Source organism: Saprospiraceae bacterium (genome assembly GCA_016716185.1).
Classification (GTDB): domain Bacteria; phylum Bacteroidota; class Bacteroidia; order Chitinophagales; family Saprospiraceae; genus Vicinibacter.
Map to the genome: position 1 here is coordinate 288,356 of JADJWV010000001.1, position 57,671 is coordinate 346,026.

Here is a 57,671-nt window from a genome sequence, read left to right on the forward strand (position 1 = left end):
AGCTCATCAGGATAGATGAAATGGGAGTTTTCAGTTCATGTGAAACGGTTGCAATAAAATTTGTTTTGGCAGAATCCAATTCTTTAAATGGTGTCACATTTTGTAAAATAATCACATCACCTATGTGTTTGGTATTACTTTCTGCAGCGGGTACGATATAAATAGGAATGATCTCCTTTTCGAAAAAGCTCTCTTTGTTGTCCGCAAATATTTTAAGAGTTTGTTTATGTTGCTTGATCGAGGCAACAGGGTTCATCAGATCCTGAATGAGTAAACGTATCAAATCATTGGATACAGCAATTTCCTGCATCGGCTTGCCAACCACATCATCCATTTTTAAACCGGTTATATTGAGCGCCTCATTGTTGATAAAAATAATTCTAAGACTTTCATCCAAACCAATTACAGGATCATGCATGTTATTAATAAGTGTTTCGATGCGTCTCTTCTCATTCATTAACTTTGCCAAACTGCTGTTATTGTATTGCTCCAATTTTTCAGCCATAATGTTAAAGGAGTGCGCCAGTTCGCCAAACTCATTATGTTGCTCAAAATGCACGCGTTGTGAATAATTTTTTGCTGCAATTTCTTTGACGCTATTCGTGAGCTCTTTGATGGGATTGGCAATATTAGATGGAAGATTAATAAGCAGCGTAAAGGCCAATATAAAACAAAAAGCACCAATTACGGAGATCATAATGGTTGCTGTTGTCGTACTTTCTTTTGCTAATTCACTTTTGCGTTCAATAGCTTGCATATTTAAATGCATGAGATTCGAGAGGTCTTTACGCATCGTAAGGGTCAGCAAACTATCATATCTTGATGATTTAAGTTTTTCAAAATCCTTAATTAATTTAGTTGTCAATTCCAGCTCTCCAATCTCTGTAATATTCTGCTGTTGTTTGTTGAGCAAAGATTCAAAAACATCAATGGCTGAATCGGATACAGAAATGTCATCCAGTGTCAGTAACATTTGTCTTGAATACTCTAAGGTTTTGTAATTATCGGTCAATATATTCTGGGTGTCATTTGAAATTTGGTTTGTGTAGAATACTGCAACAGCTACCAGGATCATTATAAGAAGAAACAGGAAACCAACCCAAAGTGTAAGTTTAGCTCTGATTTTCATATCAAGATAAAATGACCAGATCGATATCTGATGTTGATAAATTATTGAGAAGTTCATTAAAAATATTCGTTGCCAATATAATTTTAATGAGACTTAAATGTGGCTTACCTAAGCAGATCGTCGTGATATAATGCTTTTGTGCCTGTTCGAGTATAGCTTTCGGAATATTCTGGCTCTGCTCCTGAATAACCAAAGCTCCCAATTCAGTAGCAAGTTTAAAATTATTGATGAGGTGCCTTTGTTTATCCAAAGGAATTTTGGAGGCATTTTCCTGCGGTGTTTGAACATAAAACACAAACCATTTTGCATTGTAATAACTAGCCAACCGGGCCGTTTTCCGAATTACGTTTTTAGCTGTTTTTTCATTACTGCTAATACAAGCTAAAAACTTTTCATGTCGAAAGGCAACATTTCTTGGCACTTCAAGGTCTACCTTGCGTTCAACCTGTGATGCGACCTCTTTAAGAGCCAATTCGCGCAATTGCAAAATGTGCTCAGGTTTGAAGAAATTGTTGAGCGCTGTCTGAATTTTTTCTGCCTGGTAAATTTTTCCCTCCTTCAGGCGACCAATCAATTCTCCTGCCGTAAGATCGATGTTTACAACTTCATCGGCCAATGCCAGAACTTTATCGGGAATGCGCTCGGTTACTTCTATTCCCGTAATAGCCTTTACTTCATCATTTAAACTCTCGATGTGCTGAATATTCACTGCACTGATGACATTTATACCTGCGTCGAGAATATCCAATACATCTTGCCAGCGCTTTTCATTTTTACTGCCTTGAATATTGGTATGTGCCAGCTCATCAATAATAACCACTTCCGGTCTGAGATTAATAACTGCCTGAACATCTAATTCCTCCAGCTCTTTTCCCTTGTAGAAGAGCTTTCGTCGCGGAATAACGGGTAAGCCTGCTACCAGGTTATGCGTTTCTTCCCGTTGGTGTGTTTCGATGTAACCAATTTTAATATCAATTCCATTGCGAAGAAGTGAATGTGCTTCCTGCAGCATACGGTATGTTTTTCCCACTCCGGCACTCATGCCGATGTAGATTTTAAACTTTCCTCGCCTTGATTTCTTAATGAGGTCCAGAAAGTGCTGTACATTCTCCTCTTTCTCTGTCAAAACGATATGGCTAATGCTGTCGTTAAAAAATAATTGCTGTTTTCCTGATTCCCATTTCTTATAAATATTTTGTCTTTACTTGAAAAACCCCTTGCCTCCAGTCTCCACAAGACATTGCTATGTATAAGATAATCCAAATTTACTGAATAGCCAAAGGTCGCAAAATTATTTGGCGTTCCTGTGGATATGATCACTCCATTTGAATCTTTGTAATATTCCGCTCTGGCAGCAAGACTTAATTTGTCGCTTGGGCTGAACTTCATAATAAGAACCGGAGAATACCATTTGTTATAAGAACTGCTTCCATGGCTTTCCTGCTGAAAGCCCAAATCAAAACCTACAATCATTCCAAGTTTGTCATTTAATTGAAATTGCCCGTAAAAGTTATGAAAGTATCGCATTTGTCTTGCACTATCAGGCATATCATTACCAATAAACGAACTGCTGTTCAATGTAATTTTGGAGCTGGGTTTATAAATAAGCTGATGACCAAAGCCTGGAGAATGATTTCCATCCCTTCTATAAATGCGCTGCCAACCATTGAGAATTAGGCCACTCATGGTCCATTTGCCATTATCACTCGCGTAGGTAATTTTAGCACCTGCTTCATAATAGGGCGAATTATCTGCAAGAATGCTTCTGGTTACATTCCAACAGTCTTTCCCTATAGCACTTTCAAACCCAATATGCGAAGCAAATATTCCGGCATCAATCCAAATATTTTTGTCGCCCGAGATTTTAAATCCCGCATTGGCTTCAAAAATATTTTTCATTACGCCTTGTTCCGCCGAAAGATTGTCATTGCTATAAGTACCTGCCATCATTGCAAAGTTCGCGCGAACCTGATCATTTGCATAGGCCATTTTAAGGAATCCCAAATTCAGATTGAATTCGTTGTGGCGATTGTGCGAATACACAAAAGGCTGCCGAATATGATTTGCCGGATTGGCCACATCATAACTGTAATACGTTTCAAGATAAGCTGAAATCGTAAGATTGTTTGAAAGTTCATCAACTACCGCCGGTGCCTGACTGCTTAAGGTGTTTGATCCTTTTATCATATTACCATCCAGGGTGTTTAACTGGACGGCTACCGACCCAGTATCTTGAGCGTACAAAATACTAACATTTGTTAGTTGTGAATTGAAAAGGAGAATTGTGAATAAACTGGTTTTATAAATATTTTTCATATGTAAAATTATTTAAGATGGTCAAGTTCCAAATTGAGTTGAAGAACATTTATTTTCGCTGTCCCGAAGAGTCCGAAAACCGGAGATTCTGTATTCGAAAGGATGAGTTGCTTTATCTTTTCCTCCGGTAAACCGCGGACATCTGCAATGCGCTTTACCTGGAAGTTTGCCGCTTGAACAGAAATATGCGGATCAAGTCCACTACCGCTTGCTGTCACGATGTCAGAAGGTATTTCATCCGGGTTTAGGCCAGGGTTGTGAGCAAGTATGGAATCGATGCGCGCTTTCACTTCGGTCAGATAATCAGGATTGGAAGGTCCTTTGTTACTGCCACCGCTTCCTGCAGCGTTGTATCCAACGGCCGAAGGTCGTGACCAAAAATATTTATTATCTGAAAATTTTTGTCCAATGTTTTTGTAATACGTTTTTCCATCAAACAGAATGACCTCGCCTTTGCCATGATTTGGAGCCCATTGGGAAATACCATAAATAGCTGCTGTATAAATTCCACAAAAAAACACTGCCATGAGAAGGGTGAGCAGAATAGCTGGAAGGATATTTGTTTTCATATCTTACAATTAAATGAATAATGAAACGAGTAAGTCAATTATTTTAATTCCTATAAAGGGTACAATAATACCTCCTAGACCATAAATGAAAAGATTTCGGCGCAGAAGCGCGCTTGCTCCGATCGGTTTATATGGAACACCCTTTAAAGCAAGTGGTATCAACAAGGGTATTATGATTGCATTAAAAATAACCGCTGATAGTATGGCACTTTCTGGCGAATAAAGCTGCATGATATTGAGTCCCTTCAAAGCCGGAATAGATGCTACAAATAAAGCAGGAACGATGGCAAAGTATTTGGCCACATCGTTGGCTATTGAAAAAGTGGTAAGTGTTCCGCGAGTCATTAACAATTGTTTGCCGATCTCAACCACTTCAATCAACTTTGTTGGGTCGTTATCCAAATCAACCATGTTTCCCGCTTCTTTAGCGGCCTGTGTTCCACTGTTCATGGCTACCCCTACATCCGCTTGTGCAAGCGCGGGAGCATCATTCGTGCCATCGCCCATCATGGCGACCAATCTTCCCTCGGATTGTTCATTTCGGATGTAATGCATTTTGTCTTCAGGTTTTGCTTCGGCTATATAGTCATCAACACCAGCCTTTTCAGCAATGAATTTAGCCGTCAAGGGATTGTCTCCTGTAACCATTACCGTTTTTATACCCATCTTTCGAAGGCGTTCAAATCGTTCTTTAATACCCGGCTTGATAATATCCTGTAGCTCAATCACACCGATTACTTTTTCATTTTCAGAAACAACTAAAGGTGTACCTCCATTACTTGATATTCCATTTACAATTTCTATGGTTTCTTGAGGAAAAGTATTTCCAGCCTTTTCACACAAATTTCTGATTGCATCACTGGCTCCTTTTCGAATGCGTGTATTATCAAAATCAACTCCTGAAGTTCTGCTTTCTGCTGTAAATTTTATAAACCGCGGATTTTGAATTTCGAAACGATTAGAATGAGCTCCCGTTAATTCAATGATGGATTTTCCCTCCGGCGTTTCATCACTTTGTGAACCTAAAACCGCGCATTTTACAAAATGCGCTTCTTCAATTCCATGTGCTGGATAAAAATGGGTTGCTTTTCGGTTACCGATCGTAATCGTTCCGGTTTTATCCAACAATAATACATCTATATCTCCAGCGGTCTCAACTGCTTTTCCGCTTTTGGTAATGACATTTGCGCGTAAGGCTCTATCCATACCTGCTATGCCAATAGCAGAGAGCAAACCTCCAATGGTCGTAGGAATCAAGCAAACGAAAAGTGAAATATAAGCCGCAATCGTAATCGGTGTATTTGCATAATCTGCAAAAGGTTTAAGCGTTACGCAAACAATAATAAACACCAGAGTAAATCCTGCGAGCAGAATGGTAAGAGCAATTTCATTTGGAGTCTTTTGACGAGAGGCTCCTTCAACAAGTGCAATCATTTTATCTAAAAAACTTTCACCAGGCTGTGCTGTTACGATGACTTTGATTCTGTCTGATAAAACTTTTGTACCACCTGTAACAGAACTTTTATCACCGCCCGCCTCGCGAATAACCGGAGCACTTTCTCCTGTTATGGCACTTTCATCTATAGTTGCCAGTCCTTCCAAGATTTCTCCATCTGTAGGAATAACATCGCCTGCTTCACAAAAAAACAGATCGCCCTTTTTAAGTTGTGAAGACGAAACAATTGTAACTTCATGAGAATAGATTTTATCCAATAAAGAAATTTTCTTTGCAGGCGTATCTTCTCTTGTTTTTCTTAAACTGTCGGCCTGTGCCTTACCTCTTGCTTCGGCAATCGCTTCGGCAAAATTTGCAAAGAGTAAGGTGAGCCATAATACAATAAAAACGACAAAATTATAAGCGAAAGACCCTTGTCCGCTGGTTCCAACCAATGTCCATATTGAAACTCCTAACATGACTAACGTTCCAACCCAAACGGTAAACATTACCGGATTCCGAAACATGATCTTTGGATTGAGTTTTAAAATTGATTGTTTCAGCGCTTCATTCAGCAACTGCGGTTGAAACAAGGATGTATTTTTTTCTTTTGACATAATTTCTGACTTTAGTAAAGTGAAAAATATTCAGCAATAGGTCCTAAGGTAAGTACTGGAAAAAAAGAGAGTGCGGCTACAATGAGAATAACGGTCAAAACCATGAGGCCAAATGTTGCAGTGTCGGTCTTTAAGGTTCCAGCAGTTTCAGGAATAAATTTCTTGTCGGCTAACATTCCGGCTATTGCAACCGGTCCTATGATTGGCAAATAGCGTGCAAGCAACATTACGATCCCGGTAGCAATATTCCAAAAGGGTGTATTGTCACCAAGTCCTTCAAAACCACTTCCATTGTTGGCAGAAGAAGATGTGAACTCATATAACATTTCACTAAACCCATGAAACACCGGATTGGCTAACCATCCGGCATAAACTTGAGGATTGCTGGTGAAAATAAAACTTGCCAACGCTGTTCCTGTAAGTATGAGAAATGGATGTAATAAAGCAATAAGCATGGCAATTTTCATTTCTTTTGCTTCAATTTTCTTTCCCAAAAACTCAGGAGTCCTACCCACCATCAATCCACTTATAAAAACAGCCAGAATGATAAAAATATAAAAATTGAGAAAACCAACTCCAACGCCTCCAAAAAAACAATTTATCATCATACCCAATAAAGCAAACATTCCGGTAAGTGGCGTCATGCTGTCATGCATGGCATTCACAGAACCATTACTGGTGCAGGTCGTGTTGATCGCCCAATAAGCTGAGGCCGCCGATCCAAACCGAATTTCCTTACCCTCCATACTTCCCAATGGCTGCGAAATTCCCAAATTTGAAATGGCAGGATTGCCATTCATTTCATAGTACACGGATGGGATGAGTAAACACATGAAACCAATAGCCATCACTGCGAAAATGGTCCATGCCAATTTTTTACGTCTTAAAACATAACCCATTGCAAAAATCATGGCTATGGGGATTAATGGAATAGAAATGGTTTCAACGATATTCGTAAAATAGTTGGGATTCTCGAAAGGGTGGGTTGAATTAGGACCATAAAAACCACCACCATTCGTTCCTAACTGTTTAATAGCTACAAAAGCCGCAACGGGCCCGCGACTTACCTGAACGGTGTCGCCTTGCAAACTTGTCATCGTGTCTTTGCCTTCGAAAGTCATAGGGGTTCCATTGAATGCAAGCAAAACAGCAACAATAAATGAAATAGGTAATAAAATCCTTGTACAGGAGCGAACGAAGAGAAAATAAAAATTTCCAAGTATCGGCCTTGATTTTTCAACCATTGCTAAAAAAACAACACCGCAAATTGCAATACCACAGCCAGCGCTGATAAATTGCCATAACATTAAACAAAGTTGCCCCAGATAGGAAAGACCTGTTTCTCCTGAATAATGTTGCAGATTTGTATTCGTTATAAAACTTACCGATGTATTAAATGCAAGATCACCACTCATGGAAGGATTGCCATCTGGATTCAACGGCAACCAGCTCATATTGGTCAATACAAACATAGATATAAGAAACCAGAAAGCATTAATGATAAGTAAAGCTACCAAATTTTGTTTCCAGTTCATTTCCTTTAATACGTCAATTCCACATACTTTATAAAAGAGATTATCCAGCGGATCAAATATTTTGTCTAACCAGGTTTTCTGATTGGTGATAATTTTACCAATATACCCTCCAAGCGGAATGGCCAAGGCTATCAGGATAAAAAACATCAGTACTATTCCGAGTAATTCCGTGTTCATTTTGATTTCATTTTAGAAATTAAATAGAATTTTGATTTTCCAATAAATAATGTACATGATTGACAGGATAAATAACAAACAGAAAGCAAATGCAAGAGACTGTTTAATTTTCCTGTGGTTCAATGTTTAAAATTTTTCCGGCCTTAATAATACATAAACCATATAACCGAAAAGTAAAATTGCAATAATGAATAATATGAACATGTCTATTAAATTTTTTCAAAAAATTTGATGGATTTAAAAAACAATCCAAATGCCAGAAGCCCTGTAAGCGTTAAAATAAATGTAAGCATTGTTATAAATTATTTATTACATAAAGTTCCGGTTCCGCATCTACTATAGAAATGATATGGATCAATCTTTGTGCTTTTTCATATCATTTCTTTTGTTGGCGCTCCATAGATAATGACAACAACTAAGCCATTTAGGCATAAACTTTCGCCAAGCCTTATGGGACAGGGCTTTCCTAAAATATAAGAAATTTTAGCTTGGTATTTTTCATAGCATTTCGCTATACCTGGCTATAGCGAAACGCTACACTTAGGTGATTTTATACTCTTCAAGCTTGCGGTATAAGGTCGTAGTAGCAATATTGAGCAGTCTCGCTGCTTCCGTTTTATTCCCGTTGGTATAGTTTAAGACCTTTTGGATGTGAAGTTTTTCAACACTTGCTAAATCAAAAGCAGAGAGCTGTTTTGTATCCTTTGTACCCGAAAAGCTGTTTTGCAATTCAAATGGCAGGTTATCCCTCGTCAATTCATTTGTATTAGAAAGTATGACACTCCGTTCAATAACATTCTTTAGTTCGCGAATATTGCCCTGCCAGGAGTGCATCTTAAGAGCCGTTACAAAATCAGAAGAAAGCGTTTTTGGTTGTTTATTGGTTCTCGCTGAGAAAACTTCCGCAAAATGAATGGCCAAAGCTTCAATATCTAAAACGCGTTCTCTCAAAGGGGGCAATTTAATTTGAAAAACGGAAAGCCGGTAAAACAAGTCCTCCCGGAAATGTCCCAGTTCAATTTCCTTTTGCAAGTCGCGGTGTGTTGCCGCAATGATGCGAACATCTGTCTGACTCGGTTTGCTTTCACCAACTTTAATGTATTCACCGGTTTCAATTACGCGCAATAATTTTGCTTGCAGATCTAAACTCATTTCTCCGATTTCATCGAGGAATATGGTTCCTTTATTGGCTTCCTCAAATAAACCCTTCTTGTCTTTATTGGCACCCGTAAAGGCTCCTGCCTTATGGCCAAACATTTCACTTTCCAATAATTCTTTGGAAAAAGCAGAACAGTTGATGGCAATAAAAGGCTTTTGAGCACGTCTGCTCGCATTATGTATTGCTTGTGCAAAGACTTCCTTACCCGTTCCGGTTTCTCCAAGCAACAATACAGTTGTGTTTGTGGATGCCACCTTCTTAGCGAGATCAATGGCCAGCTGAAATGATTTTGATTTCCCAATGATGTTATCAAATGCATACCGCTCACCTAATTGCTTTTGCAAATGCTGGACTCTCCGGGAAAGATTTACCTTTTCCGTTGCCCGATGGAGCAGCGGAATAATTTTGTTATTGTCATCGCCCTTTGTTATGTAATCAAATGCCCCATTTTTGATGGCTTGTACACTATCTGGAATATTTCCATACGCTGTCAGCAATATGATTTCTATATGTGGATAACGGTCTTTGATTTTTTTCGAAAGTTCAATCCCATTTCCATCCGGCAATTTTACATCGCATAGTACGATGTCAAATTCTGACTGGTCTAATTTTTGAAGTGCCGTTTTACAGTCGGCTGCCTGACTTAACTCAAATCCTTCTAAACTTATTATGCGAGAGAGCAGTGCTCTCAATTTTTCTTCGTCGTCTATAAGCAATATACGGCTCAAAATGTCTTTATTTAATGGAACTACAAAGGTAAAATATAAATATTGCGAAACTGCATACCAAATGATTATTGCTCTTTTTATACCTATCCCCGGATTTCTGAAGGCTGCTGGTTATTGCATTCCAGGCAATAATAAAACATAGGATAAAACAGTATAGGGTTCAAAGCTTATCAGAATACGCTATCGGTCAGAAGTCTTAAATGACAGGCCATGGTCCCGGGCGAAATGGTTAAAGAGCTGTCCTGTAAACGCTGCCATGCCAGCAGGTGTTCATTTCCCGTACTCACTTTTAATTTACAGCAGAACAATTTTTTTTCAAACAATCTTCAATTCCAAATGCTCAGCCGATTTCAGTTAAGTCCTTTTAAAAAATTGATCTCTTGTGGAAATCCCTTCCTGTCATGGTCGTTTCAGGCCATTTAGTAAACAATAAATTGCGGAATCAAAATAATGGCCATTAAAAAAATAATTCTCCCGAAAATGAGCTTCTTTTTGAAAACCAAATTTGGTAAGCAGATTTATTGACTTTTGATTGGCGGGATTTACATTGGCATCAATGCCGTGAAGTCGCATATTAGAAAATCCATAATCTATGACCAGCCGCATGGCATCCGACATCAGGCCCTTGCCTTGCCAGTCGGGATCCAGGATGTAACCGATTTCTGCCCGGTGATTTGTTTCGTCTATTTTCCAAAAAGCTATAGTGCCTAACAACTGTTCGTATGTTGGTGTGCAAATGCACCAGTTGATGTTTTTATTTTCTGCTATTCCGTCAAGCATCATCTGGATCAATTGTTCCGCTTCCAGAACGGACTGCATGATGGGCCGGTCCAAATATTTCATCACATCAGCGTTGGTTCGCAAACGGTATAAAGCAATAGCATCTTCACTGCGGATCTTTCTTAGGGAAATTTTCTCCGTTTGCAGTTCAGGAAATGGATTAAAATTTAAGTTTAACATGTAATTGGTTTGGGGAATATTCCCATTCTTTTAAGATTACAATTTGCGCTTTGGTCTTCTGCACAGTTCACCGCTGCAGTTCGGACAAACGTGCTGCATCTGTTCTGTACAGATTCCGCAAAATGTGCATTCATAACTACAAATGTAGGCTTCGCTCTGATGATCCAGAGTCGTGTTGCATTTTTCGCAGACGGTTCGCATTTCTAACATCTTAAAATTCTTTATTTCTTTTTAAATGCCTTTTCATAAACGCTGATCCATTCCTGAGGAGTCATTTTGCTGGCCAGTTCCGCAATCAGTTTTAGGGGGACATCCTCCGGCTTCTTAAAACGTATGCAGCATTTACCCATATCCAGTTTTTTGGTAGAATGTTTTGGCCACTCGCCGGTAAACCATTCCAACAATAAGCCTGCATACAATCCCATATGGTAAAAGGATATATAATTTTTTTGAGAGGCCAGGCACATAAACGGCAGTGGCAGCTTCGGGTCACAATGGTAACCGGCCGGATAAAGACTGTGCGGGACTACGTACCCAATCATTCCATAACTCATCACTTCCTGAAATCCTTTGGGCATTTTTCTGACTATGGTCTTATGCATTTCTGATAGGATTGCTTTCCGGTCATCAGGGACTTCATCCAGGTATTCTTTGATTGTTTTTGCTTTTGATTGCATGCATCCACCTTTTACAAGTTCGCGAAGATAATTTGAAATATTAAAATGAGGCAAGCATGTGCTGGTAAAATTGGTGGAACTTTTCGAATCTGTGGTGAAATCAACATCCGTTTGTTTCCCGCAGATAACGCAGAAATCGCAGAAATCGATTTTATCCTAAATCTGCGCGATCTGCGAAATCTGCGGGAGACCACCCCGCGGCTGAATCAATACCGCAATTATCTTCCATCACAAAATTTCCATTTATTCGTTCTCTTAGAATATTCAAAATGATGAAGACCTTCCTTTACTCCATATTCTTCTGTTGCTTTCACTTTGTATCGAAGGCGCAAATCGATTTTCAGAATACGAATTCAACGGCCTTCATGCACCCAAAATGGATCGAAATGGATCATGCCATTTTAAAAAATGATTACGGCATCATGCACAGTGTCCTCATCGTTGAAAAAGGAAAATTGGTCTTTGAAAAATATTACAATGGATGGAAGCAGGATTCCCTGCATCAACTGCAATCTGCAACCAAAAGTGTGGTTGCAACCTTACTGGGATGCGGGATCCAAAACGGTTTTGTAAACAGTATCGATGATCCGATTTTCAGTTATTACGACATTGCTTCTTTCGAGGACAGCCTAAAAAATGCCATTACCATAAAAGATCTGCTCACCCAACGACATGGATTGACGTGGAGTGAAGGCGACTGGAATGATCCTGCAAACAGTTGGAGAAAAATTATTTCTAACCCCGGTAACTGGTATGAAAAAATTCTGCAAGGCGAAATGGATACCTTGCCGGGCCGTGTTTTTAATTACAGCAATGCGGCTCCTTTACTCGTAACGGGCATCATCCAAATGGCCAGCAACATGCACATTGATAGTTTTGCGAAAAAATTTCTCTTTGAACCGTTGGATATACAAAACTATTGGTTTTGGCCGGGCAACGGCGGGCCCGCAAACAACGGCATGGCTTTGATTTCTCTGACCCCGAGAGATATGGCCAAGATCGGACAACTCTATTTACAAACGGGCCGATGGAACGGGGTGCAAATAATGCCAAATGACTTTGTAAAACAAGCCGTTCATCCGCATGTGAAAAATGTAGGAGCCAACGGTTTTTACAAATCCTACGATTACGGCTATTTTTGGTGGAGTCATCCCGTAATGAGGACTGATGAACATAACACCACACAAAAAATATTTCTCGCCCGCGGCGCCGGCGGACAAAACATTATCGTTTGGCCGGAACGCGATATGGTTGTAGTGATCACTGCATGGAACTTGCAGCAAAGCAATTTATCGCAAACTTTATTTGATCATTACATTTCAAAAATGTGATCTGTAAAATTTAGAGCTGTTCATCAATATGACCTGATATAATCCAATCGCCTTTGATGACCCAGCTGATTCCGAATGCAGTCAGGGCCAGCCATTCACAGATCAAAGTCAGAGGAAAAGGAATTTCTACTTTAAAATATTTTTCGATGGCCCAGCCAAGAAGAATTGCCAGCATCGATGCAATAATTACATAACCGCTTCTTTTAAACCAGGGTTTTTGTCGCACACGCGCAGCAGAAATATTTCCGTGTTCATCCTTTTTATTAAAGGTGATTAAAGTAAACCAGGCAAAACAAGCAAACAATAAACTTGCACAAAGGAGATGTAATGAATATACTTCATTACCCAGACCTGCAAAACAGGCTTCGCGATCATCAGGAAGCTTCGTCGGAAAAAAGGCTACTCCAAAACAAAAGGCACTCGCAAGATTGGCCAAGATTTTGTCTTCCCCTTTAGGACCACAATAGGTGTACAACAAGATCGCAATGACGCACAGGATGCCCACAAAGACATTTTGCATTCCGGTGTGATAGTAGGCGCTGATGGAGTCCAGCCATTTTTTATCGGCACATAAAAATGCATTACCGACAATCAGGATCAATGGGAATAAAATGCCCAACACACCAATACTGCGTCTTACCCAAAGAAAATGGATCAGTTCGTAGGGGTCTGGGTTTACCTTGGATTTCATTGAATATTCGTTTTACTCATAAATATAGTGTTTATAAATTGTCGATGGTCGGAATAAATTCTGGTAATATAGGGCCAACAGCTTCTATAAATTCTTCAGCCATCAATTGCCATTTGTACGGAAACCTTGGCGGAACCCCTACGTCCTCTATATAACTTTGAAATTTGACGGCAGATTCTAAATAGACATCGGGACCGTAGTTCTGCAGAAATGAATTGATGTCTATATTTTCCTGATTGTACTCACGATATTTTGAAGATAATTCCAGGTGTTTTGAATTGGCCAATTGTAGTTTGGCGCAATCGATTTTATCGACCGCGGTTGCACATTGCTCCAGGATATTCTGTAATGTCAATATAGCCGGATGGTAATCGTTTATGAAATTCATTGATGTCTTTGATATTAACTCTGCCTTTTACGGCAAATACTACAAGAATGTATCATTGCGTAAAGGCATTGGCCATTTTTCTCCTCTGGTGTCGCTCCTACGGAGCTGGTATTTATTTTTTTGAATGCTGCTATTGACCTGACGCCCCGATGGGGCTGATCTCTCTTTAACTGATCTAATTTTTTCAGCTTCTTTTTAGTTGGTTATAATATACAAATTTAAACTTTTTTGTGGTTTAATTCGGCTACTGATCCAATTGTATGATTGGCTCTTTTGTTTACTTGACTCCCGATTTGCGTTGGTTTCGCTCCTACGGAGCAGGTATATATTTTTTTTGACTGCTTCTATTGACCTGACGCCCCGATGGGGCTGATCTCCCGGTCGATGTTAGGATTCTTTCCAATATCTTTTTGGTTGGTTATGCAATATAATCAGCAATCGTCATTCTGATTTTTGAGCTCCGTAGGAGCGATATGTCAATAGAATCCCCAATCATCCCTCTCCTCTTTGAGCTCCGTAGGAGCGACACTATATTCATCAACTATATATTCCGGCTTGAAATCAATGTGCTCTTTTTGAATGTTTTATTCTTATGATACTCTTTCTGATTCAAAATTTATTTTTAAATACTTGTTTTAAATACCTGAATTCTACTATAGTTATTCTCTTGAATTAATTTTGTACGAAAAAGAGATCCTCTGCCCATTTGTCCTGAAATGCTTTCACTCCTTAATGAACTTCTCAGACCAATGGCCTCCTTATGTCTTTGTTATCCGGATAAAATACCCGATCAAGATCATCCAGGTTTATCCGAATTTCATGTCCTCTATTGTATACAATGTGACTTCTTTTCAATTCATTATGAAATTTATCGACAAGCTTTCGTCAATTCTTAAGTATTCTTTCTTCTATTATTTGAATACCCCTTTCGTGAACTGTTAAATAATACATTCCAGCCTGCAAGCTTTTCATATTTATGGAATTGCTCCCAACAAACAAGGGCTGCGTTTCAATCATCAATTGGCCCTGCAAACTTGGCAAACGGATTTACACTTTGCCGGTCGTGCTATTCTTACTTCATTCAACAACTGCCATTTTATTTTCCGGTGCCAATTCAGGTTTTTCCTTTTTCTTACATGCATCGAAGATCATAAAATCATAACTCACACGCAGACCTAAAGATTGAATTTGATGATAGTGGTAGCCATGAATCCCATCTCCTTCAGTAGGTGTGCCTAGTCTTCCATGATATATGGCCTCAATCTCAACGTTCTTATACTTCATCCCAAACTTGAATACCCATCCTTTTTCAGAATAATTAAACCTTTGATTGCTCGTATAGTCACTTTCCTTGTCCTCATAATATAGGTTGGTTACTAAATTATAAGTCAATCCAGCACCTACCTTCCATATGGTTTTAAAGTAATATGTAGTTAGGAGCTGATTCTTTAAATAAGAATAATGAAACAATAAATCTTCAGTAAATCCCCCGTAAAAAAATCCACGTACGTGCTTATAGGTGTAATCACTTGAAAATTGTGCGTAAAACTGTTTATACAGTTTTTGTTTAAAATTTATACCTATCAGGGGGCTGTTGTATCCAAATCCCTTTTTTCTAAAATCTATACGATAAATATCAATTGGTGTAGTAATTACTTTTTGAAAATCATAACCTACTGTTGGGCCAATATAAGTTTGAGAAAAGAAAGAACTGGACCAAAAGAAGAGAGAAATAACTACCAAAATCAGATCTTTTAAGTTATTCATTACACTGAATTTAAAACTATTTTGAGTTATATTCATGAATCAACCACCTCTTTTGAACTTTTAGTATCTTGTCATCTTTAGATGAAAACCTGAAGATTGCAATTCCGGAATGTGGAATTTCCTGTTCCTGAATGGAACAATTGAGCGTAGTAATAATAAGACGACCATAAATATCATAAACTCGTAATAAAGCACAATCATCCTGCCTGTCCTTAAGCAATGTTGCTTGAATTCCTGACTCCGTTTTTTGGTCTTGGCCGGCCAATTCAGAGTAATAATCGCAATTCGGATCGTCATTATTGCAATCTTCCAGTTTGATAAGCTTGTACATTACACAAGGCCTTATACCTGCATCGCATAATGTCGGAGAATACATTGAAATTTTGATGTACTGTGGATAATAAGGATATTTCGGAATATCCGTTATGGTGAGACACTGGCCACCGGTTTGACTGTTCCCCTGCATACCTATTTGTGATGTATATTCTGTACTTTTAGGTCCAATAATCGTCCAATTAAATGTTGACCCGCTAGGAAATGCTCCACAAGCACAAAGTTGAAACGCATCCGTTTCTTCACATATTATTTGACTTCCTGTTAAACAGATATTAGCCGAACAATTGGGTATGTTGCCTCCATTTGCATATCCCGTATGTACACAAATTAGCTCCCAGGCCTGTGCAACTGCTCTGAACTCATCCGAACACCGACCATATTTTTTCAAAACAGAAGATAAGGTGGCTTCCATAAGATCTTTATAATCACTCAGGTCACCCAGATTTTTGAGTGAAGCCAAAACAATTTCAATGGCCTTGTCCAATCCCAGGGCGGGGATTTCAGGTGATGACTTCCCCTGACTGATCAAATAAAACCAACGCCCCAATGGCCTTCCTTTATCATGCGGTTTTGTTAAATTTTTCACTGACTTTTTGACATTTTGTTTTAAGGGGACTTCTATTTATTAAAAAAGTTCGTTTCATTTGTTCAAATGATATTCATTTAAACTTCAAAGGCTACAATGGAGCTTTTGCAAGCAAGGTTTTTCAACAATTTCGATCCGGTTTTCAACAATTTCGTGAATTTATTTGTGATTTTTCAGTTCCAGGCACACTATGCCCAGGCTACTTTTCTTTTTAGTTGGATAGTCCGGAATAAATTATATGTTATGTTTGTCAGTCCAATTTGAAAAGAAGATCTTACTTTACCTATGCATCGTAATTTCATTTTTCCAAACATCGTGGTGATACAACCAAATACATGTTCAACTCGTGCACGTGTTCTTGATAAGTTCGTATTTCTGTCTTGCTCCCTGTCGTTTAATGGACGGTTTCTTCTTCCTTTCTGATTTATACAAGGTATCATCCCTTTCTTCCGGATTCGTTCTCGGAAATCCCAGCTTGCCGAATCTCCATATAAGCGTTTTCCTTTATCCCGTTTTTCTATCAATACATCCGTCATTTCACCATCATAAACATTCGCAGGGGTTATTTCATAGTTGGTAATCAGTTTGGTGTTTTTATCGATCTTCACATGATCTTTATAGCCGTAGGCTTTGCGATTATGGTGCTTTACCCAGCGGGCATCGGAATCTTTTTGTCTTCCAATATTTGGGTTGTCCTCCCATTCTTGTGGTATTTGCCCATTCTTTATTAAGTCATTATCCTCTTTACTATTGCGGTTAATTTCGCTTTCTACAATATGAGCATCTACAATACTACCCTTATTTATTATTACCCTATTCTGGTGTAATAGTTGATCCAGTTTTTTGAATAACCTTTTATCCGCCTTCTTTAAACTCAATTCATTCTTGAACGACCAGATTGTTCTTGCGTCAGGAATCTGATCCGTTCCTCGTATTCCTAAAAATAATTTAAAACTTGTCCGGTCTGCTATTTGGAATTCCATTGATTCATCACTTAAATCATATATTCTTTGAACAATTAATAACTTGAACATCATCACTACATCATAAGATGGCCTGCCGGGACCTTCTCCCGTTCTTTTAACAATTTTTTCCAGCTCCTTTCGAAAATATTCAAATCTGATGTAATCGTTAAGCTTAGCTAATGGATCTTTATCAAAAGAACGAAGTTTTTCAACAAGCGCATCCCACTCAAATAGCTCAAGTTGTTGCTTTGGTGTAATGATTTTGGCCATATAGAATTTTTCCCAAAAGATAGGTATTTTTATGAATATTTAGAAGTCCCCTTAATTTATATGTTAATACTAATATATAATTCTATATAATTCGGTAGTAGATTATTAAAAATGGGACCCGACATTCGATCATTTCATTTTGTTAGTCGCCCAATTTGAGCCTATACATTTTTGAAAGAACTAACAGTTGTAAGTATGTTTTTTATTTTAAATATAATTTCAGCACGGGCATGAATCATCATCGAAAATCAGTTCGTTTAAAACTACTTCTGTTTGACATGGCAGGATGTTTGAAAATGTTGTTGGTCCTGGAATATCAATCAATAAATTTTAAGATACTTATACTGCTTTTTCCATATATGTAATCGACTCAGACAATTGCACCATAATTATTTTCCCGGTATACATCTTGACAAGGACAATATATTGTATTAAATTTGTTAAGTGATAGTTGGAAAGATTCGGCTTTTTTGCATATACCTGATCATGCAGCTTGGCATATTACACGCACAGCGCCATGCTCCCTGTGGTGGAAATCCGGTACCCCTTTCGAATACTTGCGCAGATGCCTGTCTCGTCTGCGATTTAAACGGCGTTTCTGCAAGAACGACCAATACCATACAAGGCCAATCTCCACCGGGTTATTGTACCATGGTCGTGCACAGCATGCAATGGCTGGCCTTTGTCGCAGGATCTACCAGCCTTACCATCAACGTCAGGGTCTCCGCCTGCAACCAAAACAATGGTGTCGAGATGGGCATATATGCATCCGATGATTGTCAAACGTTTCGTCTGGTCAGCAATTGCAACACCAATATGTACAACAATCAGACCTGGGCATTTACTACAACGGAACCCCTAAAACCAGGTTGTATTTATTATCTCGTATTTGATGGCAACGGGCCCAACTCCTGTCAGGTTGATTTTACCGTCGTGAGTGGAAGCACTACGGCGCCTACCCCGACCACCAGCAATAAGATAACAGGTAAGACCCTGGTTTGTGTCGGAGAATCAGCAGATTATTTTATTGCTCCGATATTCGGAGCCTGCGAATACGAATGGCGGGTAGAAAATGGCAGTTTAATGTCAAGCCTTGACAACAGGGCCACGGTACTTTGGGATCAACCCGGAAAGGGTAAAATATGCGTCAAAGGAACTAACGCTTGTAAGGATGGCAATGAAGTTTGTCTGGACGTGGAAATCGGAGAAGAATCGCCTCCCACAGAACTGGGGCCATTTTACGTTTGCTTTGGTGAATCGTACCGATACAAAAATACCTTATTCACTGCCGGTACCTGGCAATTTAATCATAAAAACCGCTTCGGCTGCGACAGCAATACGGTAATCATTGTCGAAAATCTGGATTTGCTTCAAACAGAACTCGATACTTTTTTATGTGATCCCGACTCGCTTTTGTTCGGCAACAAACGCATAGACACCAGCGGCAGATTCAAGGCCACCTTGAAATCAAAAGTGTCGCCATTTTGCGACTCGACAGTTTTTCTAAACGTGACTTATTCCAAAGTTCGTCCCGCGATTCACAAAAGCGGAGACCTGAGTTGTCTGGATACTTTGGTTACGCTCTATTCAGATTCAAGTGTTCTTGGCAATAAATCCTCCACACAATATTATTGGAGAGACAGTCTGGGAAATTTACTTTCCACTGCAGATAGTTGTATTGTCAAAAAAGCAGGAAGATATGTTCTTGAATTAATCTATACTGCAGACAGCATTCATCGTTGTTCCAAGTCCACCAGTATCGTTGTTTTCGGATCTGTGAATCCTCCGGACCTCTATCTGACTGATACTTTGAAATTTTGTTCGGGTTCGGACATTGGGCTTTACTCCCTGCCGGTTGCGGATCTGAACAATACCCTGGCCTTATGGAGTTTTCATTCGGCATTGCCCTGCGACAGCTCCAACCGTATTCCTGACAGCACGATTCTGTTGCTTCGCGACACGGTGATTTACCTCAAAGCAAAAATAGCGCATTGCGAAGATGTTATTCCGATTCCCATCAGCATTCATCAGCTGGAACATATTTTCATTGACGACCAAGAATTTTGCTCAGGTACTGATATTGATTTAAGTAAACTTCGCTTTGTAAAGGATGGAAATTTTGGAGGTGCCCCTGTTTTTTACAATTGTCCTTTGGAAGACAGTTCTTGTTTGATCAATGTCCGTTTTAATCTTTTAAATGACTCCCTTATTTATGTGATTTCAGATTCTTCAGTTTGTCCTGAATTCACGAGTTTCCATGTAAAAGCACTCCGAATACCGGATGCCGGTTTTACTCTAAATGCATTTGATCTATGTCTTCATGACAGTCTGCAAATCATGTTGTCCAATCGACAAGCTGGCGAACATATATTTTTAAACTTCAATCAAAGTGAAAGCGAGTGGTTGGATTCGAATTCTATTCTGCTTATCCCTCAAACAGACACAGGACGTTTTAATATTTGCATTCGAAAAACAGAGAAACAATGTGCAGATACGAGCTGCCAGAGTTTCAATGTACATCCTTTACCTCAGCTACCCAATCCGCAATGTTTGTCAACCGACAGCACTGTGTTATTTAGCTGGAATCAAAATGGGAAAGAAATTTATACTGTTGATACCTTGCTCGGTGGTCCATTCCTGAAACTATCGGATACCAGCATTTTATTTTATAATTTGTCCCGAGGACAAAGCATTCGCATCCGGGTGACTGCCGGCTCCCCTTATTGCGGCTCCGTCTCGGCAGATCTTTCCTGTGAATCTAAAACATGTCCGCCCATCTCTGTCGGGATCAATCCGGTAGATACCATTTGTGTCAACGAGGGTATGCCTTATATCAAACTAACAGCTGTTAGTGATTCTGTGGTTTCAAATGGATTGTGGATCTGGCGGGGACCAGGCATCGTCGACAGTCTGCAGGGTCTGTTTGATCCTCAATTGGCCGGAGCTGGAAATCACAGGATTTTTGTCATGCTGGAAAACCTGGGCTGCAGGTATTTCAGCTCCACGACACTGGTACTGCGTTACAGGCCCATCTCCAATTTCATAATGGACAGTATCATTTGCCAGGATTCGGCTTTATTGATCCGGTTTAACGGAAAGTTAGCCGACTCGGCCATTTTTGACTGGAAGCTTGACGGGGCAACTTTTCAGTTTTTAAACGGACAAAAAGAGCTGAAGGCCCGTTGGAAAACACCCGGCAAAAAATCAATTTTGCTTGCCCTCAATCATTTTAAATGCTTTGATTCGTCCTTTAAGTCTGTCGAAGTACTGGAGCCGTTGCCACTTCCTGAAATCGAATGCGAGACTACAGATTCGATCATTCGATTCCGTTGGAAAAAGATGAAAAGGGTAAAAGCTTATAAAATTCAACATATTTTCGGGAATGCCGGTACCCGTTTAAACGATACGACTTATGTAATTGTCAAAAGAAATTTTGGCGACAGTGCAGCCATCCAATTGATACTCGAGGATGAAGGCCCGTGTTCAGAAGTGAAAAGTGCGGTGATCTCCTGCAAATCTCCCGATTGCCCACCGAGAAATATTTTATCAGATACCATCTTGCAGCAATGCGATAAATTACCATTTAATTTTTCATTAAAAGCTTTGATCCGGGATCCACTTCCTTTATACTCCTGGTCCGGCGCTGCTATTCATTCTGACTCTGTTGAAGTCGATAAACTCGGTCCGGGCACTTACCTTTATTTGTTTGAAGGAGAGCAGTTCGGCTGCAGATACAAAGACTCCTTTACATTGCAAATTCATCCGCATCCCGGGTTTGGTTTTTTCAACATCGATCCGATTCCATGCGATCCGCTGAAACCATTTGGTAGCGTTTCCCTAACAGGTGTTCGTTCGAAAGCACCTCCGGTCCTTTTCAGCACCAACGGGGGAGCTTATCAATCAGATTCCACATTTTCCAATTTACCGGAAGGATCGTATACCGTTTCTTTGAAAGACGCAAACGGATGCACAACTGACAGTTCGTTTTATCTGGACGCTCCTGAAATTCCAATAATTGATGTTGGGCCGGATCATTTGGTACTCAAAGGCGAAATTGTACAGTTGAATGCTCTGATTACAGGAACGTATTCCTCCATTTACTGGAGCAGTCCGGTAGATCTCTCCTGCCAGGCTTGCGAAGATCCCTGGTTGCAGCCTAAGCAAGCGATGCGTTTGTTTTGTACAATAATCAATGAAGATGGATGCATAGCCACCGATTCACTCGAAATACGGATCTTTGAAAACAAGGTTTTTGCACCCAATGTTTTTTCTCCAAATGGCGATCAGATCAATGACTTTTTTACGCTCTTCGGAAATCTCAGCGAGATCAAACTCCTTGAAATTTATGACCGCTGGGGTAACCGCGTTTTCGTCAAAGAACATTTCGCAGGCAATAGACCAGATTTGGGTTGGAATGGAAGTTTTAAAAATGAAAAAGTATTGCCTGGAGTTTATATTTATCGGGCCATAGTGGGTTTTGAGAAAGGGGATGATAGGCTTCTTCATGGGGATTTGACGGTTGTTCGGTAGCGAAATTACCATCTACTTTAAACTACGAACGTTTGTTAGTTAGGCCTGGTGGCTTGGAGGCCTGGAGGCCTGGAGGCTTGGAGTCCCGATAAAATATAGAGAATCATTTCTTTACTAAAATATTATTCAATTTTATCGGGATTTAGACTTTTAGGCTTTTAGGCTTTTAGGCTTTTAGGCTTTTAGGCTTTTAGGAAATTAGGAAATTAGGAAATTAGGAAATTAGGCTTTTAGGAAATTAGGAAATTAATGATAATTATGGGGACTTCTAAATATTCATAAAAATACCTATCTTTTGGGAAAAATTCTATATGGCCAAAATCATTACACCAAAGCAACAACTTGAGCTATTTGAGTGGGATGCGCTTGTTGAAAAACTTCGTTCTTTTGATAAAGATCCATTAGCTAAGCTTAACGATTACATCAGATTTGAATATTTTCGAAAGGAGCTGGAAAAAATTGTTAAAAGAACGGGAGAAGGTCCCGGCAGGCCATCTTATGATGTAGTGATGATGTTCAAGTTATTAATTGTTCAAAGAATATATGATTTAAGTGATGAATCAATGGAATTCCAAATAGCAGACCGGACAAGTTTTAAATTATTTTTAGGAATACGAGGAACGGATCAGATTCCTGACGCAAGAACAATCTGGTCGTTCAAGAATGAATTGAGTTTAAAGAAGGCGGATAAAAGGTTATTCAAAAAACTGGATCAACTATTACACCAGAATAGGGTAATAATAAATAAGGGTAGTATTGTAGATGCTCATATTGTAGAAAGCGAAATTAACCGCAATAGTAAAGAGGATAATGACTTAATAAAGAATGGGCAAATACCACAAGAATGGGAGGACAACCCAAATATTGGAAGACAAAAAGATTCCGATGCCCGCTGGGTAAAGCACCATAATCGCAAAGCCTACGGCTATAAAGATCATGTGAAGATCGATAAAAACACCAAACTGATTACCAACTATGAAATAACCCCTGCGAATGTTTATGATGGTGAAATGACGGATGTATTGATAGAAAAACGGGATAAAGGAAAACGCTTATATGGAGATTCGGCAAGCTGGGATTTCCGAGAACGAATCCGGAAGAAAGGGATGATACCTTGTATAAATCAGAAAGGAAGAAGAAACCGTCCATTAAACGACAGGGAGCAAGACAGAAATACGAACTTATCAAGAACACGTGCACGAGTTGAACATGTATTTGGTTGTATCACCACGATGTTTGGAAAAATGAAATTACGATGCATAGGTAAAGTAAGATCTTCTTTTCAAATTGGACTGACAAACATAACATATAATTTATTCCGGATTATCCAACTAAAAAGAAAAGTAGCATGGGCATAGTGTGCCCGGAACTGAAAAATCACAAATAAATTCACGAAATTGTTGAAAACCGAATCGAAATTGTTGAAAAACCTTGCTTGCAAAAGCTCCATTGTAGCCTTTGAAGTTTAAATGAATATCATTTGAACAAATGAAACGAACTTTTTTAATAAATAGAAGTCCCCTTATTTTAAATGGTTTCTTGAATTGGTTTTTTTTATTTAAAACATTTTTTTTTCATATTATCATTGATATGAAGTTGGTGATGTCTAAGAAATAATTACTTCATTTAAATCTGCGCTATCTGCGAAATCCCCGCCTGAACGACAAGATTCATATCTTTTGAATTATTCATTTCAGTCGGGCAGGTGCGGGACTTTCATCTTGTATTTTTCACTACTTTATTGTAAATCCCAAATCCGGACCCATTTAATACTAAAAAGCACTGATAATCAGGCATTTTTAAACTTGAATTTTTTTCACGAATTATTGGAATTTCCTATCTTTGCGGATAAATTTATGAAAATGAAACACATATTAAGCATTTTATCTCTGTTTGCACTTATCCTGGTTTTACCATCTTGTAAAGAACAAAGTAAATCAGACGCTCCTGCGGAATCTACAGAAGCTCCTGCTGCTGCTCCAACTCCGGCGCCTGCCGCAGATCCGGCTATTACGGTTCCACCGCCTGCTCCTACAACACCTGAGCCGGCTCAGAATGCAAAAGGCGTATGGCATTATACCTGTCCGAAAGGTTGCGAAGGTGGTGCCGGAGCACAAGGCAATTGTGCAAAATGTGGTACAGCATTAGCGCATAATGCCGCATACCACCAGCAATAAGATTTAACAGGAATATATATATTCCTGCTTGTTAAACTTTTATGCCCACTGATTCTTTGATGAGTCCGTGGGTATTTTTTTTGATTAACTTTTATCTTGTTCTGATTTTTTTAATGAACCAAATTACCAGAAAATATGGCACGTGTAAGTACTTATTTGAATTTCCCCAGACATACCGAAGAAGCCTTTCAGTTTTACCAATCGATTTTTGGAGGAGAATTTGAAGGCGAAATTTCCCGATTCAGAGATCTGCCTCCTTCAGATGACATGCCACCAATCGAAGATGCTGACCTTGATCTGGTGATGCATATTTCTCTGCCAATTATCGGCGGACATCGCCTAATGGGAACGGATGCGCCTGAATCCATGGGGTTTAGATTGCGATTTGGCAATACCATGTACATCAATCTGGAACCGGATACACGCGAAGAAACCGAAAGATTATTTAATGCGCTCTCCGAAGATGGTATGGTTGAAATGGAATTGCAGGACATGTATTGGGGAGCTTATTACGGCAGCTGCACCGATAAATTCGGCGTTCAGTGGATGTTCAATTGCGAAGAAAAGGCCGGATAAAGAAATTGCCAATGGATTCCTTTGTAGAAGTTTCAATTCCGTTAACTTCTTATTCCTTTTTTGAAAATTGCCTTTCTACATTAACAGAAGCTCTTTGCGCTCTTTATGGTTAAACACGGGACATCATATTCTACTCAGCTCCCTATTATGAAAATGTACGTTCATTAACCGCAAAGGAGGATGAGAAGGCGCAATGCGCTAAGAATTTTCGATGTGCTTCTTATCTCTGTTTTGAAAATTACCTTTTCCTGTATATTGAACCTCTTTGCGCTCTTTGCGAAAAACTCAGCGCTCTCTGCGGTTAAACACGGGACATCATATTTTAGTCAGATCTCTTTATTGAAACCGCACACGTAGTTTCAATTTATCTTCTTGCAGATTATTTGACTTCAACGAATTGTGTGACCCATTATCCACTAATCGACAGATCAATATAAAATAATGATGATTTAATGAAATCAATGAATGACAATAAAAAAAATTACAAATCAAAATAAATCCAGGAATTGAAGCCCGGAAAGAACAAGAACAAAGCAGATTTCTTTTAAAAAAAATAACTCGAACATTATTTTAATTAAATTTGTAATCATGTTCCTGATACGATTTTTCATTATTTCAATCCTGGTCGGTTGTTTTTCAGACATGAATGCTCAATGCCCGTTGGATAGTTCAAAATTGGAATTGAAAGCTGAATATTTTGATAATCCAGCATTTGGAAATTTTCTTTCTCTTCGCAAAGACCGCCTGGGAAGAGATCTTTTGTTTACCACTACGAAAGATGCCGGATTAAAAATATTTCGCATCGAAAATGGAAATTTAAATTTACATAAACAGTTTGCACCTTCTGTTTTTGGTGGCGGAGATGTCATCAGTTTACAACAACAGGGTGAATATCTCTATCTTACACTGGGCGATATATGGAATACAAACGAGAATGTCGGCCTTGCGATTCTGGATGTAAGCGATGAATCCTCTATGGTGGTGACAGACACGATCAACTTCCCATCCATGGCCGGAGGGGCGGCAGATGTTTTTATTCAAAATGATACGGCTTATCTGGCCGCAATGCGAAACGGAATCGTTCTTTTGGATGTGCGCGATAAAAAGAATATTCAATTCATCAGCCAGTTGACTTTCGGCAATGATTTTCCGCATCGCGATTCGAGCAACAGCGATGCCTACAATGCCCGTGGGATCTGGGTAAAAGACAACTATGCATATGTGTGTTATGACCGGGGCGGACTCAGAGTCGTTGACCTTGCAGATCCGGTTCATCCGAAAGAAGTCGCAAAATATTGTTTTCAAAACTTAGTCAATTACGCTACTGCTTACAACCATATCTGGATCCACCAAAATCTGGCATTTGTGGCGATCGATTATTATGGAATGGAAATCCTTGACATCTCTGATCCGCTACACATCCGGCATAAGGCTCATTGGCATCCTCAGGATTGGGCTCCTGCGACCAATGATTTTCCAACATGGGCCGGTTCGAAAGGACATGCGAATGAGATTGCTTACGACGAACACTGTAATTCCGTTTTTCTTTCCGCAGGTAAAACCGATGTTGCCATCATTGATGTGAATGATAGCAACAATCCGGTCACCTGTGGATTGATCGGTAATGCTGCTGATACTTATGGAACCTGGGGTATTGATTATTTTAGTCGCCATGTTTATGCCAGTTATATCTGGTCTCCGTTTTTTCCACCTCATTCCAATTATACCGGGTTCAGAGCATTTGAAATTCCCGACTGTGTGACAACTACTGTAAAACCTTATGAAGACCATGATGCCCGTGTGGTATTCATTTACAGCAAAGAGAAGGGGACCATAAATTTTAAATTTCGCGATCCAACCCAGGCTCTTAAAATAAAAATATTCTCCCTGTCCGGATTAGAGTTATTTGCAGACGAATATTCGAACCTCAATGAGCTCCAGGTGAATGAAAAATTCCAGGCCGGATTTTATCTCATACAGATGCAATTTGAGAATAAGCCCGAAAAAAATTATAAATTCATATTGCCTGAATAATCCTAATTTTCCCACAGTAACAGTAAGATGCGAAAAGTTGAAGTTCAAATTGAAATAGCTTGCACTCCTGCAGAAGTCATTTCATGTTTTTTAGAACCTGAACATTTACAAAAATGGTGGGGAGTAGAGCGTACATTGATCGATAAAAAAATTGGTGGTATGTATCTGCTTGCCTGGCAGATCTCAGAAGCCGGAATCAAATACATTTCCAGTGGAATCATTGAATCCTTTGATCCCGGTTCAAAACTTGTTATTGGAAACTACGTGTACATGAATCCCGAAAAGAATTTTTTGGGTCCGATGACACTTTCTATAGAAGCTGAAATTGCAACAGTGGGATGTAAGCTGAAAGTTTGTCAGGATGGTTACGGAGAAGGAAGCGAATGGGATTGGTATTACGAGGCGGTATTGCATGCCTGGCCTGTTGTGATTCAAACGTTTAAAAATTATATCGAAAAAGATTTTACCAAATTGTAAAAGAACATGAATTTTCATCAAAATTTAAATTTGTGATTTACCAACAACTTGCACTGATCGCTTCCATATTGGGTGGTTTTGCATTTACATTCTTTGCCGCCGTCGTATTCCAACCCCGGCCACACAAAATTTACATGCCGGTTTTGCTGCTTTCCATTGCTTCCACCATTTGCATGTTTGTCTGTACATTGGGTTGGTCGTTCATCGCCATCAACGAGCACCGCGGAGCAGAAAATATTGGTGAGCTGCTCAAACATCATCACAAAACGCTTTCCATGTTATTCCTTTTGGGAATTGTTGCTTTGATCACCTGTATTGGTCTCAGTGGATGGCTGCATTCCAAAAAAGCAGGAATCGCTTCCGTATTTCTGGCTCTTGCCGGATTTATATATGTGGTTTATTTGATGTCGCATTTTATACATTAAACATTTAATACACTTTATGCTCAATTTTTAGTTATGCCAGATATTCTTCACGCCTTTTTTATTCAAGCCCCCATTGAAAAAGTATTTCAATCCGTGTCTGAACCTTCGGGCTTAGATCAATGGTGGACCCAGGCCTGCCATGGAAAAGCTGATCTTGATGAGGAGTTTGAATTTATCTTTTCGCCTGCATGCATTTGGAAAGGAAAGATCATTGAATATGATCCGCCTTACCGGATTGAATGGTTGATGACAGATGCACAGGAAGATTGGTTGAAAACACAGGTCGGCTTACAATTGAAATCTGCCAAAAACGGAACGGAAATAGAATTTGTGCACAGCCATTGGAAAGAAGCAAATAAACATTTCAGGATTTCTTCTTATTGTTGGGCTATATATCTGAGAGTTCTAAAGCTATATTTGGAAAAGGGGGTTGAGACGCCGTATGAAGAGAGGGATTTGGTGTGATCTAAGATAAATCAATCCTTATTTTATACCATTCACCGAGGGTACATTTTTCTTATACAATGTACAATATTTATTCTTAAAGACCTGCATGTAATCAGCCATAACAATATTTTTGAGTTCCAAATTACATGAATCGACTTCATTTGGGAAATCATTCATGACAAACACGTAATCAATAATTCTTTTTTGATTTGATCTATTTGTCTTCCAATGTTTACAACCTGAATCGCTGGCCTCATGACTTCCCAATGTTGTATTGGGAATTTGATTCTCATTCCACCTTAGGGGAAAGTAAGTAACCCCTAATTCATAGTTTTCGAGCAAAACAACGGGTTTATCAATTCCTAAATAATTTGAGAAATGGCCAACTAACCAATTATCTGAATAATTTAAAGGTAAAACAAGGCTATTTGGATCCACATGCTTTGCTGTTTCCTCACAGCTCAATGCAACCTCATTCAAATCTCGTATTACTCTAGTATAATAATTAATCATAATAAAATGGCAGGATGATATCACAAAAACCGAGAACCAAACCAACCATTTTTCATATACCTGTGTTGAGAGTGCTATGATAAGAAAAAGGAAAAATGCAAGCCCCAGCCTCATGCTAAAATAACCAGCATTTTGTGCATTATCTGGCAGAATAAAATACAGAATTAAAATAATAAAAGCTAAAATTATCCAAATATCATTTTTCGATAATACATTTCCAATTTTTCTAAAAATTGGTGTATTCTTTAAATTACTAACCAATGTTATTACTGAATTTACACGCTGGTACGCGAATATTACGATCAGAATACAAAAATGTAAAAGATTATAGTCGTATAAATTTCTTCTACTGCTGTATTGTATGCAATTAATGGTCTTAAATGCTTTATCCAATTGATTAATTCAGACTTATTCAAATATGAACTGGTTTGATCCGGGCTTACTGTAGAACCAATATAATATGCTAATAATATTAGTGGCAGAACCGATACTATAAAAATTTCGATTGACTTTTTAAAGGCCATTTTGAAATGACTTTTAAACAGCGAATTGTCTATTAAGATGTTTCTCAACAATTCAAATGAAATGTAAAGTCCGAAAATGAAGAGTAATAATGAAAATATGAAAACGTGCGAAAAAAAAGTTAGTGTAATCAGGCCAAAAAGTATAACCCGTTTTCTACTTGACAGGCCCTCTTCCCAATTAGAGAACCAAAACGAAAGTGAAAATAGCATCAACACGATAGCTATTGAAAAATTATAGAATCCCAGTATAAATAAAAATGAATAAGTGAATGGAAATATAATGTAACTGAATTCTACATTTTGTGGGCTTATTGTCCGTATTAGAGAACGAAATCCATAAGGCAATCCTATTAAATAAATAAATAGTAAAATCTTCTCCGCTAAAAATGCCGGTAAAAACATGTTAAAAAATGAGAGGATTAAATGCCCAATCCAATTTGGAACAAAAATTTCATTAAATTTATAAAATTCCAAAAAAATAGTGTTGTTGCTGAAAAGTAGTTCTGAAATTATAAAGGAATTATGCAGATGCGCAGGCCCATCAAGGGTCGGAAAGAATTTGCCCTGGATAACTGGTAACAAATTCAATAAAGTAAAGCATAGAAATAAATATTGTTCAAACTTTTTATTGGGAAGATTAAATTTCATAACGATTTTCTAATTGATTGGTTAAAGTCTATTCAGGTTATTGATTTAAATCCAAATTTAACCATTTTTAACTTATATTTAATTTTAATTCTCTAAAAGTTGATTTTCAAAAATAGATGGATGTCTTAGCTGTCATTCCAAATATAAATTACACAGGAATGGAATTTTATTTGACGCTTAACTCCCTATTCATTTTATCCACCAGTATTGGAATTTCAAATGCGAACCACAATAAAGGAATTAGCCAAATTAGACGACTAGAATATCGATCGAGAACAATACTCAAGTTTGCGCAAATAAACGCATTCGAAATTAAAAAAGATATAATAAATATGAAATAAAAAAGTAATCGTACGTCCGTATTACTACGTGTAACTCTCAGAATAAGACCAATGCCAGATATAATAATACAAAAGAATTGTAATAAATTAAGTACTGTAAAATCTTGCTTTTTTTGAACCTGATTGGCTGCCAAAAACTCCTTTAATTCAAAATTATAATATTTCTCAATTGCAATTAAAGGTGGTCTTATCATATGTTCGCTGTTTGGGGCATCACCACTTTCAAAATTAACCAATTGTTTTATTGTATGTACTACACATTTATATATAAATAATAGAAAATATTTTGGTGATGTTAATAAATCAATTATTATCGATAAGTTTTCATCTTTATGAGTATTCCAATCCCCATTGGCTGTAACTGGGCTTTTTACATCCCAGATTAAATCCCAAGGTAGTGTATCCTTATCATTGCATAAATAATACTTTTTCTCTGGGCATTTCTCATTTAAAAAAGGTACCAACAAATTGTCATCATGTAATTTATTCAGAAGAAATACATGGCCGCCATCAGATAAACCAACCCTTTTATCAATTACATAGTTTACTCCTAACAATAAGCAAATTGAAAAACCAAATAAAATTGCTAGTCTTGAAAGTTGAACTTTTTCTAGTATCTTGAATTTTTTATTATGCCTTCTTACTAAATAACTTAAAACTAAAAATAATAAAATTCCAAATCCAAATATAAAAATATGTGAATTATGAACGAGCAAACTTTGAATTACTAATATACTCGTCACTGCAGTTGTTAGAACATCTCCTTGTGCTCTTAAAGTAATTATTGTTGCTAAAATCATTATAGGTGTAAATATGTCTGGGGTTAACATAGATGTACTAAATGATAAGCCCGTTGTAAAACTTAATACAATAATAATTAACAATGAAATTATATTAGAGTTATTATTCTCTTCGTTCTGGACCAACCCAACGAATTTGTGTATTAACCAAGAAACAATTACCCCTTGAAAAAAATAACCAACCACAATGAAAACTTTAGACTAGTTATATTTATAAAAATTCCATAAAATATTGGTCTATCAATTGGGATGTCCATTGTAAAACCAGATCTAATATAGGTTCCTGTATCTGGATAAACCAACGGATAAGAATTTCTAAAAGCCTCAAATAATAATATAAGAGATCCCAAAAATATACTGTAAATATTTTTCATAAATTTTACATACTCACAAATAATAATTTTTCATTTAGAATAATTTATCTCCTATAACTAATGTATTACAGATTAGATTGAATTAAAACTTGAGAGATGAAGTAATACTCAACTCCTCCAATTGTTTTGTATCGAGCTCCGAAGGAGCATCGATCATGGTGTCCCGGCCCATGTTGTTTTTGGGAAATGCAATGTAATCGCGTATGGATGAAGTGCCGTCCATGATGGAACAAAGCCGGTCCAGGCCAAATGCAATACCTCCATGCGGCGGTGCTCCATAAGCAAATGCACCTAATAAAAATCCAAACTGCCGCTCTGCTTCTTCTTTGGTGAAACCAAGAATTTCAAAATTTCTGGCCTGAAGTGCTTTGTCGTGAATCCGGATGGAACCTCCTCCAACTTCTGCACCGTTGATCACCAGATCGTATGCAGCTGCATGGATGCCTGCCAGAATTTGTTTATCCGTACTGTACATTTTATCCCGATCTTCCGGCAAAGCACTGGTAAACGGATGGTGCATGGCAAAAAACCGTTGTGCATCTTCGTCCCATTCGAGCAATGGAAAATCCAGAACCCATAAAGGTTTGAATACTCCCGGGGCGATCAGATTCAATCTTTTAGCAAGTTCCAGCCTCAATTCACCCAGTTGTTTGAGCGTTGATTCCCGCTTTCCCAATAAAATAAACAAGGTATCACCCTGTTTTGCTCCAACTTTTTCAGCAAGGGCTAACAGTTGTTCGTCATTGTAAAATTTACCGATGGTGGATTTAATTCCTTCCGTACCGTATTTAATATAGATTAATCCCCTGGCCCCAATTTGAGGGCGCTTCACCCAATCTGTGAGGGCGTTCAACTCCTTGTTGGTGAAATATGCTTCGTTTCCATCCACTACAATACCCTTCACACAGTCCGCCTCATCGATTAAGGAAAATCCGTTTCCTTTCATGAAACTCAAATCTTTGAAAGCCATATCAAATCTCAAATCGGGTTTGTCGGATCCATAGTTTTCGATAGCATCTTCGTATTGCATGCGTTCAAAATCTTCGAGCTCTGTATTTAAGCATGCTTTGAATGCGTGTTTGGTCATGGCTTCAAACATGTTCAAAATATCTTCTCTTTCGACGAAGGCCATTTCGCAGTCAACCTGCGTAAATTCCGGTTGACGGTCAGCCCTGAGATCTTCATCGCGAAAGCATCGCACAATTTGAAAGTACTTGTCCATACCGCCCACCATCAGAATTTGTTTAAAAGTCTGGGGCGATTGTGGCAATGCGTAGAACTGTCCGGGATTCATGCGGCTTGGCACGACAAAATCTCTTGCGCCTTCGGGTGTTGATTTGATGAGATAGGGTGTTTCAATTTCGAGAAATCCCTGCTCACTTAAAAATTTGCGGATTTCCAAAGCCAGCCGGTGTCTGAATATAATTTTCTCTTTAACGGGTGATCTCCTGATGTCCAGGTAGCGGTATTTCATGCGCAATTCATCGCCACCATCGCTTTCGTCTTCAATCGTAAACGGAGGTACTTCCGATGCATTTAGAATGATCAATTCTTCAACTTTTATCTCAATATCCCCAGTTGCCCGGTTCGGATTCTTACTGGAACGTTCGCAAACAGTTCCTGTCGCTTGTAAGACATATTCCCTGCCACACTGCCTGGCCTTGGTGCATAATTCGGCCTGATCTTCCATATTAAATGCAAGCTGCGTGATGCCATAGCGATCTCTCAAATCGATAAAACTCATACCCCCCAGGTTTCTCAGTATCTGGACCCATCCGGCCAGCGTCACTTTTTGTCCGACGTGCTGCAATCTCAATTCTCCACAAGTATGTGTTCTGTACATATCATTTTTATTTCCGGACAAAGATAGAACGATCAAGTTATGAATGGGGCCTATGAGTGGATTAATGAGTTCTTAATGTGGCGGAAATTTTTGCAAAACAGCCTATTCGTTTTGCTGAGTATTCTACTAAGTAAACTACCGGCAATTTGCAGCGCGCGCTCTGGTTTTTAGTTTTCCCGCAGATTGCAGAGATCTACGCAGAAATATATTTTCCAGCATTCGTTTTTCAGGAAAAAAGTTATAAAGCCCATCATTGTGGCTCACTGTCATAAAAGACTTCATGCTGGTTCAATATGTTTTTCTGAAAACTTTCCGGCAGGTGGTGCCAATCGCGCAGATCAATCAGGATGGGTACGTTGGATTGATTGATCGTGTTTTGAAGTTCAAAAAATTCCTGCATTGGAAAAGCTTCTCCACTTTTCATTCGAATTACGAGATCAAGATCGCTTCCATCATGTGCATCTCCATTTACCCGGCTTCCATAGGCCCAGACTTGATAAGGATAATTATAAATTGTAAATATCCTCGACAACATTTCTTTATACTTTTCCTTCAATATCATTTTAAGAAGTTAGTCTTCCGATAATTTCAAGCTTAGATTTTTTGAGTCCCTGATAAATGCATCTAATTTAAAAATTGTATTTTCGGCAAAAAATTTTCCATATTCATGCGCTGTATTGTTGCGAAGATCTCTGTAAAGCAGCCATCGTTAGCATGTTTCCTCATTCATAATGCCATGAACAACTGCATATTTAAATATTTCTTTAAATGACAGTGTGTCTACTTTGCCTGATGAAGAGAAATAAATTTTTAGCCTTTTCTTTAAAAGTTTTCCACTTTGCTCCAGGATGATCTCAAACTCTTTTATACAAGCCGATCTGTACAAATCATATTCAATTTCTTTCGAATCTGCAGAATTCAATAATGTATAAGCTCTTTCCAGAATTAATATACATCGATCAAAATAATGGGTATCTAACTTCATGATGAATCCTGTATGCAAAAATACAAAATTTCACAGCATTGGAAAAGCTTCTCCGCTTTTCATTCGAATTGCGAGATCGAGATCGCTTCTTTCATGTGCATCTCCATGTTGCGCTGCGTAGTCTGAAGACTGCGCTTTGCTTCTATAAAAAGAAATTTTTTTCCGATTTCGAACATTAGAATGATTCCATTTAAAATAGCAGATCCGGTCCGATAAGTTTATAGAATATCAAGCTTTAATAACAGGATTCGGTCTGTCAAAAAAAATTATACGGCATTCAATAAAAGAGCAATGGAATATTGAGGAATACATTATTTATTTGTTTCCGATTCTAATAAACACCCTAATACTGACAAATGTTAGTTAAGTCTTACTCTGCTGCCGTCTACGGCGTGGATGCCTGTCCCATTACCATAGAGGTGGATCCAGGGGGCCTGGTTGCACCCGGGAAAAACAACTATTTCACGGTTGGATTGCCTGATAATGCGATACGCGAGGGAGCACAGCGCATTGAATCTGCAATCAAGTCGAGCGGATATCATTTTCCGCGACTGAAACTGGTGATCAATCTGGCACCTGCAGATATCCGGAAAGAAGGTTCCGCATACGATTTGCCGATTGCCTTAGGCGTCCTTGCTGCAACGGCGCAAATTGATCTGAACCGGATTCATCAATACCTGATTATGGGAGAGCTCAGCCTGGACGGTGGCGTAAGGCCTGTTAAGGGAGTATTGCCGATGGCTATATTGGCATATAAAGAACATTTTAAAGGGATCGTGATTCCCAAAGAAAATGCCAGAGAAGCGGCTATTGTGGATCAACTTGAAATCATTCCCGTTGAAAGTCTGAAAGAGGCCATTGGTTTTTTAGAAGGCCGGCTTCATATTGAATCGTTCAGAGAAAATGCGATGACAGAAATTGAAAGTGAGACCGAAATTCCTATTGACGATTTTAAAGATGTTCGGGGTCAGGAGAACATCAAGAGGGCTATGGAAATTGCAGCTGCGGGCGGACACAATCTCATCCTCATTGGCCCTCCTGGTGCCGGAAAAACCATGTTAGCCAAGAGGTTGCCGGGGATCCTGCCTCCGATCAGCATGGAGGAAGCTCTTGAGACTACAAAAATTCATTCAGTAGCAGGGATCTTGCCACAGAATAGCGGACTCATCAAATACCGCCCTTTCCGGTCACCCCACCACACGATCAGCGATGTGGCCCTGGTCGGAGGAGGGTCCAACCCTATGCCGGGCGAAATTTCCCTGGCACACAATGGTGTCTTGTTTCTCGACGAGCTTCCGGAATTTAAACGGGCTGTACTCGAAGTCCTCAGACAGCCTATGGAAGAAAGGCGGGTCACCATCTCCAGAGCCAAAACTTCACTCGAATATCCGGCCAGTTTCATGCTGGTAGCGAGTATGAATCCATGTCCCTGCGGTTTTTATAACCATCCGGAAAAAGATTGTCTTTGCGGCCCAGGGGTCGTTAAAAAATACCTGAGCAGAATCAGCGGACCTTTATTGGACCGTATTGATCTGCATGTAGAAGTAACACCCGTTAGTTCGGAGCAATTGCTGGATAGAACTCACGCCTTAGAACCATCGCAACACATCCGACAGCGCGTATTAACTGCAAGAACCCGACAACAGGAAAGATTTGCAAACATTCATCACATTCATTTTAATGCACAAATCCCGTCAGGAACAGTTTACAAAATTTGCGACATTGGAAGTGAGGGAGCAAGCCTTTTAAAAAATGCCATGAACAGGCTCAAACTCTCTGCAAGGGCATATGATAGAATCTTAAAAGTTTCGAGAACCATTGCCGATCTCGACAACAGCGATGCCATCCGGTTGGAACATTTATCAGAAGCCATACATTTCAGAAGTCTGGACCGCGAAGGTTGGTCGGGTTGAATTCTCGACGGGAAGTTGGTAGGGGAATACTTGGAGGGTGGGAGGCGTGGAGGCTTGGAGGCGTGGAGGCGTGGAGGCTTGGAGGCATTTAGGCGTGGAGGCATTTAGGCATGTAGGCGTGGAGGCATTTAGGTATGTAGGCGTGGAGGCGTGGAGGCTTGGAGGCATTTAGGCTTGTAGGCATTTAGGCTTGTAGGCATTTAGGCTTGACGGGATTTCGGGTTGTTGGAATGTTTTAAATTCTGATAGCGAATTCTTGACTTGACACTATTGATTACTGACTCCAGATTACTGACTACTCTCTACTGAGCATTTGTAAAACATTCACAGTTTATTTTTTTCCTGAATTTATCTTTGCCAAATGGAGTCAAGATCCCTTATTTTACACAACAGTTTGAGTGGCGAGAAGGAAGTTTTTAGTCCCCTTGTTCCGGGTCACGTCGGCATGTATGTCTGTGGACCTACGGTTTATTACGATGCGCACCTTGGGAATTGCCGCACTTTCGCGTCATTCGATATCATTTTCCGTTATTTAAAAAATTTGGGATATAAAGTTCGCTATGTGCGCAACATTACGGATGTTGGTCATTTGTTGGATGATGGAGAAGACCGCATGTTGAAAGGCGCAAGGTTGGAGCAATTGCAACCCATGGAAGTTGCACAAAAATATACGAATGGGTTTCACGAGATGATGCGCACTTTCAATGTATTGCCTCCCAGCATTGAACCTCGCGCAACTGGACACATCATCGAACAAATCGAAATGGTTGCAGCCATACTTGAGCGCGGCTTTGCCTATGAAAAAAATGGCTCTGTTTATTTCGATACGTTGAAATTTATTGAAGCAAAAAACCCTTACGGGAAATTATCCGGAAGAGTTGTCGACGAGCTGTTGGCAGAATCACGCGATGATCTTAAAAATCAGGATGAGAAAAAACACCCCTCTGATTTTGCCCTGTGGATCAAAGCCAGCGATGAACACATCATGCGTTGGAATTCACCATGGTCTGTGGGATTCCCGGGATGGCATCTGGAATGTTCTGCTATGAGTACAAAATATTTAGGAGAACATTTTGATATCCATGGCGGTGGAAACGATTTGAAATTTCCACATCACGAAAATGAAATTGCACAAAACGTTGGAGCCTGTGGTTGTACCCCTTGCAATTATTGGTTGCATACCAACATGTTGCTACTGAATGGCAAGAAAATGTCGAAGAGCGAAGGCAATACCATTTCTCCGGAAGAATTATTTACCGGCAACAGTCCTCACATCACCAGAGCCTATACCCCAATGGTGGTCAGGTTCTTTTTTTTACAAGCACATTACCGCAGTACCCTGGACATTACGGACGATGCATTGCAGGCTGCCGATAAAGCCTACCGGCGTCTGATGGAGTCCATGCGCATTTTAAGCAATGAACTCACCGGATTTAAAGATTCAGAAGCTGCAAAAGATAAAGATGTGAAAGCTGCCATCGATCAATGTTACCAGGACATGAACGATGACTTTAATGTCCCCAAATCTTTAGCCAGTATTTTTGAGTTGGCAGGCATTGTAAATTCCATTAAAGACGGACATCTTTCTAAAGATATGATCTCTGAAAAAATGTGGTCTTCTTTAAAAGAACATATGTTCCGTTTCGTTTATGAAATATATGGATTGAAAGATGAAAATCAAAGCAACCAATCACAAACCATCGATCAATTGATGCAACTCATAATCGAAATGAGGAAAGACAGTCGCGAACGAAAAGATTTCAGCATGTCTGATAAAATCCGCGACACTTTAAAAGCAAGCGGTATTCAGCTCAAAGATGGAAAGGATGGAACCGAATGGATGTATGTCTCCTAAATTTATGAATGTGAAATTTAATAAAATTGTAATCGCCTTTTTCATAGTCATTGTTCTCTGCCTGTTGGAAGCATGTAAGTCCGACAAAGTGCAACAAGCTGCTCCTCCAGTGGAAAAAGAAATTAAATATCCTGTTTTTAATAAAGACAGTGCTTATCAGTTTGTTCGGAAACAGGTTCTGTTTGGTCCACGAATTCCAAACACCGAAGCTCACAGAGCTTGTGCTGCCTGGTTTGTAGAAAAATTCAAAAGTTTTGGTGCAGAAGTCATCGAACAAAGATTCAAATCCACGGCTTTTGACGGAACAGTACTCAATGGTGTCAACATCATCGCCCAATTCAATAAAGATGCAAAAAAGAGGATCTTGCTGGCATCACATTGGGATACCAGGCCTTGGGCAGATGCCGATCCCGATCCAGCCAACAGAAATAAACCATTCGATAGCGCCGACGATGGCCCCAGCAGCGCTGGTGTTTTACTGGAAGTGGCCCGTGCGATTCAATCTCAACCATTAAGCAATATTGGTGTCGACATTGTGTTTTTTGATCTGGAAGATTATGGAACCAACGGAAGTGACAAATCCTGGGGACTTGGTTCACAATACTGGTCTGCAAACTTGCATTATACCCACAGCAAACCCATGTACGGTGTCTTACTGGACATTGTAGGGGGTGCGAATCCGGGATTTTATACAGAAGACTTCAGTGTTTATTATGCGAAAGATGTGGTTGATAAAGTCTGGAATCTGGCAGATGCCATGGGTTATGCAGCCAATTTTCCCAAAACTTCAGGAGGTGGCACGATCGACGATCACTATTTTGTGAATACCATTGCCAAAATTAAAATGATTGACATCATCAATCGCCCGGATGGAAAACGCTTTCCTCATTACCACCACACGACTAAAGATAAAATGGATGTCATTGATCCTTTCAGCCTGAATATGGTTGGTAGGTTGATGGTGAAATTGATCTATCAGGAAGATGCCGGGTTGCTCTGATTTAGGTTGAGGGAGATTTTTTTAATTCGAAGTGTCAATGGTGATTTTGACCTTTCGACTTTTCGGGATTTTGGCTTTTTGGCTTTTTGGCTTTTTGACTTTTTGACTTTTTGACTTTTTGGCTTTTTGACTTTTTGACTTTTTGACTTTTTGGCTTTTTGACTTTTTGACTTTTTGATTATAAATTAAATATAAAGTTCTGCGCAAATCTGCGAAATCCCCGCCTGACCGAACAAGTTTTCCATTATTTAAAACAAAATATCAGTCGGGCAGGAGCGGAAAATAAATGGAAGAGGTTTTGACTTTTTAAAGTTTTGATTATAAACTAAATGAAAAGTTCTGCGCAAATCTGCGAAATCCCCGCCTGACCGAACAAGTTTTCCATTATTTAAAACAAAATATCAGTCGGGCAGGAGCGGGAAATAAATGGAAGAGACTTTTCGGGATTTTGACTTTTTGTATTTAATGTGTTTTGTGAAATACCGTAGTTATTTTCTAAAATTGAAATGTTCCAAATTCTTGGTATAAAACTTTCGCTCTTCCCACCTGTACGATATCACTTTGCATAAATAAATAAAAATTATTTCGGTCGGACCGTTGCGGTTTACCTTAAGACATCCAGTTCTGCTCATTTCTCTCTTATGAAAATGTACGTTTGTTAACCGCAGAGAAAAAGATAAGACGCAGAGCACTCTGAATAAATTCGACACGCCTGAAGTGCCTCCTATGGAAATGTATAAATGTATGTTTCCTCCAATTTGGAATTTAATTAAAAACACAATTGCAAATTAATTCCTACTTTCGCTATTGAAATTAATTTCTATGTCCAACTTATTCACATCACTACTTTCATTTATAATTTTCTACAGCTTCCCTTTCAGTCTTGCATCTCAGGAATGGAAAACCATACACCAGTTCAATCCTCCTCAAACTTTACAGAAAATCGAATTTCTGAATAAAGATTTTGGAATCACTGTCGGCAGTTTGTACAACGGATCCACGAAAAACATTCATGTAACAAGAGATGGCGGAAAAACCTGGAACGATGTAAGTTCGGGATATACGTCGATGCGATTTATGGACATTTTCTTTCTCAATGATTCAGTTGTATACATGAGCGGAAACAATGGAATTATCATCCGTTCAACTGATGGTGGCATGAATTGGAAAACACTCACAACAAATGTAACTGAACAAATTTGGGGTATTTACTTTTCCAGTGCAAAAATCGGCTATGCAGTGGGCTCAAATGGTTTGATCATGCGCACTACCAATGGTGGAAATGATTGGGAAATAAGACCCAGTGGAACTAACCACCTGTTTTATAAAGTAACCGTTACGCCTTCCGGCGTTTGTTTTGCCAGTGGATCTAACATTCTTTTGCGATCAGAAGACAGCGGTGATTCCTGGCAAGCTGTTGATTTTTTTCCATTTGAACCGCCTGCCGACTGGATTCGAAGTATACAATTTGTGAACGATAAAACAGGATATGCCTGTGCCGATATTGGGAGAATTTATAAAACCACAGACGGCGGCTTAAATTGGGAGCGCCTTCCTTCCATTACCCAGGAACCTTTGTTTGAATTACATTTTCTAGACGAGAATTTCGGAATGATCTGTGGTTTTAACGGAACGATTCTCATGACTGAAAATGGTGGGCTGAGCTGGACGCCCATGAAGAGCCCCCTGGGAAATGAACACCTATACTCGATCGACCTGGTCGATAAAAACAATGGATACATTTGCAGCCATTTCGGTAGCGTTTTGCAGCTACAGCAAATCACATCCGAACAAAATATTTCAACAACAGATCAATCGATGTACCTATACCCCAATCCGGCCAGTCATTTCGTAAGAATACAATGCATGGATCGAATTCAGCATCCCGAAAATAAAACAGTCCGCCTATTGAATTCACATGGACAAGAATTGTGCCGGCATACGCTGCAAGAAAGTCTGGATGGTTTATACATTGCTAATCTCCCGGACGGCCTGTACACTTTTTTTGTAGAAGGTATTCCAAATCAAAACCTTCAATTTATAAAAGCCGGCAAATAATTTCTGCAATGATTGGAATCTTTTTATTTATCTGTGGACTTTTTGCTTAACGATACCTCCTGATACTTCTTTGATGCTGGTTATATAAATAAATGCCTTAGGATCAATTTCTTTGATGGCCAATTGAATGCGATGAATTTCCAGTCGCGTAACGATGGTCACAATGATCTGGCAATCGTATTTAATATCAAAACTTCCTGGAAGATAACCTCGCTCACCTTTGTAAACGGAGATGGCTTTGTTGAAATCATTTACAATCATCGATTTGATGTCTTCGTCTTTTGAAGAAAGGATTGTCAATGCTGTATATTCTTCAAATCCATCGACGACGTAATCCACGGTTTTCATGGCCGTAAAATAGGTCATGATCGAATACATACCGGTTTCAATTCCAAAATTGATCGCGGCAATAAGGATAACCAGTGAATTGAATAGCATAACCCACTCGCTGGTCGAGAATCCAAACTTTTTATTGGTGTAATCGGCAAGGACTTCCATTCCATCGATCACACCTCCGGCTTTAATGACCAGTCCGATACCCAGTCCTATAAAAAATCCGCCGAATACGGCAATGAGCACTTTGTCGTGTGTGATGGGTTCTATTTCAACAAACTGGATCGTGCAAACCAAAAGTATAATGGCCATCATGGTTTGGATGGCAAAGGTTTTTCCAATCTTCCGGTAGCCTATATAGACGAAAGGTAAATTCAAAAAGAACAAAGCCAGTCCAATATTGATATGCATCAATTCATGAAGCAAAATAGATAAACCGGTAATCCCACCATCCAGAAATCTGTTGGGAATCATAAAGCCTTTGAAAGCAATGGTGGCCAGAATGACCCCAAGGATCATGAGAATTAAAGAATGCAGAGAAAAAATTTTATTCCATTCAATGCTGTTTTTTACAGAGCCTTTGTGCATGATTCAGCAATGATAAGCAATCGAACTGATTCCATCTTATAACCCCGCTTAAAAATTTTTTATGCTTCACGGAAATATGATATTTTAGCATAAATTGTCTGATGAAGTTATGAAAAACGAAATTTATGGATTTGATGCGTTCTCACCGGCTGAAATCGCTGAACGCATCGAAAAAACAGGAGTCACAAAAGCAAGATTGCCCTTTCTTTCACTCTTTATGCTGGGTGCTCTTGCAGGTGGCTTCATTGCATTGGGCGCCCTGTACAGCACGCTGATTTTTTCAGATCACTCCCTGCCATTTGGGGTTTCCAGAATACTGGGTGGAATCGCCTTTTCATTAGGCCTGATCCTGGTTGTGGTAGCAGGTGCTGAATTGTTTACCGGAAATAACTTGCTGGTGATGGCCTGGGCAGATGGGAAAATCAGTTTGAAGGAATTGGTCAGAAACTGGACGATTGTACTCCTTTCAAATTTTGCTGGTTCTGTGGTTGTGGCTTTACTCGTTAGTTTGTCTAATCACACAGACATGAACAACAAAGCTGTTCTGGAACAATACATCCGCATTGCGCAATACAAATGCAGTTTAAATTTTTCAGATGCTTTTATCAGCGGATTGATGTGCAATGTGTTGGTCTGCCTTGCGGTCTGGATGAGTCAGGCCGGGCGTTCGGTTATGGATAAGGCACTGGTCATTATTTTTCCCATCTCTGCATTTGTAGCCGCAGGTTTTGAGCACAGCATTGCCAATATGTATTTTATTCCCCTGGGAATTGTATTAAAGGAAAGTTATACCGGAGATCAGGCCGTTCATTTGATAGATGGAATGGGATTCGTCTCAAATATCGTACCTGTGATCCTTGGCAATCTCACCGGCGGTAGTTTATTGGTCGCGCTGGTATATTACCTCATTTACCGAAGGAAAAACCTTTTTCATCGAAAAGAGGAAACCATGGATATTCCCAGCTGATAAATTCCGTTATACCTTTAATCAGACATATAAAAACCATGCGCATTCTTAAGGATCTTTCAGAACTCGTGCAGGAAAATGTGATCAGCAACGAAACTGCAGAGCGCATTACGGCTTATTACGAATTAAAACAAAGCAAACCTTCGGGTAAATTTATTTTAATATTCGGAATTTTAGGAGCATTGTTGGTTGGTACTGGTATATTGCTGATACTTGCTCACAATTGGGATACTCTTCCGAAAATGGGAAAAACCGCATTGGCTTTTTTCTTACTCATGGCCTCCCAGTTTTTATGTGGCTATGTCGTATTGAAGAAATCAGATCATGCCGTTTGGCGAGAAAGTGCGGCTGCATTCCTGAGTCTTTCATTAGCTTCCTGTATTTCTCTCATCAGTCAGATCTATCACATATCCGGTGATTTTAAAGTTTTCATATTGACCTGGTCGCTGTTAACACTGCCCCTGGTTTACATCATGCGTTCTTCGGTTGCAGGATTATTATACATTGTAGGTGCTACCCTTTATCTGATCGATTATGCCGTACGTCCGGAACAAACGTATAAAGCATTAATTTATCTGGCATTGTTATCCTTACTGCTTCCTTATTATTTAACGCATATCAAAAGAAATCTGGACCATTTTGTATTTAATATATTTCATTGGTTACTCCCCCTGTCTCTGCTCTTTATGCCGGTAACGCTTGCGCGGGATCATGGGGAGTGGGTTTTTGTCATCTATCTAAGCTTGCTTTCCATTTTTCTTAGATTGGGTAATTCGGACTATTTTCGCGAGAGACCCGGTATTCAAAATGGATATGAAATTCTTGGGAAAGTTGGCACGATCATTCTTCTTTGGACTTTGAGTTTTGATGGATTTTGGTCCACCCTGATCAATAAAGATTTTTCGCTGAATTCATCTGTGCAAATCCCGGAATTCCTTTTTGCAACGGCCACAACATTGATAGCGAGTTTTCTGTTGTTTATTCAAATCAGGAGTAGCTCCAGAGATGATGTAAAACCCATTCAGTTTGTATATCTTCTGTTTGTCCCCATTTTTATTATTGGTTATTACCATCAAGCGTCGGTCCTTCTTGTAAACGTTCTGACTTTATTGCTTGGAATGTTGATCATCCGGCAAGGTCTTCAAACAAAAAAACTTGGTGAATTGAATACCGGGTTGATTGTCATTGCCGGGTTGGTAATTTGCAGATTTTTTGATTCGGATCTGAGTTTCGTCTTTAAAGGTTTGTTGTTTGTGTGTATTGGACTTGGATTCTTTATCATTAATTATCGCATGCTAAAAAATAAGAACAAATATGAATCTCAATAAAATAATTTTCCCATCTTTTCTTTTGCTGGCGATCATTCAATTATCGATTCCGGTCAAAATGATTATGGATCAAGAGGGAATTTTAAATTCCGGAACTGAGTTCCGCATGAAAGCCATGCTTGCCTATCCGGAATCGGGTTTGAGTGGAAGATACATCCGTGTTTCTTATGAAAACGAGAAGTTCCCCATTGGCGAAAACAGTTCCTGGCAAAAAGGTGAAATTGCATTTGTTGTCTTCAAGTCAAATGAGCCCGGATTTGCATCTATCGACACCATCTTAAAATCAAAACCGGAGGGGAGCTCCAATTATGTAAAGGCGAAAGTAAAATACATTCAGAAAGACCAACTTAATGAAGTGTATCTGGAATTTCCGTTTGAAAAATTCTTTCTGGAAGAAACCCGATTGAACGATCAATCCATGCAAAATCTTCGCAGCAGATCCGAGCAGGCGAAAATGATTTACTCCATTGTCAGGATCAAAGACGGAGAGGCTGCCATCAAAGATATACTTATCGATGACCAATCTCTACTTGAATTGGAGTAGGTATTATTTTACCCGATCACAACTCAATTATTTTCCGGATTAGGATTTATCTTCTTCGCTGCTTCTTCGACTTCTTTTGTGGCCTTGCTCAACTCCTCAAGCTTTTTCTCTCTTTCTGTTTTTATTTTATCAACAGGTAGCAGAGATTTTCCATTAAACGTAAATCCTTTTGCATCGGTGTCAATTTTAATAATGGCTTCCTTACCCAATTCTCCCGAAAGCATCCATTTGGCAAGTTCATTGATGATCTCTTTTTGAATGACCCTTTTCAATGGTCTGGCACCAAACTGCGGTTCATAGCCCAAATCCGCAAGCAAACGCAATGCCTGATCGCTAAGTTGCATTTGAATCCCCTGTTCCTCCAGATTGGATTGCAATGATTTTAATTGTAAGCCGGCTATCTTCATGATCTCGTCTTTTGTTAAAGGCAGGAACATGATTTTATCGTCGATCCGGTTCAAAAACTCGGGTCTCAGATTTTGTTTTAGTCTTTCAAACACTTCTATTTTGGTAGTTTCCAGTATTTCTGTCCGGTGCTTTTCGCCAACCGCTTCGAGGTCCTCAAAATTTTCAAGAATGAGATCCGAACCCATGTTACTGGTCATAATGATGATCGTATTTTTAAAATTGGCAACCCGGCCTTTGCTGTCTGTAAGTCGTCCGTCATCCAGGACCTGCAATAGAATGTTGAAAGTATCCGGATGTGCTTTTTCAATTTCGTCCAATAATATGATTGAGTAGGGTTTCCTCCGCACGGCTTCGGTCAATTGCCCCCCTTCATCATAACCTATATATCCCGGAGGCGCACCGACCAATTTTGAAACAGCATGCGATTCCATGTATTCGCTCATGTCGATTCTCGTCATCGCGCGTTCATCGTCAAACAATACTTCTGCAAGGGCTTTTGCAAGCTCTGTTTTACCAACACCTGTAGGTCCCAGAAAAATAAAAGAACCAATGGGTTTGTTGGGGTCTTGTAATCCCGAACGCGATCTGCGCACCGCATCAGCGACAGCGGTCACCGCTTCCTTTTGTCCGATCACGCGTTTTGCCAATTCATCTTCCAGTTGCAGCAGTTTTTGTTTTTCGCTTTGCATCATTTTTTGAAGGGGAATCCCAGTCCATTTACTGACAACCGCTGCAATATCGTTTTCCGTAACAACATCCGATGTAAACCGGGATGCACCGGGCAATGCGTTTAATTTTTCTTCCGCTTCTTTCAATAACTTTTCCTGCTCTTTTAGATCTCCGTATTTCAGTTTGGCAACTTTTCCAAAATCACTTTCGCGTTCTGCTCTATCGGCTTCAATACTGATCTCGTCCATTTTCTTTTTGATCCGTTGAATCTGATCCACGATTTCTTTTTCCGTTTTCCAGGCGGCCCGAAGGGATTCGAGTTTTTCCTTTGCATTGGCTAAATGTCCTTCGATCACCGCTACTTTTTTATCGTCCTGCTCTCGTTTTACGGCTTCTCTTTCGATCTCGAGCTGTCTTACTTTTCTTTCCATCTCGTCGATTTCTTCGGGGACGCTGTCCAACTCTAACCTGAGTTTCGCAGCTGCCTCGTCGATGAGGTCAATGGCCTTATCCGGAAGTTGTCTTTCGGTAATATATCGATGCGACAATTCTGCAGCAGCAATCAGTGCCTCATCATTGATTGCAATTTTATGATAGACTTCGTACTTATCCTGAATTCCCCGTAAAATAGAAATGGTATCTTCTACTGAAGGCTCATCGATGACAACGGTCTGGAAACGACGCACCAGTGCTTTGTCGTTTTCAAAATACTTTTGGTATTCGTCGAGTGTTGTTGCTCCGATCGTGTGAAGCTCCCCTCTGGCTAAGGCCGGTTTAAGAATATTGGCAGCATCAATTGCACCCTGGCCACCTCCCGCACCAATTAGTGTGTGGATCTCATCGATGAATAAAATAATTTTACCATTGGATTCGATCACTTCCTTAATGACTGCTTTGAGTCTTTCTTCAAATTCTCCTTTATACTTTGCTCCTGCAATCAATGCAGAAATATCCAAAGAAAAAATCTTTTTGTCTTTCAGGTTTTCGGGCACATCACTCTTCACAATGCGCCATGCAATTCCCTCCACAATGGCAGTTTTACCCACACCCGCTTCTCCTATAAGAATTGGATTATTTTTTTTGCGTCTGCTTAAAATATGTAAAATCCTCCGGATCTCTTCGTCCCGGCCAATGATGGGATCGAGTTTTCCACTTTCGGCAGCTGCATTAAAATTCACAGCGTATTTATTCAGGGCATTAAATGCTTCATCGCTTCCGGTATCGGTAACTTTCTTCCCTTTTCTGAGATCGAGAATGGCCTGTTTCAAACCCTCGACGGTTATGTTATTGCTTTTTAATATTTTGGAAGTAGCATCGGTTCCCTTGAGCAAGGCCATCAACATGGCATCTAATGAAATATAGTCATCTCCAAATTCCTTGCTGATGGATTTTGCTTTCAAGAGAATGTTATTGGCTTCATTGGATAGATATTGCTTTTGGGAATCCATCACGCGTGGAAGCTTGCGTATCTCAGTGTCCAATTCAAATTTTATCTTCGGCATCGAAGCTCCCATTTTCTCAAATAAAAATTCAACCAGCTTTTCGTCTGTTTCAATGATGGCTTTGCAAACATGGGAAGTATCAACAACTTGTTGCTCCAGTCCAGCTGCGATTTGTTGTGCTTTTAAAATGGCATCTTGTGCTTTAATGGTAAAGTTCTCGTAGGTCATATTTATTTATTGATACTTAGGCATCATCAAATTCATCACCAAATTAAAAATTATGCCAGGATGTCTTGTTTTAGAAGATTTATTTCCCATTATAAGTCAATTATCTGCCAATTTGACCTAAAATTTTGTTTTGGAAAGCTTCAGCAATGTGAAACATTAAATTTGAGCTCATTCTGCCAGATTTTCCAATTTCACTGCCTGCCTTGCCAACATTTTCCAACGGTTGTTTGCCCACATCCAGGTCTGACAAACTCCCAGTTTAAGATGAAACTTTTTATCCTCCAATTGACCAAGAATTACTGCATTAAATCTAGCAATAGCGGTATGTCCCGTTTCAAATATCACAATACTATCTTCTTCAATTGAATTATAAATTAACCTCCGGTTTCTGTTGTTTTCAATCAATTCCTGTTTGGTTTCAATCCAGCCGTTGGAATGTCCATATGTCATTTTTGAATCCAGAAGAAGGTCAAGCGTGGCCGAATCGCCGGAAACTAACGCGCTGTGCAAAAGCAGAATTTGCTGATTCAGTTGTTCATTGGACTGACCTGCCATTTCCCTTGACAGTCCAGAGCATATAAAAATGATGAGCATATTTACTACCAATTGCATCGTTAATTTCCTAAATTGTATTAAAAATATAAGCTGGGATAAATTTAATTCAAAATTGTTGCACAGACCTAGCGTCTTTTGTTTTTTGGCAATCGATTAATTAGTACAGACCCACTGATGTCAATCAGGGCGTTTGATCACGACTCCATCACTTACATTAGACCAATCGGTCCCAGAATTACAATAGGCAACACATTTATCTACTTTCATGTGATCGGACCCTTAATCATATTGCCTCACCTTTGTACTGTCAATAATATTTATTCACAATTAAATCAATGCAACATGAAAAAATTAAACAAAATCCAAACTGCTTCGGTCAATGCAGGAGGAATTTTTTTTAATTAATTTATTCTCAGCTAAGCTGTTTAACCAAGACCTTTAATTCTAAACACATTTACTAAATTTTTAAAAACAAAGCAACATGAAAAAACTAAACAAATTCCAGGCAACTTCCGTAAATGCAGGAGGTTTAAGCTTGCAGTAAAATTAATTGGCATTCTTACCCGGGCCAGGCCGAAAACCCGCAACAGAGTAGGCACATTTTTAACAACTAAATTTTAACATCATGAAAAAATTAAACAAAACCCAAACCAGCTCTATCAACGCAGGTGGTATTAGTCTAAACTAATTTATTAGAGGGCGTTGCCGAAAACCCAGAATAGAGTAGGCTATTTTATCACTTTCTAAATTTAATCCAATGAAAAAATTAAACAAAATTCAATCTGCTTCAGTCAATGCTGGCAGTTTAAAATGGAACTAAACTAAAATTAACTTGGGTCAAACCGATAACCCAAAACAGATTTGACATTTTTAATCATTAATATTACTAACAACATGAAAAAACTAAACAAATTCCAGGCAACTTCCGTAAATGCGGGCGGAATTAAGTTACAATAACACAATCCGCAGAACTCCCGGGGTAACGCCGAAAACCCGCAACAGAGTAGGCACTTTTTAACAACTAAATTTTAACAACATGAAAAAATTAAACAAATTCCAAACTGCTTCAGTCAATGCTGGCGGTTTTAGGTGCAACTAAACTTAGAATTTTCGTTTGGCAGTGCCAACAAAGCTCTACTGATAAAGAATTGTCTAATCATTAAAATTACTAACCACATGAAAAAACTAAACAAAATCCAGGCAAGCTCCGTAAATGCGGGGGGCCTAAGAACAAACTAATAAATAGTTATATACCGAGCAAAGTCTAAAATCTTAAAATTAAACAGGGATTTATTAAATCAACTCAATTAAACAACATGAAAAAATTAAACAAATTCCAAACTGCTTCAGTCAATGCGGGAGGTTTTAGGTACAACTAAACTTAGAATTTTCGTTTGGCCAAGCCAACAATTCTCAACAGAGTACGTATTGTCTAATCATTAAAATTACTAACCACATGAAAAAACTAAACAAAATCCAGACAGCTTGCATAAATGCAGGAGGCCTAAAAATAAACTAATGAATAGTCATATCCCGAGCAAAGTCTAAAATCTTAAAATTAAACAGGGATTTATTAAATCAACTCAATTAAACAACATGAAAAAATTAAACAAAATCCAATCCATTTCAGTCCATGCGGGAGGAATTCAATTACAATAATGATTATGTGAACAGCCTTTGTTGAAAATTAAGGCCGTTCACTTATAAATAAGATAGTCTAACACTTATAGTCTCAGACCTGATCTTCTTTCCTCCATTCCGCAAAGGAATTAATTGTTTCGTCTAATCGAATCGCAACCAGTTCGAGTTCTGAAGGTAGTTCCTTCTGAATAAGATTCTTAAACAACAACAGAAGATTTTCACAGGTTGGCTGTTTATCCATTACTACCAGACTTTTGTAGGAAGTAGATATGCTGTTTATCAAATTTCTGTCTTCGCGATCCGATAAAACCAATGCATGGTCATACTTACTCAGAATACAGCTTTCCACAATTTTTTTCAGCAATGCAAAGTCGAAAACCATTCCGTCTTTTGGACTTTCGGGTTTATAGAGCACCGGACCCAAAATGCTGAGATAAAGCCGGTAAGTATGGCCATGAATATTTTTACAAGGTCCATCATACCCATACAGTGCATGGGCCATATCGAATACAAATCTCCTCGTCAGACGGATTTTTTCCATGCTTTAAAGCGTACCTCTTTTTCTTTGTTCTTCTTCTATGCTTTCAAACAGGGCTTTAAAATTTCCTTTTCCAAAAGATTTTGCTCCTTTCCTCTGAATGATTTCAAAAAACAATGTGGGCCTGTCTTCAATTGGTTTGGTAAATATTTGAAGCAGGTAGCCGTCTTCATCGCGATCGACCATGATGCCAAGACTTCGGAGCTCCTCGAGGTCTTCTTCGATCTTTCCAACCCGGTCTGCAACAGTTTCGTAATAGTTTCCGGGAACATATAAAAATTCCAATCCTCTTTTTCTCATTTCACTCACTGTAAACCGGATATCATCTGTTGCAACGGCGATGTGCTGACACCCGGCCCCTTTATAAAAATCGAGATACTCTTCTATTTGTGATTTTTTTAATCCCTGGGCGGGTTCGTTGATTGGAAACTTGATCCGTCCGTTTCCATTGGTCATCACCTTGCTCATCAAGGCCGTATATTTTGTAGAAATGTCTTTATCGTCAAAAGTCACGAGGTTTGCAAACCCCATAACTTCTTCGTAAAATTTTGCCCAAAGATTCATACCGCCTAATTCGACATTACCAACCATATGATCGATGTACTTGAGTCCCGTTGCGCCCGGACGGTATTCCGGATTCCACGCTTTGTAACCCGGCATAAATATCCCATGGTAATCTTTGCGCTCAATAAACAAATGCACCGTGTCACCATAGGTATGAATTCCCGATTTTACGATCTCTCCGTTCTCATCTGCAATTCTTACCGGTTCGAGAAATGGCCGGGCACCTCTGGACACTGTTTCTTCGTATGCTTTTTGCGCATCGTCGACCCATAGTGCTATATACTTAATGCCATCGCCGTGAATGCGGATATGATGGGAAATTTCACTATCCGGATCAAATGGGGTCGTCAATACCAATCTGATTTTTCCCTGACTCAGCACATAGGATGTACGATCCCTGTTTCCGGTTTCCAATCCTGAATATGCCAAGGGTTGAAATCCAAATGCCGTTTGATAATAATGTGCAGCTTGTTTTGCATTTCCAACATAGAGCTCCACAAAATCTGTCCCGTTGATCGGCAAAAAATCCTGTGCTTTTTCAAAAACTTTTTCGCCTGAATAATTATAATTCTGAACAGTTGTTAGGTCCTTCATAACATTTCAATTTAAATTTAATAATCAGTTATATGATTGCAGCGGCTCGGTTAACCAGGATTTATAATAATCTTTCACTTCGTACTGCAAAGCTGCATTTGTGATTTGAACCGGACTGAAGGGATCGATCATCACGGCCAGTTCTTTTGTTTCCTTCTTTCCAATACTGCGTTCAATAGCTCCCGGATGAGGACCATGCGGAATGCCTGCCGGATGGAGGGTAAGCTGTCCTTTTTGAATATTATTTCTGCTCATAAAGTCACCATCGACATAATACAGGATCTCGTCTGAATCGATGTTGCTGTGGTGATAGGGCGCGGGGATGGCTTCGGGATGATAATCGTATAATCGGGGAACAAAAGAACAAACCACAAATCCAGCTGCTTCAAACTGCTGGTGAATCGGCGGTGGCATATGGATCCTTCCGGTAATGGGTTCGAAATTAAAAATGGACATGCCGAAAGGATATTGATAGCCGTCCCAGCCAACCACATCAAATGGGTGATTGGCATACACAAAAGGATACATCATTGCTCTTTTCTTGATGCGCAGATGAAATTCTCCTTCGATATCATACGTTTCCAGATTTTCCGGCAATTTGAAGTCCCTTTCGCAGAATGGTGAGTGCTCCAGATATTGCCCCATCTGATTCCGATAGCGGGATGGAGTCCTGATTGGACTCTTGGACTCCAGGATCAACAACCTGTTGTCGTCATCATTAAAAATCATCTGATATATCGTTCCTCGTGGAATGATCAGATAATCGCCATACTCAAAAGAAACAGATCCATAACTCGTTTTTAAAAGTCCGGAACCTTTATGGATAAATATCATCTCGTCCGCGTCGGCGTTCTTAAAAAAATAAGAATCCATCGATTTTGCAGGCGCCGCTAAACTCAAAGCAAGTTGGTCATTCAGGAAAAGGCAGGTTCTGCTTTCCAGATAATCTTCTTTTGGCTCGAGCTGGAACCCTTGAAAACTCATGGCCTGCAGGTTATCGACCACTGCAATTTCCGGTTTGACAGACCAGGGTTTACCTATTTGTCTGACTCTTGTTGGTGGTTTAAGATGATAAACCAGAGAAGATGTCGACGAAAAGCCTTCGGTGCCAAATAATTCTTCGTGGTACAACTGCCCATCCGGCTGGCGGTAAACAGTATGTCTCTTTTGCGGAATCCTTCCCAGACGATGATAAACTGACATGGTTTTAGATTATTCCGACAAAAAAACTCAATATGAAATCTAAATGTGGTGATTGCCGTCATAAAAACTGTTGATATATATCAACATGTCTTTTGTTTACCGGAAATACAGACAAAATTTTTAATTTAGCTTTATTAATGAATAGACTTTTGTATTTCAGCCTGGCCAAAGTTTATCGCATTCAATTGGCGATTTTGATTTTGTTATTTCATGTCTCGCATTCGGCCATCGCCCAAAATGAATACCCCATCGAAGTTGATTCTTTCCTGCAGCTGGCTAAAACAACAGATAACAATGCTTTAAAAGCAAAATATTACAACGCAATTTCATTCCTTTTAATCGAATATAATCCTGTTGAAGGGATTGCATTTGCGCAAAAAGCGCTGGATATTGCAAAAACAGCCCAAAGCCCTGAGACGGTAGCCAATGCATACAACAATTTGGCCAACAATCATGCCTATTTAGCAAACTTCGATTCGTCAAGATGGTATTACCACCAGGCGCTTGTGGTATACGAGGAGACATCTAATCAGAAAGGAACTGCCGATGTCCTTGGGAATATTGGACAAATAGACTATTATATTTCTGATTTCGAGAATGCCCTGATGCACTTTTTTCGTTCGCTTGAAATTTTTGAAAAATTAGAGAACAAGGCTGGCAAAGCCAATACATACACTTCGATTGGCAATGTGTATATGGAACAAAAGCAATTTGACCAAGCGCTAAAATATGATTCCCTTTCATTGTATTATTATAAGGAAATCGGCGATATTTCAGGCGAAGCACTGGTCTACGGAAACCTGGCCAATATTTTCGAAGATATGGGTCAACGTGAGCAAGCTATTAAATGCTATGAAATGGCCATTTCAATTTATGAAAAACTTAAACAAAATTCAGGGCTTGGCAGAAATCTGTCAAATCTCTCCACCCTTTACCAAAACGTAAAGGATTATGTTAAATCGCTTGAATTATTAAACCGCGCTTTTGAATGCTTTTCAAAAATCAATTATGGTGAAGGCCTGGTCCTGACTACCGGAAATATTGGTATCAGTTATTTGCTAAGCTACAAATACAGGAATAAGCCGGATTCTGTGATATCCCTTTTGCCTGGAAATTCCACTTATCTTTTAAAACAAGCGGAGCGCTACCTCCTCAAATGCGTTGAATGGGGCCGCGAATTGAATATGCTCAATTCTGTATCATTTTTTTCAAAGGAACTTGCTTTGGTATATGAGCAACTAAATGATTTTCCAAATGCTTTTAAATTTCTATCCATCCATCATGAAACAAAAGATAGTGTATTCAGTGCAGAAAGTAAAGTAAAAATTGAAAATTTGACTACAGAACGAGAACTGGCTTTGAAAAACAAACAAATTGAAATCGACAAACTTGCGGTTGAGAAAAAAAGGAATGAACGTATTTATTTTATTTTAGGAATTTGTTTATTGTTGTTTGCTGTTCTTTTTATTTACAGGAATTACAGGAATCAAAAGCACTCCAACATAATATTATCTGATCTGAACTTGCAAATTGAAGGAAGTCATTTGGAACTTGAACAAAAAAACAAGGATTTAAAAATCACATTATCTGAATTACGGGAAACCCAAGATCAACTTATCCAATCTGAAAAACAAAAAGAAAATGCAATCTTACGTAGCAAGATATCGCAAGATATTCACGACGACATCAGCTCTGGATTAACAAAAATATCATGGCTTGCTGAATCTCTTAAAATCAAAAATAATATAAGTCTGGATCTGAATCTTGTTGAAAAAATAAATATGTTTTCAAGAGAATCCGTCACCAAACTCGGAGAAATAATATGGTCGACCAATCCCGAAAGAGATGACCTTAACAGCCTTCTGTCTTATACGCGAACCTTTCTTTACAAATATCTCGAGGATACCGGTTTTCAATACCAAATCGATTTCCCGGAACCAATTCCTCATATACAGCTCAACCCGGAACTTCGAAGAAATTTGTTTCTGGTTTTCAAAGAATGTGTTCATAATGCTGTCAAATACAGCAAAGGAAACTTAATTAAAATCGGACTGCAAATCAATAATAATACATTTGAGTTTGAAATATCGGATAACGGTACCGGGATGGGCGATGCTGAAATTAAAGGTAGTGGAAATGGATTAATAAATATGCAAAAAAGGATGGCTGCTGTGGGAGGTAATGTCCGCTTTGAATCTTCCTTTGAAAAAGGTACGCGTGTTTTTTTTAATGGAATATTTTATGTTTAAAAATAAATCGGGATCATCAATTTTCCCTTATATATAATGAAATTCAAGCACACTGGATTCCGGAACGTTTTTATTATTCTTCACATTCTTGTGGCCTGCCTGGTCTGTGCTCAAAATCCCAGACAAGTAAAAATTGATTCTTTTATCCAATTGATCGAAACCACAGACAACCCTTCCATGAAGCCACAATATCTGAATGCCATAGCACAATTGTATTTAGAATTGGATCCAAAAAAAGGAATTGAATATTCAGAACAAGCGATATCAACGGCCATTGTTCTAAAAGACTCTAATGAACTGGCCATCGCTTATTCCAATTTAGCAAGCAATTTCGGAATGGTCGCTGAACTTGATAAAAGTCTTTCCAATTTTGAAATAGCAAAATCTTATTACCAGGCTTTGGCCAATAAAAAAGGCCTCGCCGATGTTTTCAGCAACATGGGTATGATTCTTTATATGAAAGGAAATTTTGCAGATGCACTTGAAAATCTTTTTACTGCATTACCGATCTATGAAGAAATCGACAACAAATTAGGACGTTTAAATTCCTATACTGCGGTTGGTAATATTTACATGCAACTTAAAGACTACAATAAGGCTTTAGATTACGATTCTTTGGGATTAAAGCTGGCAGAAGAATTAATGAACGAAACAAGCATCGCTTTGATCAGCGGCAATATTGCAAACATTTACTCGAATTCCGGTGATACGACCCGCGCTATCAGGGGACTGCAAAAAGCTATTGCCATTTATGCAAAACAGGAAAATAAATTCGGACTTGGCAGAAACCTGTTAAACCTCGCAATTATATATCAGCAACAAAAGGATTTCAATAATTCAACGCAAATCTTTCATAAGTCTCTCGAATGCTTTCAATTGGTTAACTACTCCGAAGGCATTGGATATGCCGCCGGAAATCTTGGAAAAAGCTATTTCCTGAGTGTAAAATACTGGAATAAACCCGATAGCATAAAAAGTCTTCCACAAACAACCCGGCTTGAGGCCATTAACAATGCAGAAAAATACCTGAAAGCCGGCATACGGGTTTTTCAGGAAATACAAAATCAGGAAATATTGAATCAATTTTACAAAACAATTGCTGAATTTTACCAAACTCAAAACGACTTCAAAAATGCGCTCCATTACTTGAAATTGCATCACCTGGCTAAAGATTCCATTGCTCATAGTGAAAGTAAAATTAAAATTGAGAAACTGACTACAGAACGAGAACTGGCTTTGAAAAACAAACAAATTGAAATCGACAAGCTTGCCGTAGAGAAAAAGAGAAATGAACGGGCGTATTTTATCATTGGATTGGTTTTATTATCGATTGCGTCTATTTTTATTTACAGGAACTATAGCAATCAAAAACAGTCTAACCTGTTGCTGTCTGCGCTGAACTTACAAATACAAAGCAGCAATAAGGAGCTTGATCAAAAGAATCAACACCTGTTTCTTACCTTGAACGAATTAAAAGAAACCCAGGATCAACTCATACAGTCTGAAAAACAAAAAGAGAATGCTGTTTTGCGAAGTAAAATCTCACAAGATATTCACGATGATATCAGTTCAGGACTCACAAAGATTTCCTGGTTGGCTGAATCGCTCAAATTGAAGTCTTCCGGTATGATTCCTGAATTGTCTGTCGTCGATAAAATAAATACTTATTCGAGGGAAGCTGTCCTTAAGTTGGGTGAGATCATCTGGTCAACCAATCCTGAACGGGATAATCTCCCCAGCCTTCTTAGCTATATGCGAACTTTTATAAACCGTTTTTTGGAAGATTCTGAAATCAAATGTACCATAACGTTTCCAGATCCGATTCCCGACGTCGCTCTAAATCCTGAATTACGACGAAATCTGTTTCTGGTTTTTAAAGAAGCCACTCACAATTGCTTTAAATACAGCAAGGCCAGTGAACTGCAGGTAAACTTTTCTTTAGACGGCGATACATTTACCATGCAATTGACAGACAATGGAATCGGTTTTCAACACGGTGAGCTCCAGGGCAGCGGAAACGGCTTGCGAAATATGGAAAAAAGAATGCAAAATGTTGGTGCTTCATTTCAATTGGATTCAATTTCGGGGAAAGGAACTTCGCTGAAATTTGAAGGGAGAATATTTTCCTGATCATCGTTTGTCGTCCTGTTCAGATATCTACTTTCATGTGATGTTCAACTTTATCGCTTTTTAGCAATTTTGCTTTCCGGTTGAACCGTTCTTCTTAACTTTAACGAACTCTTCTTCAATGAACAGATTTTTTGCAATTATTAAAGGTTCTATCCCGTTTGACGAGCATCCCTTATGCTGGCAGCGATTTCAGTCCAGGTTTCCCAAACAATTTTCAACCGGCAGCTTTCATTCCGGAAGTCTGATAGAAATATGGGGGGATTTTCACAGGGCAACCGGGACTGACGGACAGGAACTTTATCTGGTTGGTGAAATTTATGAAGCTCCGGGATTCCAAGTATCTCAGGACGGTATAAATTATCAGGAATTGACTAACTTTTTACTTTCGGCCATCATCAATAAGGGTTGGAGTTCACTCGACCAGCTGAATGGGCGTTTTACGCTGATCTATATGCAGCCTGGTCAACAGGTCGTCTCTGTTCGATCAGATCACATGGGCATTCAGCAATGTTACTATCACCAGGGCCGGGATTT

47 protein-coding genes (2 of these 47 running past the window's edge) are annotated in these 57,671 nt (G+C 39.1%); 20 read left to right on the forward strand and 27 right to left on the reverse strand.

Annotated elements, in window-relative coordinates; genetic code table 11:
- The 11 genes from IPM34_01060 to IPM34_01110 all read right to left on the reverse strand — a co-directional run.
- Nucleotides 1-1,129: the 5' portion of a HAMP domain-containing protein gene (locus IPM34_01060; GenBank protein MBK8954132.1), read on the reverse strand. 602 nt of this gene lie to the left of the window's left edge; 1,129 of the gene's 1,731 nt are visible here — the first part of the coding sequence; the start codon lies at nt 1,127-1,129; the stop codon falls past the left edge of the window.
- Nucleotide 1,130: 1 nt separating this feature from the next.
- Nucleotides 1,131-2,255 carry a sensor protein KdpD gene (locus tag IPM34_01065; protein ID MBK8954133.1) on the reverse strand — a complete coding sequence of 375 codons (1,125 nt, stop codon included), beginning with the start codon at nt 2,253-2,255 and terminating at the stop codon, nt 1,131-1,133.
- Nucleotides 2,252-3,316 (reverse strand): porin, encoded by a 1,065-nt coding sequence (locus IPM34_01070; GenBank protein MBK8954134.1) that lies wholly within the window; start codon nt 3,314-3,316, stop codon nt 2,252-2,254. The genes IPM34_01065 and IPM34_01070 overlap by 4 nt, the downstream gene beginning before the upstream one ends.
- 137 nt (nt 3,317-3,453) lie before the next feature.
- Nucleotides 3,454-4,014 (reverse strand): K(+)-transporting ATPase subunit C, encoded by a 561-nt coding sequence (locus IPM34_01075; GenBank protein ID MBK8954135.1) that lies wholly within the window; start codon nt 4,012-4,014, stop codon nt 3,454-3,456.
- Between the two features lie 9 nt (nt 4,015-4,023).
- Entirely contained in the window at nt 4,024-6,066 is a 2,043-nt protein-coding gene (gene kdpB / locus IPM34_01080) for a potassium-transporting ATPase subunit KdpB (GenBank protein ID MBK8954136.1), read from the reverse strand.
- 11 nt (nt 6,067-6,077) lie between these two features.
- Nucleotides 6,078-7,778: a potassium-transporting ATPase subunit KdpA gene (kdpA, locus tag IPM34_01085; protein ID MBK8954137.1), complete on the reverse strand. Its 1,701-nt coding sequence runs from the start codon at nt 7,776-7,778 to the stop codon at nt 6,078-6,080.
- 126 nt (nt 7,779-7,904) lie between these two features.
- Complete coding sequence (kdpF, locus tag IPM34_01090) at nt 7,905-7,982, reverse strand: K(+)-transporting ATPase subunit F (protein ID MBK8954138.1); 78 nt, start codon at nt 7,980-7,982, stop codon at nt 7,905-7,907.
- A 336-nt stretch (nt 7,983-8,318) separates the two neighbouring features.
- Complete coding sequence (locus IPM34_01095) at nt 8,319-9,665, reverse strand: sigma-54-dependent Fis family transcriptional regulator (GenBank protein ID MBK8954139.1); 1,347 nt, start codon at nt 9,663-9,665, stop codon at nt 8,319-8,321.
- Between the two features lie 399 nt (nt 9,666-10,064).
- Nucleotides 10,065-10,625, reverse strand: coding sequence for a GNAT family N-acetyltransferase (locus IPM34_01100; GenBank protein ID MBK8954140.1), 561 nt, complete (start codon nt 10,623-10,625; stop codon nt 10,065-10,067).
- A gap of 36 nt (nt 10,626-10,661) precedes the next feature.
- Nucleotides 10,662-10,835 carry a DUF1272 domain-containing protein gene (locus IPM34_01105; protein MBK8954141.1) on the reverse strand — a complete coding sequence of 58 codons (174 nt, stop codon included), beginning with the start codon at nt 10,833-10,835 and terminating at the stop codon, nt 10,662-10,664.
- 11 nt (nt 10,836-10,846) lie between these two features.
- Nucleotides 10,847-11,302 carry a DUF1801 domain-containing protein gene (locus IPM34_01110; protein ID MBK8954142.1) on the reverse strand — a complete coding sequence of 152 codons (456 nt, stop codon included), beginning with the start codon at nt 11,300-11,302 and terminating at the stop codon, nt 10,847-10,849.
- Between the two features lie 45 nt (nt 11,303-11,347).
- Between IPM34_01110 and IPM34_01115 the strand changes: the two genes are divergently transcribed.
- Nucleotides 11,348-11,575, forward strand: a complete 228-nt coding sequence (locus IPM34_01115; GenBank protein ID MBK8954143.1) for a hypothetical protein — start codon at nt 11,348-11,350, stop codon at nt 11,573-11,575.
- On the forward strand, nt 11,572-12,633 hold the full coding sequence (locus IPM34_01120) for a serine hydrolase (GenBank protein ID MBK8954144.1): 1,062 nt from the start codon (nt 11,572-11,574) through the stop codon (nt 12,631-12,633). The genes IPM34_01115 and IPM34_01120 overlap by 4 nt, the downstream gene beginning before the upstream one ends.
- Before the next feature lie 10 nt (nt 12,634-12,643).
- Here the strand turns inward: IPM34_01120 and IPM34_01125 are convergent, their stop codons facing one another.
- The 5 genes from IPM34_01125 to IPM34_01145 form a co-directional block, all read right to left on the reverse strand.
- Entirely contained in the window at nt 12,644-13,324 is a 681-nt protein-coding gene (locus IPM34_01125) for a hypothetical protein (protein ID MBK8954145.1), read from the reverse strand.
- 31 nt (nt 13,325-13,355) lie between these two features.
- Nucleotides 13,356-13,712: a hypothetical protein gene (locus IPM34_01130; protein ID MBK8954146.1), complete on the reverse strand. Its 357-nt coding sequence runs from the start codon at nt 13,710-13,712 to the stop codon at nt 13,356-13,358.
- A 1,077-nt stretch (nt 13,713-14,789) separates the two neighbouring features.
- The gene (locus IPM34_01135) at nt 14,790-15,479 is read right to left on the reverse strand and encodes a hypothetical protein (GenBank protein MBK8954147.1); all 690 of its coding nucleotides are present in this window, start codon (nt 15,477-15,479) and stop codon (nt 14,790-14,792) included.
- A 16-nt stretch (nt 15,480-15,495) separates the two neighbouring features.
- Nucleotides 15,496-16,401, reverse strand: coding sequence for a M4 family metallopeptidase (locus IPM34_01140; GenBank protein MBK8954148.1), 906 nt, complete (start codon nt 16,399-16,401; stop codon nt 15,496-15,498).
- Between the two features lie 188 nt (nt 16,402-16,589).
- Nucleotides 16,590-17,636 carry an IS5 family transposase gene (locus tag IPM34_01145; protein ID MBK8954149.1) on the reverse strand — a complete coding sequence of 349 codons (1,047 nt, stop codon included), beginning with the start codon at nt 17,634-17,636 and terminating at the stop codon, nt 16,590-16,592.
- Nucleotides 17,637-18,122: 486 nt separating this feature from the next.
- On the opposite strand from IPM34_01145, the gene IPM34_01150 reads away from it, so the two are divergent.
- The 8 genes from IPM34_01150 (at nt 18,123) to IPM34_01185 (ending at nt 28,320) form a co-directional block, all read left to right on the forward strand.
- On the forward strand, nt 18,123-22,166 hold the full coding sequence (locus IPM34_01150; protein ID MBK8954150.1) for a gliding motility-associated C-terminal domain-containing protein: 4,044 nt from the start codon (nt 18,123-18,125) through the stop codon (nt 22,164-22,166).
- Nucleotides 22,167-22,477: 311 nt separating this feature from the next.
- Nucleotides 22,478-23,524 carry an IS5 family transposase gene (locus tag IPM34_01155; GenBank protein ID MBK8954151.1) on the forward strand — a complete coding sequence of 349 codons (1,047 nt, stop codon included), beginning with the start codon at nt 22,478-22,480 and terminating at the stop codon, nt 23,522-23,524.
- A gap of 504 nt (nt 23,525-24,028) precedes the next feature.
- Nucleotides 24,029-24,343, forward strand: a complete 315-nt coding sequence (locus IPM34_01160; GenBank protein MBK8954152.1) for a hypothetical protein — start codon at nt 24,029-24,031, stop codon at nt 24,341-24,343.
- A 135-nt stretch (nt 24,344-24,478) separates the two neighbouring features.
- Nucleotides 24,479-24,919 carry a VOC family protein gene (locus tag IPM34_01165; protein MBK8954153.1) on the forward strand — a complete coding sequence of 147 codons (441 nt, stop codon included), beginning with the start codon at nt 24,479-24,481 and terminating at the stop codon, nt 24,917-24,919.
- Nucleotides 24,920-25,507: 588 nt separating this feature from the next.
- Nucleotides 25,508-26,953 (forward strand): hypothetical protein, encoded by a 1,446-nt coding sequence (locus IPM34_01170; protein MBK8954154.1) that lies wholly within the window; start codon nt 25,508-25,510, stop codon nt 26,951-26,953.
- A gap of 27 nt (nt 26,954-26,980) precedes the next feature.
- Complete coding sequence (locus IPM34_01175; GenBank protein MBK8954155.1) at nt 26,981-27,430, forward strand: SRPBCC domain-containing protein; 450 nt, start codon at nt 26,981-26,983, stop codon at nt 27,428-27,430.
- A gap of 32 nt (nt 27,431-27,462) precedes the next feature.
- Complete coding sequence (locus IPM34_01180; protein MBK8954156.1) at nt 27,463-27,855, forward strand: hypothetical protein; 393 nt, start codon at nt 27,463-27,465, stop codon at nt 27,853-27,855.
- 33 nt (nt 27,856-27,888) lie between these two features.
- The gene (locus tag IPM34_01185) at nt 27,889-28,320 is read left to right on the forward strand and encodes an SRPBCC domain-containing protein (protein ID MBK8954157.1); all 432 of its coding nucleotides are present in this window, start codon (nt 27,889-27,891) and stop codon (nt 28,318-28,320) included.
- Nucleotides 28,321-28,338: 18 nt separating this feature from the next.
- Here IPM34_01185 and IPM34_01190 read toward each other — a convergent pair whose 3' ends face one another.
- The 5 genes from IPM34_01190 to IPM34_01210 all read right to left on the reverse strand — a co-directional run bounded on the left by IPM34_01190 (nt 28,339) and on the right by IPM34_01210 (nt 34,330).
- Nucleotides 28,339-29,076: a hypothetical protein gene (locus tag IPM34_01190; protein ID MBK8954158.1), complete on the reverse strand. Its 738-nt coding sequence runs from the start codon at nt 29,074-29,076 to the stop codon at nt 28,339-28,341.
- A gap of 1,077 nt (nt 29,077-30,153) precedes the next feature.
- The gene (locus IPM34_01195; GenBank protein MBK8954159.1) at nt 30,154-31,158 is read right to left on the reverse strand and encodes a hypothetical protein; all 1,005 of its coding nucleotides are present in this window, start codon (nt 31,156-31,158) and stop codon (nt 30,154-30,156) included.
- 426 nt (nt 31,159-31,584) lie between these two features.
- Complete coding sequence (aspS, locus tag IPM34_01200; protein ID MBK8954160.1) at nt 31,585-33,345, reverse strand: aspartate--tRNA ligase; 1,761 nt, start codon at nt 33,343-33,345, stop codon at nt 31,585-31,587.
- 250 nt (nt 33,346-33,595) lie between these two features.
- A complete protein-coding gene (locus IPM34_01205) occupies nt 33,596-33,907 on the reverse strand; it encodes a nucleotidyltransferase domain-containing protein (protein ID MBK8954161.1) in 312 nt (103 codons plus the stop codon).
- A gap of 147 nt (nt 33,908-34,054) precedes the next feature.
- The gene (locus IPM34_01210) at nt 34,055-34,330 is read right to left on the reverse strand and encodes a nucleotidyltransferase substrate binding protein (GenBank protein ID MBK8954162.1); all 276 of its coding nucleotides are present in this window, start codon (nt 34,328-34,330) and stop codon (nt 34,055-34,057) included.
- 356 nt (nt 34,331-34,686) lie between these two features.
- Here IPM34_01210 and IPM34_01215 point away from each other — a divergent pair, with 356 nt between their 5' ends.
- The 4 genes from IPM34_01215 to IPM34_01230 all read left to right on the forward strand — a co-directional run bounded on the left by IPM34_01215 (nt 34,687) and on the right by IPM34_01230 (nt 41,156).
- On the forward strand, nt 34,687-36,243 hold the full coding sequence (locus tag IPM34_01215; protein ID MBK8954163.1) for a YifB family Mg chelatase-like AAA ATPase: 1,557 nt from the start codon (nt 34,687-34,689) through the stop codon (nt 36,241-36,243).
- A 361-nt stretch (nt 36,244-36,604) separates the two neighbouring features.
- Complete coding sequence (locus IPM34_01220) at nt 36,605-38,098, forward strand: cysteine--tRNA ligase (GenBank protein ID MBK8954164.1); 1,494 nt, start codon at nt 36,605-36,607, stop codon at nt 38,096-38,098.
- 10 nt (nt 38,099-38,108) lie between these two features.
- On the forward strand, nt 38,109-39,098 hold the full coding sequence (locus IPM34_01225; protein MBK8954165.1) for a M28 family peptidase: 990 nt from the start codon (nt 38,109-38,111) through the stop codon (nt 39,096-39,098).
- 822 nt (nt 39,099-39,920) lie between these two features.
- The gene (locus IPM34_01230) at nt 39,921-41,156 is read left to right on the forward strand and encodes a hypothetical protein (GenBank protein ID MBK8954166.1); all 1,236 of its coding nucleotides are present in this window, start codon (nt 39,921-39,923) and stop codon (nt 41,154-41,156) included.
- A gap of 27 nt (nt 41,157-41,183) precedes the next feature.
- On the opposite strand, the gene IPM34_01235 is transcribed toward IPM34_01230, so the two are convergent.
- Nucleotides 41,184-42,077, reverse strand: a complete 894-nt coding sequence (locus IPM34_01235; protein MBK8954167.1) for a YitT family protein — start codon at nt 42,075-42,077, stop codon at nt 41,184-41,186.
- Between the two features lie 109 nt (nt 42,078-42,186).
- On the opposite strand from IPM34_01235, the gene IPM34_01240 reads away from it, so the two are divergent.
- Genes IPM34_01240 through IPM34_01250 form a run of 3 tightly spaced genes read left to right on the forward strand, consistent with a single transcriptional unit; the run spans nt 42,187 to nt 44,916 of the window.
- The gene (locus IPM34_01240; protein MBK8954168.1) at nt 42,187-43,044 is read left to right on the forward strand and encodes a formate/nitrite transporter family protein; all 858 of its coding nucleotides are present in this window, start codon (nt 42,187-42,189) and stop codon (nt 43,042-43,044) included.
- Nucleotides 43,045-43,082: 38 nt separating this feature from the next.
- Entirely contained in the window at nt 43,083-44,372 is a 1,290-nt protein-coding gene (locus IPM34_01245; GenBank protein ID MBK8954169.1) for a DUF2157 domain-containing protein, read from the forward strand.
- Nucleotides 44,359-44,916 (forward strand): GDYXXLXY domain-containing protein, encoded by a 558-nt coding sequence (locus IPM34_01250; GenBank protein MBK8954170.1) that lies wholly within the window; start codon nt 44,359-44,361, stop codon nt 44,914-44,916. The genes IPM34_01245 and IPM34_01250 overlap by 14 nt, the downstream gene beginning before the upstream one ends.
- A gap of 23 nt (nt 44,917-44,939) precedes the next feature.
- Here IPM34_01250 and clpB read toward each other — a convergent pair whose 3' ends face one another.
- The 5 genes from clpB to IPM34_01275 all read right to left on the reverse strand — a co-directional run bounded on the left by clpB (nt 44,940) and on the right by IPM34_01275 (nt 52,758).
- A complete protein-coding gene (gene clpB, locus IPM34_01255) occupies nt 44,940-47,663 on the reverse strand; it encodes an ATP-dependent chaperone ClpB (GenBank protein MBK8954171.1) in 2,724 nt (907 codons plus the stop codon).
- Between the two features lie 168 nt (nt 47,664-47,831).
- Complete coding sequence (locus tag IPM34_01260; protein MBK8954172.1) at nt 47,832-48,275, reverse strand: nuclear transport factor 2 family protein; 444 nt, start codon at nt 48,273-48,275, stop codon at nt 47,832-47,834.
- Between the two features lie 1,675 nt (nt 48,276-49,950).
- Nucleotides 49,951-50,400 (reverse strand): 6-carboxytetrahydropterin synthase, encoded by a 450-nt coding sequence (locus tag IPM34_01265; protein ID MBK8954173.1) that lies wholly within the window; start codon nt 50,398-50,400, stop codon nt 49,951-49,953.
- Nucleotides 50,401-50,403: 3 nt separating this feature from the next.
- Nucleotides 50,404-51,555, reverse strand: coding sequence for a 4-hydroxyphenylpyruvate dioxygenase (gene hppD / locus IPM34_01270; protein ID MBK8954174.1), 1,152 nt, complete (start codon nt 51,553-51,555; stop codon nt 50,404-50,406).
- Between the two features lie 24 nt (nt 51,556-51,579).
- Nucleotides 51,580-52,758, reverse strand: coding sequence for a homogentisate 1,2-dioxygenase (locus IPM34_01275; GenBank protein MBK8954175.1), 1,179 nt, complete (start codon nt 52,756-52,758; stop codon nt 51,580-51,582).
- A 137-nt stretch (nt 52,759-52,895) separates the two neighbouring features.
- Between IPM34_01275 and IPM34_01280 the strand changes: the two genes are divergently transcribed.
- From IPM34_01280 to IPM34_01290, 3 genes are all read left to right on the forward strand, one after another.
- Complete coding sequence (locus tag IPM34_01280; protein MBK8954176.1) at nt 52,896-55,007, forward strand: tetratricopeptide repeat protein; 2,112 nt, start codon at nt 52,896-52,898, stop codon at nt 55,005-55,007.
- 36 nt (nt 55,008-55,043) lie between these two features.
- Nucleotides 55,044-57,137 carry a tetratricopeptide repeat protein gene (locus IPM34_01285; GenBank protein MBK8954177.1) on the forward strand — a complete coding sequence of 698 codons (2,094 nt, stop codon included), beginning with the start codon at nt 55,044-55,046 and terminating at the stop codon, nt 57,135-57,137.
- 118 nt (nt 57,138-57,255) lie between these two features.
- A protein-coding gene (locus tag IPM34_01290; GenBank protein MBK8954178.1) for a hypothetical protein crosses the window boundary here: on the forward strand, nt 57,256-57,671 show its 5' end (the start). The gene runs 1,735 nt beyond the window's last position; only the first 416 of its 2,151 coding nucleotides appear in the window; it begins with the start codon at nt 57,256-57,258; the stop codon falls past the right edge of the window.

Bases quoted from the DNA above. Each gene is read 5' to 3' on its own strand.
- IPM34_01210 (MBK8954162.1), bottom strand. From the start codon at position 34,330: ATGAAGTTAGATACCCATTATTTTGATCGATGTATATTAATTCTGGAA.
- IPM34_01205 (MBK8954161.1), bottom strand. From the start codon at position 33,907: ATGATATTGAAGGAAAAGTATAAAGAAATGTTGTCGAGGATATTTACA.
- IPM34_01280 (MBK8954176.1), top strand. From the start codon at position 52,896: ATGAATAGACTTTTGTATTTCAGCCTGGCCAAAGTTTATCGCATTCAA.
- IPM34_01215 (MBK8954163.1), top strand. From the start codon at position 34,687: ATGTTAGTTAAGTCTTACTCTGCTGCCGTCTACGGCGTGGATGCCTGT.
- IPM34_01240 (MBK8954168.1), top strand. From the start codon at position 42,187: ATGAAAAACGAAATTTATGGATTTGATGCGTTCTCACCGGCTGAAATC.
- kdpF (MBK8954138.1), bottom strand. From the start codon at position 7,982: ATGTTCATATTATTCATTATTGCAATTTTACTTTTCGGTTATATGGTT.
- IPM34_01265 (MBK8954173.1), bottom strand. From the start codon at position 50,400: ATGGAAAAAATCCGTCTGACGAGGAGATTTGTATTCGATATGGCCCAT.
- IPM34_01115 (MBK8954143.1), top strand. From the start codon at position 11,348: ATGAGGCAAGCATGTGCTGGTAAAATTGGTGGAACTTTTCGAATCTGT.
- hppD (MBK8954174.1), bottom strand. From the start codon at position 51,555: ATGAAGGACCTAACAACTGTTCAGAATTATAATTATTCAGGCGAAAAA.
- IPM34_01185 (MBK8954157.1), top strand. From the start codon at position 27,889: ATGCCAGATATTCTTCACGCCTTTTTTATTCAAGCCCCCATTGAAAAA.
- aspS (MBK8954160.1), bottom strand. From the start codon at position 33,345: ATGTACAGAACACATACTTGTGGAGAATTGAGATTGCAGCACGTCGGA.
- IPM34_01220 (MBK8954164.1), top strand. From the start codon at position 36,605: ATGGAGTCAAGATCCCTTATTTTACACAACAGTTTGAGTGGCGAGAAG.
- IPM34_01260 (MBK8954172.1), bottom strand. From the start codon at position 48,275: ATGCAATTGGTAGTAAATATGCTCATCATTTTTATATGCTCTGGACTG.
- IPM34_01110 (MBK8954142.1), bottom strand. From the start codon at position 11,302: ATGCAATCAAAAGCAAAAACAATCAAAGAATACCTGGATGAAGTCCCT.
- kdpB (MBK8954136.1), bottom strand. From the start codon at position 6,066: ATGTCAAAAGAAAAAAATACATCCTTGTTTCAACCGCAGTTGCTGAAT.
- IPM34_01230 (MBK8954166.1), top strand. From the start codon at position 39,921: ATGTCCAACTTATTCACATCACTACTTTCATTTATAATTTTCTACAGC.
- IPM34_01285 (MBK8954177.1), top strand. From the start codon at position 55,044: ATGAAATTCAAGCACACTGGATTCCGGAACGTTTTTATTATTCTTCAC.
- IPM34_01245 (MBK8954169.1), top strand. From the start codon at position 43,083: ATGCGCATTCTTAAGGATCTTTCAGAACTCGTGCAGGAAAATGTGATC.
- IPM34_01150 (MBK8954150.1), top strand. From the start codon at position 18,123: ATGCAGCTTGGCATATTACACGCACAGCGCCATGCTCCCTGTGGTGGA.
- IPM34_01275 (MBK8954175.1), bottom strand. From the start codon at position 52,758: ATGTCAGTTTATCATCGTCTGGGAAGGATTCCGCAAAAGAGACATACT.
- IPM34_01165 (MBK8954153.1), top strand. From the start codon at position 24,479: ATGGCACGTGTAAGTACTTATTTGAATTTCCCCAGACATACCGAAGAA.
- IPM34_01155 (MBK8954151.1), top strand. From the start codon at position 22,478: ATGGCCAAAATCATTACACCAAAGCAACAACTTGAGCTATTTGAGTGG.
- IPM34_01075 (MBK8954135.1), bottom strand. From the start codon at position 4,014: ATGAAAACAAATATCCTTCCAGCTATTCTGCTCACCCTTCTCATGGCA.
- IPM34_01195 (MBK8954159.1), bottom strand. From the start codon at position 31,158: ATGTTAACCCCAGACATATTTACACCTATAATGATTTTAGCAACAATA.
- IPM34_01175 (MBK8954155.1), top strand. From the start codon at position 26,981: ATGCGAAAAGTTGAAGTTCAAATTGAAATAGCTTGCACTCCTGCAGAA.
- IPM34_01235 (MBK8954167.1), bottom strand. From the start codon at position 42,077: ATGCACAAAGGCTCTGTAAAAAACAGCATTGAATGGAATAAAATTTTT.
- IPM34_01135 (MBK8954147.1), bottom strand. From the start codon at position 15,479: ATGAATAACTTAAAAGATCTGATTTTGGTAGTTATTTCTCTCTTCTTT.
- kdpA (MBK8954137.1), bottom strand. From the start codon at position 7,778: ATGAACACGGAATTACTCGGAATAGTACTGATGTTTTTTATCCTGATA.
- IPM34_01125 (MBK8954145.1), bottom strand. From the start codon at position 13,324: ATGAAATCCAAGGTAAACCCAGACCCCTACGAACTGATCCATTTTCTT.
- IPM34_01145 (MBK8954149.1), bottom strand. From the start codon at position 17,636: ATGGCCAAAATCATTACACCAAAGCAACAACTTGAGCTATTTGAGTGG.
- clpB (MBK8954171.1), bottom strand. From the start codon at position 47,663: ATGACCTACGAGAACTTTACCATTAAAGCACAAGATGCCATTTTAAAA.
- IPM34_01070 (MBK8954134.1), bottom strand. From the start codon at position 3,316: ATGATAAAAGGATCAAACACCTTAAGCAGTCAGGCACCGGCGGTAGTT.
- IPM34_01170 (MBK8954154.1), top strand. From the start codon at position 25,508: ATGTTCCTGATACGATTTTTCATTATTTCAATCCTGGTCGGTTGTTTT.
- IPM34_01250 (MBK8954170.1), top strand. From the start codon at position 44,359: ATGAATCTCAATAAAATAATTTTCCCATCTTTTCTTTTGCTGGCGATC.
- IPM34_01120 (MBK8954144.1), top strand. From the start codon at position 11,572: ATGATGAAGACCTTCCTTTACTCCATATTCTTCTGTTGCTTTCACTTT.
- IPM34_01105 (MBK8954141.1), bottom strand. From the start codon at position 10,835: ATGTTAGAAATGCGAACCGTCTGCGAAAAATGCAACACGACTCTGGAT.
- IPM34_01130 (MBK8954146.1), bottom strand. From the start codon at position 13,712: ATGAATTTCATAAACGATTACCATCCGGCTATATTGACATTACAGAAT.
- IPM34_01100 (MBK8954140.1), bottom strand. From the start codon at position 10,625: ATGTTAAACTTAAATTTTAATCCATTTCCTGAACTGCAAACGGAGAAA.
- IPM34_01160 (MBK8954152.1), top strand. From the start codon at position 24,029: ATGAAACACATATTAAGCATTTTATCTCTGTTTGCACTTATCCTGGTT.